This window comes from Afipia massiliensis (assembly GCF_014203115.1).
Classification (GTDB): Bacteria; Pseudomonadota; Alphaproteobacteria; order Rhizobiales; family Xanthobacteraceae; genus Afipia; species Afipia massiliensis.
Genome location: NZ_JACHIJ010000001.1, coordinates 115,344 through 171,491 on the forward strand (window position 1 = coordinate 115,344; position 56,148 = coordinate 171,491).

The window sequence follows — 56,148 nt, forward strand, 5'->3', positions numbered from 1 at the left end:
ACCTCCATCAATCCCGGCGAAGCCGTCGAGGAAAAGGTGTCGCTGTCGGATCGCTTCGGCCTATGGCTCGGCTTCCACAAGTGCAGCCAGGACGAATATCTCGAGATGGTGCGCGGCTATTGCAAGCACTTCGGCGTCAAGATGCCCGACGATCAATTGGAGCGCGAAGCGCTCGAATGGTCCACCACGCGCGGATCGCGGTCGGGTCGCGTCGCCTGGCAGTTCACGCAGGAAATCGCGGGACGGATGGGCGTCAAGCTCGCGGCTAAGTAATCCGCGAAGCCGCTACCGAAGCACGCGCAACAAGACCCCGCCTTTACCGATTTCGTGATCGAGTATCTCGGCTAAAACTGAGACTCGAGAATCTCGGATCTGGGATCGAGCCCAAAATGCTGTATGCGCCTTAACGCTGCAATGCGTAACCGTTCACGCAAATAATTGACGAACCGAATGAACGTAGAGGCGGCCCACGCTTAGATTACGTGCGTGGCAATCCACGCAGGAACAGCTACATATAGCTCATGGAAAAAACTCAAGAAGACAGCATCGGAATATTGAAAACGATTTGGAAGAAGAACGAGACGGGTGTTTGGGCTAGTCACGACCTAAAAGGTATTGATCTTAAGCCGCGAGAGGGTTTCACAAAAGATTATTTCAAGATCGAAAACGAAATCACCCTTATGACTCAAAGCCCGGGTGAGATTATGAATTTTTTTGCTACATTCGGCACCACTGAATTTTTAGTGCGGCAAAGTATCGTTCCTATAGTGGCATGGAATGATGACGATGCAGAGATTCGCACAATCGGCACCGGATTCTTCATTAGTGCTTCTGGACTACTGATGACCGCGGCACATGTTCTCCGTGATCCTGTTGATGAGAATTACACTAGCGTCACTTATGTCGATAAAAATTTGCACCGACTAGGTGAAAATCTGCATTTTGGCATTTTGCTGCCTGCCAACCCAGCCATGGCAAACGCCCCCTTCGAGATGCATCCGGTGATGCGAGAAGCTAAATGGTTTATGTGCCCATTTGAATGGACAACTCACTGGGGCAAAAATGTTGAGAGTCCGCTTCTGCATCAAAAACCTGAGTTTAAACTCGATCTCGATGTCGCGGTTTGTAAAGTAGCAGAACAATCATTAATCGGCCCATACCAGCCGCTGAACATTGGCCTGCATAATCTCAAAGTTGGCGACCGTGCTGTAGCGATCGGATACCCAGAAATGAGGAATATTCGACGAGGCGGTGATGATTACCAACCAGAATTAGTTGTTTCTGTTGGCTCTGTGACAAACATTCTCGCAGACAATATGACCGAGAAGCAGAACACAACACCGGGGCCAAACTTCGAATTCAATGCCAAAATCCCTGGCAAAATGAGCGGCAGCCCTATTTTAGTTGGCGGGGGTATTATAACGAAGGGAGTTGTCAGCCGAAGTTGGCAGGATGAAAATCACGCTAGTGGATGCTTGATTGCACCCATAATGAATCTGCCAATAGTTGGCGAAAAAAGTCTCGTTGATATGATCAAAGCTGGCGAAGAAGGAATTGCTCAAATTATGGGAGTGGGTCTTTGATCGCGCTTCGCTACAGTAAATTATCCCATCCGCGCGCGCTACGCGCCGTTCAGAAATTGAAACGGGTCGATGGCTGAAGATCCCTTGTGGATCTTGAGCGCGAAGCGCTCGAATGGTCGACCACGCGCGGATCGCGCTCGGGCCGCGTCGCCTGGCAGTTCACGCAGGAAATCGCGGGACGGATGGGTGTGAAGCTCGCGACGGCGTAGAGCACGCTAGATCGCGGTCAAGCGAACCCGCTCGTGCCCTGCTGACGAGTTGGGCCAGAAGCGTGACTCGTCAACGATCAACCGGCCCAGTTCAGCAGCGCATGGCATCCGGTCGCCTTGCTTCGAGATCAAGACGTACTTTGCCTCCGGCAAAGGTGGCAGGCCGTCATTGCCATCAAGCACCGTCATCCAGGGTTCGATCTCCTCCTGGGAGAAAATCGACACGGCAAGCCCCGCTTGCACTGCCGCCCTCAGACCATGCTGGTTCGCCGACGTGAAGCCGACGTGCCAATCAATGCCGGACGCCGTGAGAGCCTCAATAGCCATCGCACGAAGCGCGCACGGCGGCGGCGATAGCGCGAATGGCATTGATGAATTCTGCGGGCGCTTGAAAGTCTCGGCGGCCGCCCAGACGAATTGCGTCTGACGAAGAACGATCCCGCCCGTTGCATCCGATCGGGTAATCGCCACTGCAAGATCGAGTTCGCCGGCATCGACCTTGGCCCGAAGGTCCAGACAGACACTGACTGAAACCTCGAGCCGAACCGCAGGGTACTGGCGAGCGAACCGGCCAAGCAATTGCGGCAGCCGATCACCAATGAAGTTTTCCGGAACGCCCAGCCGGATGGCGCCCGAGGCAGTGGAGGAATGAAAGCGGCGCGTCAGCGCCTCCTGCCCCTGCAGAATCTGTTCGGCGTGGCGCAGAAAATCCTCGCCGTCTTCGGTCAGCGTTAGCTTGCGCGTGGTCCGGTACAGAAGCTGCCGCCCCACCTGCTCCTCCAGCCGTCGGATCTGATGACTGACGGCGGATTGGGTCAAATGCAGTCGTTGCGCCGCGCGCGTGAATCCGCCGGTCTCGCAGACAGCAACAAAGGCGCGAAGCAATGTGGGTTCAAAGTCCATGGGCCACATATATGACGAACAGAACTGAAATCAATAAAATCAATTCATTTCCATCATGAAAGGATACCGCCCATATCCGTCAGCCCGTGCCGCCGACGTCCGCGTCGGGTTGAAAAGGAATGTCCATGAGCGTCTCCCCCTCGGCCAGAAACACTGCCGCACTGATCGGCGTGTGCCTGGCATCACTGATGTTCGGCCTCGAAATATCCAGCATCCCCGTCATCCTGCCGACCCTGGAAACGGCGCTGCCCGCGAATTTCAAGGATCTGCAGTGGATCATGAACGCCTACACGATCGCCTGCACCACGGTGCTGATGGCGACCGGCACCTTCGCTGACCGTTATGGCCGGAAACGCGTTTTCATCACGACCACCATCGCCTTCGGCGTAACGTCGCTGATGTGCGGGCTGGCGCAGAGCGCATCGGTGCTTATCGCTGCCCGGTTTCTGCAGGGTCTTGCCGGCGGCGCCATGCTCACCTGCTCGATCGCTATCATCTCGCACCAGTATCAGGACGAACATGAGCGCGGCAGGGCCTTTACCGCCTGGGGCGTCATCAGCGGCATCGGCCTTGGCTTCGGCCCAATCATCGGCAGCATGATCGCCGCCGTGTCGAGCTGGCATTGGGTGTTTCTGGTTCACGTCCCGCTGACAGTTCTCGCCCTCGTACCCTCCGTCATTGGTATCCGTGAATCTCGCGATCCGCACGCCAAGCGACTGGATGGCTGGGGTATCGTAACGTTGACGATTGCTGTCTTCGGTCTGACTTATGTGATCACTCAGGGAACAGACCTTGGCAGAACCACTGCGATCGGGCTCGCTGCCGTTGCCTTTGGCAGCTTCGTCGCCTTCGTTCTCGTGGAGCGCAACACCGCGCAACCGATGTTCGACTTCTCGGTGTTCCGGATTCGGAAGTTCAGCGGCGCCATCATCGGCTGCATCGGCATGAACTTCTGCTACTGGCCGTTCATGATCTACCTGCCGATTTACTTCGAGGGTGGCCTTGGCCTCGACAGCAGGGCTGTTGGATTCTTGCTCCTGGCCTATACAATTCCGTTTCTGATCCTGCCTCCTTTTGCAGACTATTTGCTCCGGCGTCACGGCGCACGCATCGTGATTCCGTTGGGCATGGCCATCATGGGGACCGGCTTTCTCGCCATGCGTCTCGGCAGCGGCTTTGAGCAGGCGAACTGGCTCACTGTGCTCCCCGGCGCGCTTCTCGCCGGCATCGGACTTGGCCTGACCAACACGTCAGTCACCAATACGACAACCGGTGCGGTCCCGAGCAACCGTGCAGGCATGGCATCCGGAATCGACATCAGCGCACGATTGATCTCGTTGGCCATCAACATCGCGGTGATGGGACTCATTCTGCTCGAAGCTATCCAATGGTCCCTGCCAGGCACACTCGTCGCCGCTCTCGACGGCCAGCAGTTGCGCGCGTTGGCCTCGACCATCGCCACTGGAAACTTCGGCTCACTGCAGCAAACGTATCCGGTGCTATCCCTTCAGGACCCGTCCGGTGCCGCCGTTCACACGGCGCTGGTCAAGGGCTTCGGCTGGGTGATGCTGTATGGCGGCATCGGCGCGTGGATTTTGGCCGCGATCAGCTTCCTGATCTTCGGCTCCGAAGGCGCGACAGCGAAATCGGGCCTGGCCTGTGCCATCGACGCGGCCGAATAGCGCCGTTGCAGGTTTGAACCGTATGCAAACAAAATCCCCCGGCTTTCGCCAGGGGGATTTCTCTAGACTTCAGCGTAAAACCTTATGCGCCGTTCAGGAATTGAAGCGGGTCGACGGCTGAAGATCCCTTGCGAATCTCGAAGTGAAGCTGCGGCGACCCCACCTCTCCCGTCTGACCCGATTTGGCAATGATCTGGCCGCGCTTAATAGTATCCCCGCGCTTCACCATCAGTTCACTCGCGTGGGCATACGCGGTGACATAACCGTTGGAGTGCCGCACCAGGATCAGATTGCCATAACCTTTGAGTTCGCTGCCCGAGTAGGCAACCACGCCATCTTCAGCGGCCTTGATCGGCGTGCCTTCGGGAACGGCGACGTTGATGCCGTCGTTCTGTTTGCCGTTGGCCTTCGCGCCGTATGCAGTGATGACGCGTCCGCGCACCGGCCAGCGGAATGTCGGCACGGCATTGGTCGCGTCAGCCGCTTTCACAGGTGACTGGGCTTCAGGCAAATCGGCCGCAGCCGTTTCGCTCGCAACGCGCGCTTTCTGCTGAGGCTCGGCCGACGCAACTGCGACGGGCTTGGCCGCAGGCGCTGCAACGGCAGGCTTCGGCGCTTCCGCGACAACTTGCGAAGCAGGAGCCGCCGCGACAGCCTTGCCGCCCGGAATGTTGATCTTGGTGCCGATCTTGAGCTGTGTCGTCACCGGAATATTGTTGGCCGCGGCCAGTTGCGCAGGCGCGATGTTGTGACGGCGCGACAGGTTCATCAGCGTGTCGCCGGACTTGACGACATGAACGCTCGCGGGAAGCCCCGCGGCAACCTTGGTGCTCGGCGCATTCGACAGCGCCGGAGGATTGGCCTGCGCCATGCGGCGCGGAATGACGAGCTGCTGACCCGGCTGAAGGACACGTGGTCCGCCGTAGCCGTTAGCTTTCAGAATTTCCGACGACGGCACATTGTAGCGCTTTGAGATGACATCGAGCGTATCAGCCGTACCGACGATGATCGTGGTGCCACCCTCGCGGCTATATCCCGAGGTCGCCGCTACCGAGCGCGGCGTCGCCGAAGCCGTTGTTTCGATCGGAGATGACGACGGAGGCGCGTAGGACGCCATGCCCCTGCCGCCACCTGACGTGCCGACAGCCGCCGGCTGAGACAGCGGCGCGGACACGATCGGCGCAGAATGAGGCCGGCTGTATTGCGGCAGCTCGCGAGGCTGCTGATAAGATGACTGTTGCTGATAAGCGGGCTGCTGCTGAGGCGCGCCGCGATAATTGTTGGGGACGGACCCGGTCGACTCCGGCGCGGAGCGCGAAGTGAAGGGGTTCGAAAACGTGGTGTCTGAAAATCGCGTCTGAGTGTCGGCGCTACATCCGCCAAAACCGACCGAGACGAGCGTCAGGACCACAAAATGCGGTGCGTGACGCGAGTTTATCAACTCGACAAAGCGGGACATGATTACTCACTCAGTACGCAACTAACACAAATTTGAGTAAACACAGTCCGAGTAAATAACTGTTTAAGACACCAAATCCCCCTGTAATCACAGGGGGTCCTTGAGGTCTCACGACACGATCACGAAAAGCTGACGCCGATGCCGCGAATTCAGAGTTCGCGGGCGATCCCCTGCAACGCGGGCACGAAGCGCACTGCAACAAGCTCTTGCCGGTCGAAGCCATCGGCCGTTCTGACGACGCGGATCAGTAATTGCCGGTCGTTCATTGGCCCAACCGGCGCGATCAGGATTCCGTTGGGCTCCAGCCGCCCGAGCAGCGCCTCGGGAATTTCCTCCATCGCCGCAGTGACCATGATCCGATCGAACGTGCCGAGCGTTTCCGGCAGGTCGAAGCCGTCACCAAGGACGACGTCCACATTGGTACATTGCAGCTCTTTCAGAACGAGCCTGGCGCGGTCGGCCAGCGTACGAAATCGTTCCAGCGTCACGACTTCCCGGGACAGCTTCGACAGGATCGCGGCCTGGTATCCCGATCCCGTCCCGATCTCCAGCACGCGGTGTCCCGGCTCCAGATCGAGCTGCTCGGTCATGTAGGCCACGACGAACGGCTGACTGATGGTCTGTCCGCACGCGATGCCCAGGGGCGTATCGCGGTAGGCATAGCCGCGGTCCAGCGACGTCACGAACAGTTCGCGCGGCACGTCTCCCATCGCCTTCAGCACGGCCTGGTCGCTGATCCCGCGCTGCCGCAGGTTCAGCTGAAACATCATCTTGTCGTGTGGCGTGGGCTGGGATGACTGCATGTCTGATCAACGTTGGGAGCGGGAAAGGCTTGTATCCGATGCGTACTTTGACAAGTGTCGCGGCATGCGCCACCTTTTCGTTTTCGTGTTAGCAATCCGGATCTGTTCTGCGCAATGACCGCTTACAGTTCAAGCGTGCCGAGACTCTCATGACCTTATCTCTTCCCGAACCATTTCGCTCCACCTTTGACGGCTTGGAGGAGCAGCGCCTCTCGGGCGAGCCAGACAACCGCTTTCATCAATGCTTCGGCTGCGGTCCCTCGCATCCCACGGGCTTGCATGTGCGCACTTTCAGGACGGACGAAGGCGTCGCCTCGCCGATCCTCATTTCGCGACAACACGAAGGGCCTCCGGGCGCCGCGCACGGAGGCATCGTTGCCGCCTATCTCGACGAGGTGCTGGCAGCCACGGTGCTCCGGGTCACGGGGCGGCTGGGGGTGACCGGCGAACTGACCATCCGCTACATCAAGCCGGTGCCGACCGAGACGCCGATCGTCGGGCGCGGTTCGCTGGTGACCGACCATGGCCGCTATGTGGACGTGGAAGGCCGGCTGGAGGACCTGTCCACCGGCAACGTGCTGGCGACCGGGCGGGGCCGGTTCTTTCCGGTGCCTTCCTGACCTCATTTGAGAGGTTTGAAAAAGTTCCTGCTCATGGAACTTTTAGATCGGGCGTGAGTTTGCGCGCTGGATAATTATGTTATTCGTATAGCAAGTAGTCCAGATTTGTCATTTGGGGGACGAATGCCGGGCAATTTCAAAGCAGGATCGCGGACGTCGATTCTGCTGGTCGAAGACGAAGTCATGATCCGCATGATGGTTGCCGACATGCTCGAGGAGCTTGGCTACACGATTTCCGGTGAAGCAGGCGACATCGACGAAGGCATCAGGCTCGTGCAGGCAGTCGACTTCGACATCGCCATTCTCGACGTCAACGTCAACGGCAGGGTGATCACACCGGTCGCCGAAGCCGTTCAGATGCGCGGCCTCCCCTTTGTGTTCGCGACCGGCTACGGCGCGCAGGGTCTTCCGGAAAAGTTCCGCGACCGCCCGACGCTACAAAAGCCTTTCCAGATCGAAACGCTGGCGCGCACGATCGAGACGGTTCTGAAGGGCATCGCGGCGTAGCGAGCAGCGCCGCAGCGATTATTTCAGAACGCCCTTCAGCTTTTCCGAAAACGCGACATCGGTGCGGTCCAGCCGCAGCGGCGTGACCGATACCAGCTTCGCGGCGAGTGCTGCGAGATCGGTCCCCTCCGCAGGCACTTCCAGCATCGCAAGCCGCTCGAAGCCGATCCAGTAATACGGATTGCCGCGCCCGTCCTGGCGGCTGTCGATTTTCAGGAAACCCTGATTGCGCTTGCCTTGTCGCGTGACGGCAATGCCCTTCACCTCGTCCGGCAGACATGCGGGAAAATTGACGTTGACCACCGTGTCACGCGGCACGCCAAGCTTCATCACGTTGCGGATCACATCAGGACCGAATTTCAGCGCAGTGTCCCACAGCGGCTTGTTGCGCGTCTCCATGGAAAATTCCTGCGACAGCGCGAACGACGGCAGACCGAGGATGGTGCCTTCCAGCGCGCCGGCGATGGTGCCCGAATACACAACGTCTTCGGCGGCGTTGCGGCCCTTGTTGACGCCGGACAGCACGAGGTCCGGCCCCTTCTCGCCGAGGATGTGGCGCGATCCCATGATGACGCAATCGGTCGGCGTGCCTCTGACAGCAAAGTGACGCGGCCCGACTTCGCGCAACCGCAGCGGATCGTTCAGCGACAATGAATGCGACACGCCGGACTGATCGAGTTCGGGCGCAACAACCCAGACGTCGTCCGACAATTGCTTTGCAATCTCCTCAAGGACCTTGAGGCCTGGCGCGTGAATGCCGTCGTCGTTGGTGCAGAGAATTCGCATGTTATTCTTATTCCTTCGCGATCACTTTGAGGCCGCCCATATACGGCTGCAGCACATCCGGAACGGCAATCGAGCCGTCGTCCTGCTGATAGGTTTCCATTACGGCGATCAGTGCGCGGCCGACCGCCGTGCCCGAGCCGTTCAGCGTATGCACGAAGCGCGGCTTGCCGTCCGGCCCGCGCGAGCGCGCGTCCATGCGCCGCGCCTGAAAATCGCCGCACACCGAGCATGACGAGATTTCGCGGTACATGCCGCCCTCGCCTTGGCTCGATATTTGTCCTGGCATCCATACTTCGATGTCGTATGTCTTTTGTGACGCGAAGCCCATGTCGCCGGTGCACAGCGTCATCACGCGGTAATGCAGGTCGAGCCTTTTCAAAACTTCTTCGGCGCATGACAGCATGCGTTCGTGCTCGTTTCTGGATTCCTCAGGAGTCGTGACCGAGACCAGTTCAACCTTGGTGAACTGGTGCTGGCGGATCATGCCGCGCGTGTCGCGTCCCGCAGCCCCCGCTTCCGCGCGGAAGCACGGCGTCAGCGCCGTCAACCGCATCGGCAGTTCTTTTTCGTCGAGGATGGATTCACGAACGAGGTTCGTGAGCGGGACTTCGGCGGTCGGGATGAGCCAATAGCCCTCTCCTCCGCTACCCATCGCACCGGCCGCAAACTGATCGTCACGAAACTTCGGCAATTGCGCCGTGCCGAACATCGCATCGTCACGCACCAAGAGCGGCGGGTTCACTTCGGTATAGCCGTGCTCACCCGTGTGCAGATCGAGCATGAACTGACCGATAGCGCGTTCCAGCCGCGCAAGACCCTTCTTCAGCACCACGAAGCGAGAGCCGGACATTCTCGTCGCCGCCTCGAAGTCCATGAACTTCAGCGCTTCGCCAAGCTCGACGTGCTCCTTCGGCTTGAACGCGTAATTGCGCTTCGCGCCGTAGTGATGATGCTCGACATTGCCGTGCTCATCAGCTCCGTCCGGCACTTCATCAAGCGGCAGGTTCGGAATCTGCGCGAGTTCTGTCTTGAGATCGTCTTCAAACTTCTTCGCAGCCGCCTCAAGCTCGGGGAGTTTCGTCTTGAGTTCGCCGACCTCGGCCATCAGCGCGTCCGCGCGCGCGTTGTCCTTGTTCTTCTTGGCGTCGCCGATTTCCTTGGAAGCCGCGTTGCGCCGGGCCAACGTCTGCTCCGACGCCAGAATGGCCGCACGGCGCTTCTCGTCCAGCGCGATCAGCGAAGCTGACAACCCATCCAGACCCCGGCGCTTGAGCGCAGCGTCGAACGCATTCGGGTTATCGCGAATCCATTTGATGTCGTGCATGAGAACTATCCTGCGTCATGACCGGGTTTCCCGGCCATCCACGTATTTGCTGGTGCGTTAGAACAAGTCGTGGATGCCCGGGTCAAGCCCGGGCACGACGAATCGAGAGACATGACTGCGATGATAACCCGGCCCTAAGGCCTGCTGGGGTCACAAAACGATCCAGCGGCTACTCCGCCGGCGTCGTGGCGGGAGGGGTCGGAGGTGCATCTGCTGGCGGCGTCGTGCCGGCGGCCTGCTTGGCGGCCTTCTTCTCCACGACGGCAACCGCGAGAATTGAGCCCTCGTAGAGGATCAGCAGCGGGATCGCGAGCGACATCTGGCTGATGACATCCGGCGGGGTCAGCACCGCGGCGATGACGAATGCCACCACGATGAAATAGCGCCGCTTCTCGCGGAGCTGCTTCGAGGTCAGGATTCCAATCCGCCCGAGCAGCGTCAGGATCACCGGCAGCTGGAACGCGATGCCGAACGCGAAGATCAGCGACATCATCAGCGAGAGATACTCGCCGACTTTCGGCAGCAGCGCGATCTGCGCCGTCTCGTCGCCGCCCATCTGCTGCATGCCGAGCGAGAAGCGGATCAGCATCGGCAGCACGAGGAAATAGACCAGCAGCGTGCCGAGCGCGAAGAAGATCGGCGTCGCGATCAGGTACGGCAGGAACGCGCCGCGCTCGTGCTTGTAGAGGCCCGGCGCGACGAACATGTAGATCTGCGCGGCGATCACCGGAAACGAAATGAAGCCAGCGCCGAACATCGCGAGTTTCAGCTGCGTCAGGAAGTATTCTAGCAGCGCGGTATAGATGAACTTGGAATTCTCCGGTCCCGCGACCCAGACGAACGGCCAGACCAGCACGTTGTAGATCTGTTTGGCGAAGAAGAAGCAGAAGATAAACGCCAGCGCGAATGCGAGCAGCGCCTTGATCAGCCGCGAACGCAGCTCGATCAGGTGGTCCATCAAGGGCGCCTTGGTGGCTTCGATGTCTTCTGCACTCATGACGCTTTGGCGTCCGGTACGGCCGGCGTCGGGGTTTCGACGGCCGGCGCATGGGCCTCAGCCTCGGCGAACGTCGCGGCCGTCGGCGGCTCAGGCGTGGTCGGCGTCACCGGCGGGTCGATCTTCATCGCGTCCTCGACATCCTTGTTGAGGGACGTCAGCAGATTGGTCGGTGACAGATCCTTGGCGGCGGCGGAGGCATCATCGAACGTTTTCTTGATGTCCGCCATTTCGGCTTCGCGCATCGCCTCGTTGAACTGGCCTTGGAATTCGGAGGCCATGCGGCGCGCCTTGCCCATCCATTGCCCGACCGTGCGCAGCACCCCGGGCAGCTCTTTCGGGCCGATGGCGATCAGCGCAACGACGCCGATGACGACCAGTTCACTCCACCCGATGTCGAACATGGAAAATTCCGCCTACGGAGCCGCGGCCCGCACTGCTGAGGAAACGCGACGCCCGGATGTCAAACCGCTTTGCTTCCGACATCGCTCCGCGACGATGTGGTGGCCGACGGCGAGTTGTCGATGGTCTTGACCGGCTCGGGCTGCTTCTCGGCCGGCTTTTCGTCATCGGCCATGCCCTTCTTGAAGGCCTTGATGCCCTGCGCGACGTCGCCCATCAGATCCGAAATTTTGCCACGGCCGAACAGCAGCAGGACGACGCCGATCACGACGATCCAGTGCCAGATACTAAACGAACCCATACTGCCATCCTCCAAACACGCGACCGGGTTTTCCCGACCATATCTGACCGGAAAGTAGGCCCCAGAGGTGTCAAAAACAAGGATTAACCCCGCGTCATGACTGCGCAAACCGGCGCATTGACACGAGAGTTAATGTTCACTCATAGCGGCCGCAAATCCAGCCGCCCGCAGCGCCGAAAGTCAGGTTTCGTCGCTCTTTTCCGGCTCCACAGCAGGCGCCAGGGCCAATTCGAGATCGCCCGGCTCCAGCGGCTCCTCGTCCTCGCGCAGCGCCGGATCGTCGGATGGCGATGGAACAGCGAAGCCGCCCGGCAACCGCGTATCCAGCAGGCCCGCGCCCTTCAACTCGTCGAGACCGGGCAGATCGCCCAGCGCTTCGAGGCTGAACTGCGAGAGGAAGGCTTCGGTGGTGCCGAAGGTCAGCGGCCGGCCCGGCGTCTTGCGACGGCCGCGCGGACGGATCCAGCCGGTTTCCAGCAGCACGTCCAGCGTGCCCTTCGACGTGACCACACCGCGGATTTCCTCGATCTCGGCGCGCGTCACCGGCTGGTGATAGGCGATAATCGCCAGCATCTCGATCGCGGCACGCGACAGGCGGCGCGTCTCGATGCTTTCACGGGTCATCAGCCAGGCGAGATCGCCGGCGGTCCGGAAGGTCCACTTGCTGGCGACACGAACCAGATTGACGCCGCGCATGGCGTAATCGGCCTGCAACTGCGCCAGCGCGGCTTTCACATCCACGCCTTCGGGCATGCGCTTGGCGAGCGACGGCTCATCGAGCGGCTCGGTCGAAGCAAACAGCAAGGCTTCGAGCAGGCGCAGTTCCTCGGGACGAGCGACGGTATCGTTTGAAGATTCTTGCAAAGATTCTTGCGAAGACTCCAGCACGGAATCCTGCTCGACCGGAGCAACGTGCTGCGCCGCCACACTCGTTCTCGCCGGACTTGGCATGGCCCTGTCTCCTTCTTCCACTTACTCGACGTCTTCCACTAATCGGCCTGCACTTCCGACGCTGCTTGAGCGCCGGGAGGCAAATGCTCGACGTGCTTACGAAAATACAAAGGTGCGAACGCTTCTTTCTGGTGCAGATCCAGCGTGCCCTCGCGCACAAGCTCAAGCGCAGCGGCGAAACTTGACGCGAACACCGTCGCCCGTTGCGTCGGATCGACGACGTAGCGCATCAGATACTCGTCGAGGTTCGCCCAGTCCTCGGACTCTGCCGAGCCAACCAGCCGTTCCAGCGACGCGCGCGCTTCGGACAGCGACCAAACGGTCCGCTTGGTCAGATGCACGGTCGCCAACACACGCTGCTGACGCTGCGTAGCGTAGGAGGTCAGAAGATCGTACAACGTCGCGGTCCAGCGGGCGTGCTTGACCTGCGCAATCTGTTCCGGCTGACCGCGCGGGAAAATATCGCGGCGCAACTGCGGCCGGGTCATCAGGCGGTTCGATGCCTCGCGAATTTGCTCCAACCTGCGCAGCCTGTTGGCCAGCGCGGTCGCGAGGTCCTCGGCGCTCGGTCCTTCAGCCTCGGGCGGCTCCGGCAGCAGCAGGCGCGACTTGAGATACGCCAGCCACGCCGCCATCACGAGATAGTCGGCGGCGAGCTCGAGCCGCAGCTTGCGCGCGGCCTCGATGAAAACGAGGTACTGGTCGGCGAGCGCCAGAATGGAAATCTTGGCGAGATCGACCTTCTGCTGACGGGCCAGCGCGAGCAACAGATCGAGCGGACCTTCGTAACCCTCGACGTCGACGACGAGCGCCGGTTCGTCGTCGGCGTTGTCCGCCGGCAAACCTGTTTCGAAGGAAAGGATTTCCGCGCTCATGAGGTCAGGCTCCCTGCCCGATCGATGAGCCGGTCGAGTTCGGCGCGCGCCGCTCCACGATCGAACGGTTGCGGGGTTCGGCGCGAGGCCAGAGCACGATCCGCGCGGGCCAAGGCCTCACCCGCGAGCATCGGCGTTTCGCCGGCAACCTGCCGCATCTCATCGAGCTTGCCGTTGCAATGCAGGACGACGTCACAGCCCGCGGCCAGGCTAGCGCGCGTGCGTTCCGCGATTGATCCCTGCAAGGCGTTCATGGACACGTCATCACTCATTAACAAACCCTGGAATCCAATGGTCCCGCGAATCACCTGTTCAATGATTGTCGCAGATGTCGTCGCAGGTTGGGCGGGGTCGAGGGCGCTAAACACAACATGTGCCGTCATGGCCATCGGCAGATCGGCAAGCGGCGCAAAGGCCGCAAAGTCGGTTTTGGCGAGTTCCGCCGCCGGGGTATCGACCGTCGGCAACTGAAAATGGCTGTCCGCTGTGGCCCTTCCGTGGCCGGGAATGTGCTTCAGGACCGGCAACACACCGCCCTGCGCCAGCCCATTGGTCACCGCGCGGGCAATCGCGGCCACCTGACCGGGGGTCGTGCCGTAGGCCCGGTTGCCGATCACCGAGTCCGCTCCGGGAACCGGGACGTCCGCCAGCGGCAGGCAGTCCACAGTGATCCCGAGATCGGCCAGATCGGCGGCAATCAGCCGTGACGACAGACGGGCGGCCTCAAGCCCGGCTTCGCGGTCGATCTCGTACAGCGCACTGAAGACCGCGCCGGGCGGATAGGAAGGCCATTGGGGCGGCTGGAGCCGCTGGACCCGGCCGCCTTCCTGATCGATCAGGACCGGCGCCTCGGGCAGGTCGACGGCGGAGCGAATTTCCTCAACCAGTCGAATGACTTGGTCAGGAGTCTCGATATTGCGCTTGAAAAGGATAAAGCCCCACGGCCGCTGGTCGCGCAGAAATGCGCGCTCCTCGTCGGTCAGAGCGGTTCCGGAAACACCGGTAATGAATGCGCGCGCGGCCATAAGTCGGCGATTAGCCCGCGCGTGGCGCCAGGGTCAAGGAAACCCGGCGAATTCGCACGTGATTGTGGGGGTCATCCACAATCGCAACCGATCTCAAAGGTTTGGCGGTACCGCCTAGTTCAAATTACTAGCGCCGCTGGACCACGCACTGCCCGCCAGCTGATTTGAGGTTCACACAGAACTGCGTGGCCTCGTCGTTGGTCCCGAACGGACCGACCATCGCGCGATAGAACGTGCCCTTGCCTGCGATGTCGGCCTTGTGGATCGACGCCGTCCGCGAGCCAAGGATCGCGCCATACTTGCCCTGAATGGACTTGAACGAAGCCTTCGCGTCCGCCTCAGACTTCTGCGAGGAGACCTGCACATAGGCGCCCCCGCCCGTAACCGCCGCAGGATTGATTGCGGCGACCTTGGCCCGTGGCTCGGAAGGCGCGGCCGGCTGTGCCTGCGGCGAAATCGAGACCGGGGCATTGGCCTGCGGTACCCCCGTCGAAGCAGTGCTGGCCGGAGCCGCAGCGCGTTGCGGTGCTGGAGCCTGCGCCCGTGCTGACGCTGCCGATCCGGCAGCCGCTGCATCCGGCTGGTCCGGGCGAATGCTCAGGGTACGGATTTTCCGCGGTTCTTCGCCGCCGCTCAACGTGCCGTTGCCAACGCCCGCACCTGTGGGCCGGACGTTGGTCGATGCGCTGGCGACTGACGGCGGGTTCGCGTTCTGGGTCAGCGGCGGAAACACCACGCGCGGACCGGTCCTGGCGTTGACGTCGACAGGCTGTTCCTCGCGGGACACCACGCGCTCGGCCGACTTGTCGCCGACGCGGTCGTAGATCTGTTTGCCTGAACTATCGATTCCGCCGGGCGGGATGATCTTGTTCGGCCCGGCGTCCGCCTTGATAACAGGAGGTTCGCCGCTGCGCGGCGAGCCGACAAAGGTCCGGTAAGCGAATGCGGCACCGGTGCCGACAACCGCAAGCAGGAGAACGACGACAACCGTCATCGTCCCGCCGCGACGCGGCTTCGGCTCCTGTTCGTAATTCTCTTCAAATGGCGGACGGTCATAGGCCCCATCGCCATAATGCCCGTCCTGCGCAAACTGATCGCGGCCGGGATCATGATCCGGCCGGCCATAGAGGACGTCATCGTAACGATCGCCACCGGCTGCCTGATGGCCGCGCGCCTGCAGTGGCAGCACTGGATCGTAGCCGGAATGATCGAACTGCGGAGCTTGGCCGCCATAGGCCGGATCGGTCTGTGGGCGCGCATAGCGCGGATCGTAGTGCTCCTCTTGGGGAGCAGCGTACGGTTCCTCGTCGCGATAGGCCGGCTCCTGCCGATAGGCCGGCTCCTGCGGGGCATGCCGGGACGCAGTCAGGTTTTGCATCCACGACGGACGGCTCGCAGGAACTTCCTCGGCGGCGGGCTCGTAGGCGTCGTCGTACTGGTCGTGCTGAGCAGGCTGTGTCGGCTGCTGCGCCTGCCTTTGCGGATCGCCGGCAAAGCTCGAAAGCGGATCGGTCTGCCCGATCAGGCGAGCCAGTTCGGCCAACGGATCACTCGCGCCTTGCTGTGGGGCAATACGAGATTGATCCCGGGCGTAGTCGTCATCCGCCGGAAACGGTCTGTCGCGATATTGATCCGCCATTGCGATGTTGCATCCCCTTCGGGAAAGCGTCGCCCCCGTCATTCAAACGGAGCGGCCGCTATTCACACTGCCGCCACCCGTTCCCCGCGGCGGTCAAATCCCCAACTATCGCATCTCGTCTGGAGCATGAACGCCGAGTACGGCGAGGCCTGAAGCCAGAACCGAGACGACGCCCTGAACCAAGGCCAGTCGCGCGATTGTTATCTCTGCATCATTCTGGATAATGAAGCGTAAATAGGGCAAATCGCGACCCTTGGTCCAGAGCGCATGAAATTCGCTCGCGAGATCATACAGGTAAAACGCGATTCGGTGTGGCTCGTGTGCGAGCGCCGCCGCTTCCACGATCCGCGGGTACAGAGCGATCTGCCGGATCAGGCTCAGCTCAACCGGGTCGCTCAGTCGATCGATCTTCGCACCGCGCAGGAAGGCGACGCGCGACGACGCATCCTCGGGCAATGATGGAACCGTCTCGCGCGCATTCTTGAAAATCGAATGTCCGCGTGCGTGTCCGTACTGCACGTAGAACACTGCATTGTCCTTCGATTGCTCGATCACTTTGGCGAGATCGAAGTCGAGCACCGCATCGTTCTTGCGGAACAGCATCATGAAGCGCACGGCGTCGGAACCGACTTCGTCCACCACCTCGCGCAGCGTGACGAAATCGCCGGAACGCTTCGACATCTTCACCGGTTCGCCGTTGCGCAGCAGCTTGACGAGCTGCACGATCTTCACGTCGAGAGCGGCCTTCCCGCCGGTCACGGCCTTGATCGCCGCCTGCACACGCTTGATGTAGCCGCCGTGATCCGCGCCCCACACATCGACCATGTTGAGGAAGCCGCGATCGACCTTGGTCTTGTGATAGGCGATGTCGGACGCAAAGTAGGTGTACGAGCCATCCGACTTTTTCAGCGGACGATCTACGTCGTCGCCGAACGCGGTGGCGCGGAACAGAGTCTGTTCGCGATCTTCGTAATCCTCGACCGGTGCGCCTTTCGGCGGCGGCAGACGTCCCTCGTAGACGTCGCCCTTGGCACGCAGTCCGGCGATGGTGGCGCCGACGCGATCATTGCCATTCTCGTTGAGCGAGCGTTCGGAGAAGAACACATCGTGCCGGATGTTGAGCGCCGCGAGATCGCCCTTGATCATATCCATCATCATGGCGATGGCTTTTGCGCGCACGAGCGGCAACCACTCTGCCTCTGATTGCTTCAGCAGCTTGTCGCCATGTTCGGCGGCCAGCGCCTTGCCGACCGGCACAAGATAATCGCCAGGATAAAGGCCCTCGGGAATGTCGCCGATGGCTTCGCCGAGCGCCTCGCGATAGCGCAGGAAGGCGGAACGCGCGAGCACATCGACCTGTGCGCCAGCGTCGTTGATGTAATATTCCTTGGCAACGTCATAGCCCGCGAACGACAGCAGGCTCGCCAGAGCGTCGCCGAACACCGCGCCACGGCAATGACCGACATGCATCGGCCCCGTCGGATTGGCGGAGACGTATTCGACGTTGACCTTCTCAGCCGCGCCGATCGCGCTGCGGCCATAGCCGCTACCCTGCTCCAGCACCGTCCGCAACGCACCGAACCATGCGGTCGTCTTCAAGGTCAGATTGATAAAGCCGGGACCGGCGACATCGACGCTTTCAACGATCGGATCGGCGCGGAGTTTTTCCGCGATCTTGTCGGCAAGCTCGCGTGGCTTCGCCTTGGCATCCTTGGCCAGAACCATCGCCGCGTTGGTCGCCATGTCGCCGTGGGTGGCGTCGCGCGGCGGCTCCACCACCACGCGCGTAAGATCAATGCCCGCAGGCAGGACGCCCTCGCTGCCAAGCGCCGCGCATACGGCATGCACGCGCGAAAGCACATCGGCGAACAGATGCTGGGGCTGGCTGGGCGAAGTCATTGGAGAATGTCCTGGCAAGTGCACGAAATTGGCATATTCAGGCCGCCGCCTAACGTAAATCCGGGGTCGAGTCAAAAAGCCGCTGGTGCTCGATAATGGCGTATCTGTCGGTCATTCCGGCAATGAAATCGCCGATCCGGCGTGCCCGGCCGGCCTCGTCCTCCTCGCCGTGATGCGGCAGCCATTCGGCGGGCAGATCGCCCGGTTCGGCCTGATAACGTGCGAACAGATCGCGGACCACGGCCTCAGCATCCCGCATCACGCTCATCACCCGTTCGTGGCGATACATTCGCGTTTTGAGAAAGGCCTTGATCGTCGCTTCGGTTTTCTCGGCCTCAGTCGAGAAACTGACGAGCGTGGCGTCATGATTGCGTACATCGATCACGCTGCCGGGGTGCAGCGCTGTGAGCCGCTTGCGCGTTTCCGAGAACACATCCTCGATCAGATAGGAGATCAGTTCGCGCACGAGTTCCGCGCCGCGGCGGGTTTCATCGAGGACGGGATAGCGCGCCGTGATGACGGCGTTGATGTCGGCGATCAGCGGAATGGCTCCAAGATCATCGACGGTGAACAGCCCTGCCCGCAATCCGTCATCGATGTCGTGCGCATCATAGGCGATGTCATCCGCGACGGCGGCAACCTGCGCTTCCAGCGAGGCGTAGCTCCACAGTTCGAGATCGTGATAAGCGACGTATTCCGAGATTCCGACCGGAACGCCATGATCGCGGTAGCGGCCGACGGGCTCGCCGTTGCGATCGATCAACGGACCGTTGTGCTTGACGATGCCCTCAAGCGATTCCCACGTCAGATTGAGACCGTCGAATTGCGGATAGCGACGTTCCAGCAGTGTTACCACGCGCAGGCTCTGGGCGTTGTGATCGAAACCGCCGTGGCCCCGCAGGCATTCGTCGAGGGCACGCTCCCCGGCATGACCGAACGGCGGATGGCCAAGGTCATGGGCCAGCGCCAGCGTTTCCGTGAGATCCTCGTCGAGCCCGAGCTGCCGCGCCAGCGCACGGGCGATCTGCGCCACCTCCAGCGTATGGGTCAGGCGGGTCCGGTAATGATCGCCTTCGTGGAACACGAAAACCTGGGTTTTGTGCTTCAGGCGGCGGAAGGCGTTGGAATGGATGACCCGGTCACAGTCGCGGCGGAAGTCGCTGCGGCGCAAGCTGGGCGGCTCATTGAAGCGCCTGCCGCGGCTTTGACCGGGATCGCAGCCATAGACCACGGGAGGGGCAGCCATTCCGACCGACATACGAATTATTCTACTTTCGATGTTTGATTCTGGCGTCCAGCGCACTTAACTATGACACACGGGGACATTCAAATACCCCGATTTCGGAGACTCTTGATGACCGCCGTAGCGACCGAAACCGCCGCCAACGTTACGATTTCCGAGCGGGCTGCGAAGCGAATCGGCACGATCCTCAAATCCGAGGGTGAAGGCGCGATGCTGCGCATCAGCGTCGAAGGCGGCGGCTGCTCGGGTTTCCAGTACAAATTCGATGTCGAGCGCGCCAAGGCCGACGACGACCTGGTGATCGAGCGCGACAGCGCCGTGGTGCTGGTGGACCCGGCGTCCGTGCCGTTCCTGGCCGGATCGGAAGTCGACTTTGTCGATGATCTGATCGGCGCGTCGTTCCGTGTGGTCAATCCGAACGCCACCGCATCCTGCGGCTGCGGGACCAGCTTCTCGATCTAAGCCCCACGAACGTTCGGCTTATTTGGCCGCGAACAGCCGCTTCGCGTTGCCATGCGCGATTTGTTTGGCGACTGCGGGCGGCAATTGCTTCAGCCAGCCGCGATACTCGGCCATGATCGCGCCGTAGCTCGACCAGCGCTCGCTGATCCACGTATCCGATCCGAGCAGAAAGCGATCCGGATACTTCTCGAACATCGCGCGCCATTCCGGTGTCAGTTCGCCGCCCGCGCCCGTGATCCCGCCCCGATACGACAGTTCACCCCAAAGCTGCGGATAGGTCGCCAGCATCGAGGCGACACGGCTCGGCGCGAGACTGAAGCCGGTATGCGCCCAGATGATCTTCGCGCGCCCGTTGTGGCGCATCAGGATTTCGACGGCCTCATCGTCGGCGTGAGCGTGAAGGTAGAGATCGTTGGCGACCGCGAAGTCCACGGCCTTCTTGACCCACTCGGTGGCCGCGGCCTTTCCCGAGAGATGAAACTCGCCAATGCCGCGGTAGTAGCCGCGCTTGAACTCGTCCTGCACCAGATCGAAGATCGTCGGATCGTTGAACCAGGTCTGGATGTCGGGACGGACCCGGTACGGCCGGATGAACGGCACCACCCAAAGCCCGTCAGCCTTTGCATCCATCAGCGCGTGGGTCCCGGTGTTGGGACGACTGGTCGCCAGAATGCCGGTGACGCGGTGCTTCTTGAACAGCGCGAGCACCTCCTCGACCTGATAATACGGATTCGGCTCCCAGTTGTAGTGGAGGTGCGCGTCGAATATCTCGATCGGCTCCTCGGCCGCGCGAACGGGCGTGACCGCAAGCAATATGACGGCAGCGATTGCGAAGCGCCACCATGAACTCGCTCGCATGATGCGCATCGGGATTCTACTCGGCCGCCGCAACGCGCGGAGGCTGAACATCCGCGGTTTCCTGCAAGGTCGGATCGAGACGCTGCTTCAGGCGGCGGTCGATACGATCGAGATAGATGTAGACCACCGGCGTGATGTACAGCGTCAGCAACTGCGACACCAAAAGGCCGCCGACGACCGCCAAACCAAGAGGCTGCCGCAGCTCGGCGCCAGCGCCTGCTCCCAGCGCGATGGGCAGCGTGCCGAAGATCGCAGCGAAAGTCGTCATCATGATCGGCCGGAAGCGCAACAGCGCCGCCTCGCGAATGGCATGCTCGGCGCTCAGGCCGACCGAACGCCGCTCGATGGCGAAGTCGACCATCATGATGGCGTTCTTCTTGACGATGCCGACCAGCATGACGATGCCGATCATCGCGATAACCGACAGTTCCATGTTGAACAGCATCAGCGTCAGGATCGCGCCGATGCCCGCCGACGGCAGGCCGGAGATGATCGTGATCGGGTGGATGAAGCTCTCGTAGAGAATGCCCAGGATCACGAACGCGGCGAACACAGCGGCGAGGATCAGCACGCCCTGCCCGCGCAACGAATCCTGGAACACCTGCGCCGTTCCCGAGAAGCCGGTCGTGACGGTCGCCGGAAGGTTCGATTCCTGTTCGATCTGGGTGATCTTGTCGACCGCGTGACCGAGCGACGTCCCCTGTTGAAGGTTGAACGAGATCGTCACCGCCGGCTGCTGTCCCTGATGATTGATCTGCAGCGGACCGACCGTCGGCACCATCTTCGCCACCGCCTCGAGCGGGATCGTCTGGTTGTTCGCCGTCTTCACATAGAGCTTGGACAGATCGGTCGGATCGATACGGAACTTCGGCTGCACCTCGAGAATGATCTGATAGTCATTCGAAGGCATGTAGATGGTGCCCACCTGCCGCGCGCCGTAAGCGTTGAACAACTGGTTGCGGATCTGGTCGGCAGTGACGCCGTAGACTGCGGCCTTCTCGCGGTCGATCTCGACCGTGAGCTGCGGGTTCTTGATGTAGAGATCGGTGGTGACGTCAAGCAGCCCGGGCACCTTGGCGATCCGGTCGCGCATTTCCGGCGCGACGCGGTAGAGCGATTCCGTATCGCCGCTCTGCAGCGTGTACTGATACTGGCTCTTCGACGCACGTCCGCCGATGTTGAGGTTCTGGATGCTCTGGAAGAACGCCTGCAACCCCGGCACCTGCAACGCCGTCTGCCGGAAGCGGGCAACGACAACCTGCACGGAGGCGCGCTCGTCCTTCGGCTTCAACCCAATGAAAAGCCGGCCATAGTTCGCAGTCGCATTGGGACCGCCTGAACCGACCGTGCTGTTGACGAACTCAACCGCCGGATCGGCCCTCAGCGCATCAGCCAGCAACTTCTGCCGCTCGCTCATCGCCTGGAACGAGGTGTCGGTCGCAGCTTCCGTCACACCGACAAGAAAGCCGGTGTCCTCCTGCGGAAAGAAACCCTTCGGAACGATGATGTACAGCCAGACGGTTGCGCCAAGCGTCGCCAGCGTGACCACCAGCATCACGGACTTGTAGGCCAGGACGCGATCGAGCGACCACTCGTAGGCGCGAAGCCACGAGTTGAACATCACTTCAAACCAGCGCAGGACGAAGTTAGGGCGATGATGCGGATCGTGCGCCTTCAGCACGCGCGCACAGAGCATGGGCGTCAAGGTCAGCGAGACGAACCCCGACACGAGGATCGCCACCGAAATCGTGACAGCGAATTCTCGGAACACGCGTCCCACGATGCCGCCCATCAGCAGCACCGGAATGAAGACCGCGATCAGCGAGAACGTGATCGACAAGATCGTGAAGCCGATCTCGCGGGCGCCCTTCAAGGCGGCCTCATAGGGCTTCATGCCCTGCTCGATATATCGCACGATGTTTTCGAGCATGACGATGGCGTCGTCAACGACAAACCCCACCGACAGGGTCAGCGCCAGCAGCGTCATGTTGTTGATGGAGTAATCCAGCGTGTACATCACGGCGCAGGTACCGAACAGCGAGATCGGAACCGCGAGCGCGGGAATGAACGTCGCCGAAGCGGAGCGCAGGAACAGGAAGATGACGACGATCACGAGACCGACCGCGATCAGCAGGGTCTCCTCGACATCGGCCACCGACTCCCGAACCGATACGGAGCGGTCGAACATCACGTCCATCGTCACCGACGGCGGAATCTGGGCGCGTAGCGCCGGCAGTTTTGCCTTGACCGCGTCGACGACCGCGACCGTGTTGGCATCCGGCTGCTTCTGGATCGCGAGCACAATGGCGCGGCGGCCATTGAACCAGGTCGCGACCTTGTCGTTCTCGACGCTGTCGTAGATTCTGGCGACCTCATCGAGCTTCACCGGCGAGCCGTTGCGCCATGCCACCACGACCTGCCGGTAATCGACCGCCTTGTTCAACTGGGCCGACGCCTGCAACGCAATGTCCTGCTTGGGGCCGTTGAGCGTGCCGACCGGCGTGGATGAGTTGGCGCGCGATACGGCGGTTCGAATATCCTCCAGGGAAAGTCCCCGCGCCGCGGCCGCCTCCGGGTCCGCCTGCACACGGATGGCGAACTTCTGCGCGCCATAGATCAACACCTGCGCGACACCCGGAATTTGCGACAGCGCCTGACCGACGGTGATGTCGCCGTATTCATTGACGGTCGAGAGCGGCAGCGTCTCGGAGTTCATCGAAAGGAACAGGATCGGAAACTCGGCCGGGTTCACTTTTCGGAACGTAGGCGGAATGATCATCTCGACCGGGAGGCGGCGCTGCGCCACCGTCAGTGCGGTCTGCACGTCAAGCGCGGCGCCATCGATGTTGCGGTTCAGATCGAACTGAATCGTGATCGTGGTCGCTCCCTGCGACGAACTCGAGGACATCGACGAGATACCCGCGACGGTCGAGAGCTGACGCTCGATCGGACCGGCGACGGACGCCGCCATCGTATCCGCGCTCGCGCCCGGCAACGTCGCGGTGACGGCGATGGTCGGGAAGTCGACCTTGGGAAGCGCGGACACCGGCAACAGCCGGAAGCCGAACACGCCGAACGCGATGATCGACGCTGTCATCAGCATCGTCATCACCGGTCTGCGGATACAAAGCTCCGACAGGTTCATGTGCGAGTGTCCCGTATCCGCCGTTCGCCTTATTCTGCAGCGCCTTCCGCAGCGAACGGCGGATACGGAAGGACACTCGAAGTCTATATTTCCTAGTGATCCTTTGATTCTAACATTCGCGAGAATGCCTGCTGAAATGGGACGCGAATGTTAGAATCTGATCACTAGGCTCCGGCCTTGCGGCTTCGCGGCTCGACGGCAGTGCCGTTCGTCAGCAGCAACTGGCCGTCAACGACGACACTTTCGTCGCCTTCCAGACCGCTGTCGATCACCGACATGCCTTGGACGGTACGACTGACTGTCACAGGCTGCACCATCGCCTTGCCGTCCTTGACCACGAACACGAAGTTCCCGGTCTGGCTGCGCTGGACCCCGACAGACGGGACCACAACCGCTTGCTCGGTCCGGACCGTGAGCGTCGTGTTGACCAGGATGCCCGGCCACAGAACTTCGCTTTCATTGTTCATCTTGCCGCGGACGGTCGCCATGCCGGTGGCCGGATCGACGGTGTTTTCAACCATGGCGACGATGCCGGTCTCCGACTTGCCGCTGCCGGGAATTGTTGCCGTCACCGAAGACTGTCCGGTCTTCATCGCGTCGCGCAGTTCGCTCAGCACGCGCTGGGGAATTGCGAACGTGACATAAACCGGCGCCATCTGATTGATGACCGCCAGAGGCGTCGTATCCGCAGGCCGGACGAAATTCCCGACCTTGACGGACGCGGCGCTGATGCGACCGCTGATCGGTGCTTTGATCAGGGTGTAACTTTTCTGAACCTTCAGATTGTCGAGAAGGGCCTGATTGGCCTGGATCGTCGCCGCCGCATTGTCGGACGCCGTTTTCGCGTTATCGACATTGACCTGCGTGGTCGCGCCCTTCCCGATCAGTTCGGTGTAACGCTTCAGGTCGCGCTCGGCCGCGGCGAGCTGGGTACGATCACGGGCCAGATTGCCTTCCGCCTGTGCGATCTGCGCATCGATCTGGCGCGCATCCAGCGTGAACAGGAGATCGCCCTCCTTCACGCGCGCGCCGTCCTGAAAGTGCACGTCGACGATTGTGGTCTCGATCCGCGATTTCAGCGCGACACTCGAGATCGGTGTCACAGTGCCGATGGAATCGACGTCGATGGGAACCTGCTTCTTTTCAGCTTTCGCAAGTTCAACCGAAACGGTCCGCGCACGCGGCGGCGCTTGCGCGGTTGTCGCGCTCCCGGTCCACATCGAGCGGGTCGCATAGATTGCGATTGCGGCAACGGCAATGCCGGCAATCAGCAGGGCACGTCTCTTGAAATTATCTTTAATCATATCGACTCACAGGAGCAGGCCGTCCAACTCGTGGCAGCCATCGTTCCCCCCAACCCCATAGTACTGGTTTTCCAGCGTTATTTGTATTCGACTTATCACAGCCGCTTGAAGCATGGTACGGCATACGCATTAAATATCGCCCACGTGCCTAACGGGATTAACGGAACTGACATGCGGATCGCCACCTGGAACGTTAACTCTGTCCGCCAGCGGCTGGACCATCTGCTGGCATGGCTCCAGGAGCGGTCCCCGGACATCGTCTGCCTGCAAGAAATCAAGTGCGTGGACGAAGCATTCCCGCGCGAGCCGATCGAGGCGCTCGGCTACAACGTGGTGACCCACGGCCAGAAGACATTCAACGGCGTGGCGCTGCTTTCGAAGTATCGTTTCGACGAAACCACGCCCCGGCTCGGCGGCGATCCCGAGGATCTGCACGCACGATTTCTGGAAGGCGTGGTGTCGTATCCGAACGGCTCGCTGCGGATCGCGTGCCTCTACCTGCCCAACGGAAACCCTCCGGAAACCGAGAAATATCCATACAAGATCAAATGGATGGAGCGCCTCCTTGAATATTCGAAGGAGCGCATGAAAGGCGAGCGGCCGCTGGTGCTGGCCGGCGATTTCAACGTCATTCCCGCAAACGGCGACGTCTACAATCCGGCAGCATGGGCAGGTGATGCACTGTTCCTGCCGAAGACCCGCGAGCGCTACCGCGCCCTTCTCAACCTTGGTCTGACCGACGCCATCCGCGCCGTGTCCGATCAGCCCGGCCAGTACACCTTCTGGGATTATCAGGCCGGCGCCTGGCCGAAGAACAACGGCATCCGGATCGACCACCTGCTGCTGTCACCGCAGGCCAGCGACCGGCTGCTCGATGCCGGCATCGATCGTCACGTCAGGGGATGGGAAAAAGCCTCGGATCACGTTCCGGTGTGGATCGATCTGGATCTCAACTAACCCGCGACCGCCTGGCGAATTCTGTTTGGGCTGGGTCTCAGTCCCGGCGACCCTGAACCCAGCGCTCCAGCATCTGCAAGGCCATCGCCCGGTCGTCCTCGGACGCCTTGGCGAGCGCGGTCTTGTAGCTGTCCTTGATCCAGGTCTCGTCAGGCCCGGCGCTGTCCTGCGCCAGCGTCAGCCACATCAGACCGCGGGCGGCCTGACGCTGCGCGCGATCGCCGTTGAACAGCATCTGGCCGAGCAGCGCCTGCGCCTGATGCTGGCCCTTTCGGGCGGCCAGACCGAGCCAGCGAATTCCGTACTTCGAATCCCGCGGCATGCCGACGCCGTCGAGATACATCCGCGCCAGATTGTACTGGGCTTCGGCATTGCCGAAATACGACGCGGCGTAGGAGAACATTTCCCGCGCCCGCTCCGGATCGGCCTTCACCCGCGAATTCGGAATGCCGGACACGTAATACCGTCCCAGCGCCACGAAGGCATTGGCGACGATGGCGGCCTGCGGTGCAGACGGGCTGTCTTCCGCATGGGCGTTCGCGATCTTGCTGAAATAGTCGTAGGCGCGCAGATCGTCCTGCGCCACGCCGTCGCCCTTGGCGTACATGCGGCCGAGTTTCCACTGCGCCACCGGATGGCCGCCCTCGGCGGCGTACTGCAAGGCAGTCAGCGATGGCGCCTGCGGGATATCGGCGGGAGGAACCGGCTTCTTCAGGACAGCGACGCCGCTCGGGGCGGCAACGATCGGCAGTGCGGCATCCTGATTGCCCGGCGACGTGCCTTCAAAGGCAACGGCCGGACCCGCCGCGAAAATCGCGACCGTCAGGGCGGCAACGATGCCAATGCGTTCAGATGTCCGCATAACACACTTTCTCAGCCGACCCGCCGGGGTGGGTCACGGCGCCTTTGACCGCCGGGCCGACCTGCTGGGCATATTTCCAGAGCACCCCCGAGCCGACCTTGGTTTCGCGCGGCTTCCAGGCTTTCCGGCGCTCGGCCAGTTCGGCATCCGTCAGCTTGACGCTGAGCGTGCCGTCGACCGCGTCGAGTTCGATGATGTCGCCGTCGCGGATCAGCCCGATCGGGCCGCCGACGGCAGCCTCGGGTCCAACATGGCCGACGCAGAAGCCGCGGGTGGCTCCCGAAAAACGTCCGTCTGTGATGAGAGCAACCTTGCCGCCCATGCCCTGGCCGGTGAGAGCCGCGGTGGTCTGCAGCATTTCGCGCATGCCGGGGCCACCCTTGGGGCCCTCGTAGCGGATCACGAGAACTTCGCCTTCCTTGTAGGTCTTCTTGTTTACGGATTCGAACGCGTCTTCTTCGCAATCGAAGCAACGCGCGGGTCCCGTGAACTTCAGCACCGACATTCCAGCGACTTTCACGATCGCACCATCCGGCGCGAGATTACCTTTCATGCCGACCACGCCACCGGTCACGGTGATCGGGTTATCGGCAGGACGCACCACGTCCTGATGAGGATTCCATTTCACGCTCTTGAGGTTTTCGGCGATCGTGCGCCCGGTGACCGTCATGCAGTCCCCGTGCAAGTAACCGTTGTCCAAGAGCGTCTTCATCAGAAGCGGTATTCCACCAGCCTCGAACATGTCTTTGGCGACATAACGACCGCCCGGCTTCAAATCCGCGATATACGGTGTCTTTTTGAAGATTTCGGCGACGTCGAAAAGATCGAATTCAATTCCGCACTCATGCGCCATGGCGGGCAGATGCAGCGCAGCATTGGTCGAGCCGCCCGACGCGGCGACCACAGCCGCGGCGTTTTCCAATGACTTACGGGTAACGATGTCGCGCGGACGGATGTTCAGCGCGATCAATTCCATGATCTTTTCGCCGGCCGCCATGCAGAAGGCATCGCGGATTTCGTAAGGCGCCGGTGCGCCGGCCGAGTACGGCAGGGCAAGCCCGATGGCCTCGGACACGGTCGCCATGGTGTTGGCGGTGAACTGGGCGCCGCAGGCGCCGGCCGACGGGCACGCCACCCGCTCGATTTCGTCCAGATCCTCGTCGGACATCTCGCCGACCGAATGCTTGCCGACCGCCTCGAACATATCCTGGACGGTGACCTGCTGGCCGCGGAAGTTGCCTGGCAGGATCGACCCGCCGTAGATAAAGATCGACGGCACGTTGAGGCGCAGCATGGCCATCATCATGCCGGGCAAGGACTTGTCGCAGCCCGCGAGCCCGATCAGGGCGTCATAAGCATGGCCGCGGACGGTCAATTCCACAGAATCCGCAATGGTTTCACGCGACGGAAGCGACGACCGCATGCCGTCGTGGCCCATGGCGATGCCGTCGGTCACGGTGATGGTGCAGAACTCGCGCGGGGTGCCGTGGGCGGCGGCGACGCCCTTTTTGGCGGCCTGCGCCTGGCGCATCAGGGAGATATTGCAGGGAGCGGCTTCATTCCAGCAGGACGCCACGCCCACGAACGGCTGGTGGATCTGCTCGGTGGTGAGGCCCATGGCATAGAGGTACGAGCGATGGGGCGCACGCGCCGGTCCTTCCGTCACGTGACGGCTCGGGAGTCGCGCCTTGATGTTGCTCTTCGCGTCCATCGTGAACCCTGTCCCGCGGCCACTCCGTGAGATCCAGAAAACCCCTGAAAATGGGAGGTTTTTCCAACACCTTCACAAATGCCGTGGCGTTTAGCCTACGAACAATGATCTCATGGAGGCGTGTGGCTAAATCGCGGCGCGCGCAAGCGCTTGCTGGGGCGACGGTTAAATGTTCACGAAGTGTTGTAGGCAAGCAACATCCGTTGCACCGCGGCAACGAAGCCGCGGCTACCCGCTTATGACGAAGGGCAAGACTGAAGGAAGTTGAGCGGTTACCGCCGGCCGCGGATCATGCGCCAGGCAAACAGCAGAAGGACCGCGCCGATTGCCGCTGAAATCAGCGTACGCCAGAAGCCAAACACCGGCACTTGTGCGATTTCAGCCAGCTTCGCGCCGACAAACGACCCCGCGATACCGACCAGGATGTTGGTGAAGATGCCGTGGTCGGACTCGGTCACCCGCTCCGCGATCCAGCCGGCGATGGCGCCGATCAGGAGCATGGTGAAGAAACCAACCCCCGGCTGGCTGAAAAATGCCTGTGCCTCGTTCATTGTGCAGTCCCTCGTCCCCAAATCCGATCACGTCGCGGCCCTATAGCACAGGCGAAAGGGGGACCGAATTGGAATCCCACAAACTAGAACTTTGATTTGAGCCCGCCCGTCGGCTGAAGCCGTAATGTCGCCCGGCACCGCTCGCGCGGCCATTGATGTGCCCATCAAGACATAAAGGGAATTTCGACCAGCAACAGATAGCCGTTGACCATAAGAACTGCTCCGACAAGTCCGACCATGCCGCCCATAAAGGCCAGCCACGGCAGTGTTGCGACAATCGAAACAGAAATCAGAACAATCGCGATTTGAAGGAGTGCCTCGGCGTAATCGAAATAAGGATCCTGCTTGAGAGCGTGATCCCGCTTTTGTTCGAACTCCTTGGCGCGCGCGATCAACTCCTTCTTGCCTTCACCGGTCTCCGGTTCGGATTCGTATCGTGCGACGGTTTTGCGATAGGCATCGGCTTTTGCCTTGATCGCCGCCTTGGCCTGATCGTCGAGGCCCGCCTCTTTGAGAAACGCCAGTTCGAATGCGTCAGCGGCAAGACTGATTTCGGTCTGGCGAATGTTCTTGGCTTGAAAGAACGCATAGAAATTCGATGCGTAAATATTATTGTTCGTCGCTTCCTTGCCGGCATTCGAGCCACCGAGGCTGGTGATCGCAAGCAGCATCGCGAGAATCGCAATCCCGACGGCCGCCCTCTGCTTGAAGGTGTCGCTCTGCTTGTCCTGATCCATCATTTCGGCAGCATCTTCAGCCTGCATCACATGTTCCCCGGTTTGAAGCAGCAGCTAGCGCCCGTGAAAACGGCGCAGATGTGACGATGATTGCAAGCTGACGGTTACATGTTCAAGACGCGCCCGTAGGCATCGAGCACCGCTTCCTTCATCGTTTCCGAGATGGTCGGATGCGGGAAGATGGTGTGGAAGAGCTCTTCCTCGGTGGTCTCGAGGTTCATCGCCACGACGAAGCCCTGGATCAGTTCGGTGACTTCGTGGCCGACCATATGCGCCCCGAGAAGCTGGCCGGTCTTCTTGTCGAAGATCACCTTCACCATGCCTTGGTCTTCGCCCTGCGCGATGGCCTTGCCGTTGCCGACGAACGGGAAGCGGCCGACGCGGACGTCCTTGCCCGCCTCCTTCGCCTTCGCTTCGGTGAGACCGACCGACGCGATCTGCGGATGGCAATAGGTACAGCCCGGGATCAGCGTCTTGTCCATCGGATGCGGGTGAAGACCCTTGATGGCCTCCACGCAGATGACGCCTTCATGCTCCGCCTTGTGCGCCAGCATCGGCGGGCCGGCGACATCGCCGATGGCATAGATGCCGGGCACGTTGGTCTTGCCGTAGCCGTCGATGACAATGCAGCCGCGATCGGTTTTCACGCCGAGTTTTTCAAGCCCGAATCCTTCGATGTTGCCGACGACGCCGACCGCTGAAATCACGCGATCGACTTCCATTGTCACCGGCTTGCCTTTGCCGTCGTCGATAGTGGCGACCACGCTGTCGGTCTTCTTGTCGAGTTTGGTGACCTTCGTGTTTGCAAGAATCTTGAAGCCCTGCTTCTCAAACTGCTTGCGCGCGAAGCCTGCGATCTCGGCATCCTCGACGGGAAGAATCTGCGGCAATACTTCGACGACAGTCACTTCCGCGCCCATGGTGCGGTAGAACGACGCAAACTCGATGCCGATGGCGCCGGAACCGACCACCAGCAGCGACTTCGGCATCTTGTCGGGGTTCATCGCCTCGAAATAGGTCCAGACCAGTTTCTTGTCCGGCTCAAGGCCCGGCAGCACGCGCGGACGCGCACCGGTCGCGACGATGATGTGCTTGGCGGTGTAGACGCCCTCGCCCAGCGCGCCCTTGGGCGCAGCAGCCTCGGTTTTCTTCACCGTGAACTTGCCGTTGCCGTTACCAGCTTCTTGCAGCGTCGCCTCGCCCCAGATGATCGTGATCTTGTTCTTGTTCATCAGGTATTCGACGCCGCCGTTGAGGCGCTTCACCACGCCGCGCGAGCGCGCGATCACCGCCTTCGGATCGAACGACACGTTGTCTGCCGACAGGCCGTAGTCCTTGGCGTGCTTCATGTAGTGGTAGATTTCCGCCGAACGCAGCAGCGCCTTGGTCGGGATGCAGCCCCAGTTGTTGCAAATGCCGCCGAGATACGCCTTCTCGACAATGGCGGTCTTGAAGCCGAGTTGCGCGGCGCGAATGGCCGTCACATAGCCGCCCGGCCCCGAACCGATCACGACGACGTCGAAAGATGTATCAGCCATAAAGAACTCCATTCGCCCGATGGCGCACTATTGTCGATAGTAGTCTTGCACTGTTGCCCACGCGACGTCCTGTAAAAATGCCGCGGTCTTCTCGTCGAGATCTGCGTAATATTTATTGCCGACCGGCGAGCGCCGATAGACCGAGGCCATCACGACGCAGGCAGCCAGATATGTGCCCGCCAGGCTTGGATGGCTCTTGTCTGGCACATGGAGATCGAGTTCGGGCCGTTGCGTGCGCGCCCGCGCGAACGCAAGTCCGGCCGGAATCACGAGCGCATCGTTGGCGTTGCCCGCAGCCGTGTAAACACTAGCCAGCTTCTCCGTCATCTCGGGCTTGTCGGCGTAGGCCCATGTCATGAACAGGATCGGCTGTGCGCCATGCTTGCGCACGATGGCGCTGTCCTTCGCAACTGTCTCCGCGAACGTTGGCTTGCGCTTTGGGTCGGTCGAGCACCAGCTGCAGTCCATCATGATCACCGCGTCGAACTTTTTGCGATTGCCGCCATCCTCCCCAGACGAGGAATGCCGCCTGTGCGACGAGAGCAGAGCATCGATATCGTGCTGGCTCAACGGCGCATCGCTGATGGTCGCGGACGCCGCGTTGAAGGGGGTGGCAGGATCGGCGCTGCGCAGCAGATTAAGTACGTGATTGTGCAGGCTGTTGTTGTAATAGAAGTAGCTATTGCCGACGAACAACACATTTTTCGGCACGTCGTTCAGCTTGACGACCTTCGGCCTGATCTGCGCGTCCGCAGCCGCACCGGCGCACAAAACCATGATCGCGCCTGCAAGCAATGACTGTGTCCATTTCACTTTCCTGTGCATCACCGGTCTCGTCAGTGCGGGCCTCTGTCAGAGTGAGATGAAACCGCTGCGACGTGCTTCTTGACCAAATATTGCCTGATACCAAACTCCAGCACATACAGAACGCCAAGAACGCCGCCGATCATGAACACGATCGGTCGCGCGATGTTTCGTGACAACTGCTCGTTGGACATGAACGCGCCGTGCAGAAAATCCAGCCCGACCGGATTAAGCGCTGCAGCCGCAGTCAGCAGCAGCGTGATCCATGGCCATGAGGTCTTGATGCGCGCTTGGACACTCATCGTCATGCCGCAGCCTGCAATGCGGCCTCACGCCGGCGCAGAAAGTCGCGGATCAATCGCCACTGCACAAAAATGACTGACAAATACGCGAGCGCGGCCAGCAATGAATCCGAAATGTCCGATTGGCTCGTGGTGCGGCCCGACGATAAATCCGAGCCGACGGCAAACAGAAAAAGAAACACGGGCACGAGACACAGCGTGATCAGCGTCAGCCAGAGCGGTCGCTCGCGGTTCTTGCCCGCGGCGGAAATTCCGAACGCCACCATTCCCAGCAACACGAAGCCCGGCACGAAGAAAAAGCGATAGGCCTCGGCCATCCCGCATCCGGCCTTGTCGCTGTAGCACGGCGCGACCGCGTTGAGCGCGATGGTCACGCCGATACCGACGATCAACGACAACAGGCCTGCGAGAAGAACGACGCCAAAGAGCCTCATCGGAATCTCCCGCGCCGGTCCGTCACACCACCATCAGCACCGGATTTTCGATCAGCTTCTTGAACGCAGTGATCAGTTCCGCGCCGAGCGCGCCATCGATGGCGCGATGATCGCAGGACAGCGTCACGCTCATCATGCTGGCCGCCACGATCTGGCCGTTGCGCACGACCGCGCGTTCCTCGCCGGTACCGACTGCAAGGATCGAAGACTGCGGCGGATTGATTACCGCGGTGAAATCCTTGATGCCGTACATGCCGAGGTTCGACACCGAAGATGTGCCGCCCTGATATTCGTTCGGCTTGAGCTTCTTGCCCTTTGCGCGCGCGGCAAGGTCCTTCATCTCGCTGGAGATCGCCGACAGCGTCTTGATTTCGGCCTGGCGAATGATTGGCGTGATCAGGCCAAACGGCAGTGCCACAGCGACGCCGATGTCCGAATGCTTGTGGCGAAGCATCGCCGCCTCGGTCCACGACACGTTGGCTTCGGGAATTTTCTGCAGCGCCAGCGCCATCGCCTTGATGACGAAGTCGTTGACCGAAAGCTTGTAGAGCGGCTTGCCGTCCCTATCCTTGCCTGCGGCAGCGTTGATCTCTTCGCGGGCCGAGTTGAGCTTGCCGAGATCGCAATCCACCGTCAGGTAGAACGTCGGCATCGAATTCGTCGCCGCGGTGAGACGCTGCGCGATGGTCCGGCGCATCGAGTCGTGCGGCACGCTCTCGTAACCACCCTCCTGATAGAGCGCGAGGATCTGCTGATCGGACATCGCCGGCGCGCCGACGGCACCGGTGCCAGCGGCTGGAGCGCTGGCAGCGGGCTTGAGACCTTGACCGGACTTCGCCTGATCGACGTCGCGCGCAACCACGCGGCCGTGCGGCCCCGAACCGTTCACGCGGGACAAATCGATCCCGGCTTCCTTGGCAAGACGCCGCGCCAGCGGCGACGAGAACACGCGCGCGCCGTTGCTGGCGGCCGGTGCAGCTTGAGACGCAGCAGCCTGCGGAGCAGGTGCCGGTGTCTTTGCCGCAGGCACAGCAGGTGCTGACGCAACCGTTGATGCAGGTGCTGCAACAGGCGCAGCCTTCGCAGGCGCTGCTTCCGATTTTGCAGGCGCAGCCGAAGCGGCCCCCGCTCCCGCAGCCTTCACGTCCTCGCCGTCACCGGCGAGCACCGCGATGACATTGTTGACCGGAACGTCCTGCGTGCCTTCCGGCACCAGGATCTTCGCGATGGTGCCTTCATCGACGGCCTCGACTTCCATCGTGGCCTTGTCGGTCTCGATCTCGGCGATCACGTCGCCGGACTTGACCTTGTCGCCTTCCTTCTTGAGCCACTTGGAAAGGTTACCCTTCTCCATCGTGGGAGACAGCGCAGGCATCAGAATGTTGATCGGCATGATCCTGGTCCTGCTCTCTCAGCGATAACAAACGGCTTTGGCGGCGGCGACGACTTCAGCCACCGTCGGCAGCGCAAGCTTTTCGAGATTGGCGGCGTAAGGCATCGGCACGTCCTTGCCCGACACGCGCGCAACAGGCGCGTCGAGGTAATCGAAGGCCTGCTCCATGATCCGCGCCGCGATTTCCGCGCCGACGCCGGACTGCTGCCAGCCTTCCTCGACCGCGACCGCACGTCCCGTCTTCTTCACCGAGTTGATGATCGTCTCGGTATCGAGCGGACGCAGCGTGCGCAGGTCGATGACCTCGGCCTCGATGCCTTCCTTGGCGAGTTCATCGGCGGCGTTCAGCGCGTAGGTCATGCCGTTCGACCACGCGACCAGCGTCACGTCCTTGCCGGCGCGCGCGATCCGCGCCTTGCCGATCGGAACGACGTAATCGTCGAGCTTCGGCACATCGCCGGTGTGGCCATAGAGAATTTCGTTCTCGAGGAAGATCACCGGGTTGGGATCGCGGATCGCCGCCTTGAGCAGGCCCTTTGCGTCGGCCGCCGAATACGGCGAGACGACTTTCAGACCCGGGATCTGCGAATACCACGCCGAGTAATCCTGGCTGTGCTGGGCGGCAACGCGTGCAGCCGCGCCGTTCGGACCACGGAAAACGATCGAGCAGCCCATCTGGCCGCCGGACATGTAGAGCGTTTTTGCCGCCGAGTTGATGATCTGGTCGATCGCCTGCATCGCGAAGTTGAACGTCATGAATTCGACGATGGGCTTGAGCCCGGCGAAGGCAGCGCCGACGCCGACGCCGGCAAATCCGTGCTCGGTGATCGGCGTATCGATCACGCGGCGCGCGCCGAATTCCTGCAACAGTCCCTGCGTGATCTTGTAAGCGCCCTGATATTCGGCGACCTCTTCGCCCATGATGAAGACGTCGCCGTCGCGGCGCATTTCCTCGGCCATGGCGTCGCGGAGCGCCTCGCGCACCGTCATCTTCACCATCTCGGTGCCGGGCGGCACTTCCGGGTCGGGCTCGACCGGCGCGGCGGGGGCTGCGACAGCAGCCGGAGCGCTGATCTGTGGCTTGCCTTCCCCGACAGGTGCACGGGACTCTTCAACTTCATGCTGAACATTAACGCTGGGTTCCGGGGCCTTAGCGGCCGGGGCCTTGCCCAGATCGGCGGCGCTTTCGCCGTCGCTCAGAATGGTCGCGATCGGCGTATTGACCGCCACATCGTTGGTGCCTTCCGCGACGAGGATTTTGCCGAGCGTCCCCTCGTCGGTGGCCTCGACTTCCATCGTGGCTTTGTCGGTTTCAATCTCGGCGATGACGTCGCCGGACTTGATGGCTTCGCCCTCTTTTTTCAGCCATTTGGAAAGGTTGCCCTTTTCCATCGTGGGCGAAAGCGCGGGCATCAAAACTTGAATCGGCATGGTCGCTCCGCGCTTATCGGTAAATGTCGGTGTAAAGCTCGGACGCATCCGGCTCGGGATCGTGCTGAGCGAAGTCCGCGGATGCGTTGACGATCTCACGCACCTCGGCGTCGATCGCCTTCAGCTCCTGCTCGGTGACCTTCATCTCCAGCAAGCGAAGGCGAACCTGCTCGATCGGATCGGAATCGTGACGCACCTTGTCCACTTCCTCGCGCGTGCGGTACTTCGCGGGATCGGACATCGAGTGTCCGCGATAGCGATAGGTCTGCATTTCAAGAATGTAGGGACCTTTGCCCGCGCGACACCACGCCACAGCTTCGTCGCCCGCAGCCTTCACCGCGCGGACGTCCATACCGTCGACCTGCTTGCCGGGAATGTTGAACGATACGCCGCGCCTGGAGAAATCCGTCTGCGCCGACGAGCGCGTGACCGATGTGCCCATAGCGTAGCGGTTGTTCTCGATGACGTAGATGACGGGAAGCTTCCACAGCTCCGCCATGTTGAAGCTTTCGTAGACCTGTCCCTGGTTGGCCGCGCCGTCGCCGAAATAGGCAACGCTGACGTGATCGTTGTCGCGGTAGCGATTGGCGAAGGCCAGCCCCGTTCCGAGGGAGACTTGTGCGCCGACGATGCCGTGTCCGCCGTAGAAGGCCTTCTCCTTGCTGAACATGTGCATGGAGCCGCCCTTGCCTTTGGAGTATCCGCTCCTGCGGCCGGTCAGTTCGGCCATCACGCCCTTCGCTTCCATGCCGCATGCGAGCATGTGGCCGTGATCGCGGTAACCGGTGATGACCTGATCGCCGGGCTTAAGCGCCAGCTGCATTCCGACAACGATGGCTTCCTGTCCGATGTACAGATGGCAGAAGCCGCCGATTGCGCCCATTCCGTAGAGTTGCCCGGCCTTCTCTTCAAAACGGCGGATCAGCATCATCTCGCGGAACGCGTGAAGCTCCTGTTCCTTGGTGAACTTGAGATTCGTCGGATGACGGGAGCCGTTACCGGCGTCCTGTGTGGCCGTTTTCTTCGCTGTTGCCATAGCTTGTCCGGATAAGAGAGCGGGTATCAACTTCTGTACCCCAACTCCCATCGCAATGAAAAGGATAGCGTGCGCAAACGCATCGCGCATCTATGACGCAATGCAGCGACAGCAACTTTAAAATCCAAAGAGCAGGATTTTTGAAATTTGAAACTAGTTCTGACCGATCTTCCGCACGAGGTCACGCGAATGCACGTACTCGAGCTGGTAGCGTGCGCGTTCGTCGAGCATGTCGGGATCGACTCGGTCCGAACGAAGCAGCGAGACGCGCTGTTCCGCCGCCACGCGCTCGGCCTTCAACCGGGCAAGTTCTTTAGTCAGCAAGACGATCTCTTGATCGAGCTCCTGCCTAGCATTGAGGCCATACTTGCCCGTGTAGGCATTGACCCCAAAATAGGCAATCAACGCGGCCGCGATCGCGTACAGCGCGAGGCCGGTCATGATTGCTTTGAGTCGCGTGCGTGAGACCATATCCGCACGATGCGATAGCCCGGTTAACCTATCGCTAACAACCGGGCTGCCTCACCTCAGCGAAGTCACTTCTTGTGCTTGTCGACCCATGCCGCGAAGGCATCAGCGTACTGCCTCAAGACCTTTTCCAGGGCTTCCTTGACCAGGTTACCCTTGTCGTCGAATGCGTCACCGACCCCGTTCAGATAGATTTCCGGCTGCTGCATGATCGGGCCGCTGTAGCCCGGAAGACTCTGCTTGAGGTTCATCGCTGCGCAGACGCCCCCGAGCGCGCCCGGCGAATTGGCCACGATGCCAATCGGCCGGCCAAGGAACGAACTCTTGCCGGGCGGCCGTGAGCCGACGTCGATGGCGTTCTTCAACACGCCGGGGATGGAACGATTGTATTCCGGCGTGACGAACAGAACCGCGTCGGACTTCTGAATCGTCTCGCGAAACGAAACCCAGTCCGCCGGCGGTGTCGCTTCCAGATCCTGATTGAAGAACGACAGGCCATGAAGCGTCACGATCTCCAGCTTGAGCGAGGGCGGCGCGAGCTTGGCAAGCGCATGGGCGACCTTGAGCGAAAACGACTCCTTGCGGAGGCTGCCGACAACGACGGCAACGGTATGGGCCATGAGAACATCCTTTCAGCAACGGCAACAGAACGCCGGGCAGCCCGGCTTAGCCTTGAGACAAAAAGCATGCAAGTGCATTAACTTCGGACAGCGGGATCGTGCCCTGCAGGCTAACCCAGCAGTTCGTCGTTGTGCTGCCCAAGCCGGGGCGCGCCGGAGCGCGGATGCGGGCGCTCGCCGTCGAAGGAAATCGGCAGACCCACCACCGGCAGATCGCTGCCGGGCAATGTGCGCATCAGATCGGACGCCTGGAACTGTTCGGTCTGTGACAATTCCACGATGGTGTTGACCGGACTGCACGGCACGCCCACCGCCTCGAACGCCGCAAGCCACTCGGCGCGCGTTTTCGTCAGCAGCACCGGCTTCAACAAACCGATCAGGATGTCCCGGTGGACAAACCGGTCGCGGCCGCGCGCGAACCGCGGATCGGTGCACCATTCGGGAAATCCGAGCACCGTGGCGAGCTTGTGAAACAGCCGGTCATAACCGGCGGCGATGACAAGCGGATGATCGGCGGTCTCGAACGCCTGATACGGCACGATGGTCGGCGTCGCCGCGCCCGTTCGCGGCGAGAGTTCCTGAGTCACGTGATAGGTCGCGAGTGATGAATCCACCCACGACGCCGCGCTGTCGAGCAGCGAGGTATCGATCACGCAGCCCTTCCCCGTGATGTGACGCTGTTGCAACGCGCCCAGCGCACCGATCACGCACCACTGCGCGGTCGCCTTGTCGTTGATCGCGGGCGCGCAGAATGTCGGCGGGTCGTCATGACGGCCGGTCTGCATCATCACGCCGCCGAATGCCTGAAGCAGCGGATCGAACCCCGGCGCTTTCGACAGCGGCCCTTTCGGGCCGAATGCCCAGATCGAACAATAGATCAGCCGCGGATTGATCGCGCGCATGTGCTCGGGACCGATGCCGAGATCGTTGACCACACCCGAGCGAAGATTCTGGATCAGGATGTCCGCATCGCGCACAAGTGTTTTAAGCTTCTCGATGTCGGCTGCGTTCTTCATGTCGAGGGTCACCGACCGTTTGTTGCGGTTGGTGACGTGGAACATGATCGACGCTTCTTCGATGAAGGGAGGTCCCCAGCTGCGCGCGTCGTCGCCGCCGTCGGGTTTCTCGATCTTGATAACGTCCGCGCCCATGTCCGCGAGGATCGCGCCGGCGAGCGGACCTGCGAGCGCCTGCCCAATCTCGATGACTTTAATTCCGGCAAGCGGACCGTTCATGGGGCGTATCTCCTGTGGCTCATTTTCTTGAACGCTACTCAAGCGACAGCGGCCCGCCAAAGCAAGCCGCTCGCTTGATAAGAAAGTGAAACCCAGCGATGCGTCGCCGTGTCTTCCGGCGCGACGCGGTTTACGCCAGCGCCTTGAGCGCCGACCGGCCCGCGTAGATCGCCTGGTTGCCGAGTTCCTGCTCGATCCGCAGCAACTGGTTGTATTTCGCCGTGCGGTCCGCACGCGCCAGCGATCCGGTCTTGATCTGACCGCAGTTGGTGGCGACCGCGAGATCGGCGATGGTCGAGTCCTCGGTTTCACCCGAGCGATGCGACATCACGGCGGTGTAGGCCGCCTTGTGCGCCATCTCGACAGCGGCGAGCGTCTCGGTCAGCGAGCCGATCTGGTTGACCTTCACCAGAATAGAGTTACCGAGGCCCTTCTTGATACCGTCCGCAAGGCGCGTGACGTTGGTGACGAACAGATCGTCGCCGACGAGCTGGCACTTCGATCCGATCAGATCGGTCAGTTCCTTCCAGCCGTCCATGTCGTCTTCCGCCATGCCGTCTTCGATGGAGACGATCGGATAGCGCGAAACCAGATCGGCAAGGTACTTCGCCTGCTCCGAACGCGAGCGGGTTTTCTTTTCGCCTTCATAGACGTACGAGCCGTTTTTGAAGAATTCGGTGGAGGCGCAATCCAGCGCCAGCATGACGTCGCCGCCCGCCTTGTAACCGGCCTTGGCAATCGCGCTCATGACGAAATCCAGAGCTGCGTCCGCCGACGGCAGGTTAGGCGCAAAACCGCCTTCGTCGCCGACGTTGGTGTTGTGGCCGGCTTTCTTCAGTTCGGATTTCAGCGTGTGGAAAATCTCGGCGCCGCAGCGAAGCCCTTCCGAGAAGCTTTTCGCGCCCACCGGCATCACCATGATTTCCTGGAAATCGATCGGATTGTCCGCGTGCACGCCGCCATTGATGATGTTCATCATCGGCACCGGAAGGGTGCGCGCCGAGGTGCCGCCGACGTAACGATAGAGCGGCATGCCGAGCGATTCCGCCGCGGCTTTCGCGACAGCCAGCGACACGCCGAGAATGGCGTTGGCGCCGAGCCGGCTCTTGTTCGGTGTACCGTCCAGATCGATCATGGTCTGGTCGATCTGAACCTGCTGCTCGGCCTCCATGCCGCCGATGGCATCGAAAATCTCACCGTTGACCGCCTCGACGGCTTTCTGCACGCCCTTGCCGAGATAGCGGCCCTTGTCGCCGTCGCGCAGCTCCACGGCCTCATGCGCACCCGTGGATGCCCCCGACGGAACAGCGGCGCGGCCCATCGAGCCGTCTTCCAGCACCACATCGACTTCGACGGTCGGATTGCCGCGGCTGTCAAGAATTTCGCGGCCGATGATGTCGACGATGGCGGTCATGTGCACCCTCTCAGGACGTGGGATTGAAGATTGGGGCAGCTTCTACAGGAACGCGCCCCTCGGGAAAAGGCCATGCGAAGCCGTTGATCCCGTGACGTTTTGGTCCGGAATGGCTATGAAAAGGCAAACGGAGACACAGATGTCAAAGAAGCCTCGCGCCGCCAAAACCGCCGGAACATCGCTGCAGCTCGGCCGACAGGTCGAAGCGCCGGCCTCCCCCGACACTGCGACACTCGACCGGGTGCCGAATCCGCAGGTCGACACGAACTATCTGGTCCGTTTTGCCGCGCCCGAATTCACCTCGCTGTGCCCGATCACCGGCCAGCCGGACTTCGCTCATCTCGTGATCGACTATGCGCCCGGACAGTGGCTGGTCGAATCCAAATCCTTGAAGCTGTATCTGGCGAGCTTCCGCAATCACGGTGCATTTCACGAGGACTGCACCGTGGCGATCGGCAAGCGGCTGGTGAAGGAAATCAAGCCGCGCTGGCTGCGGATCGGCGGTTACTGGTATCCGCGCGGCGGCATCCCGATCGATGTGTTCTGGCAGACTGGCAAATTGCCAAAGGATGTCTGGGTGCCGGATCAGGGCGTCGCGCCGTATCGCGGGCGAGGGTGAGATGCCGTCATCCTGAGGTGCGTGCTCTCGCGAGCCTCGAAGGATGACGCTAGATATCCACCATCTCCGCCGGCTTCTGATGCAGCAATCGTGCGGCGACAATTCCCAGCACGAGAATGGCGGTCGCGCTCAGGATCAGCGTCGGCATTTTGCCGACATGCGATATCCCGAAACCGTAAACGATCGGTCCCACCGCCTGCCCCATAAAGAAGCAGAAGGCATGGAGCGACAGCGCCGAGGCGCGAGCTTCGGGCGCAAGGTCGCTCGAGAACACCTGCAATGAGCCGTGCAGCGAGTAGAAGCCCCAGCCCATGATGAGGAAGGAGATCGCCTGAATCTCCCAGCGCGGTCCAAGCGCGATAACCACAAATTGCAGCGCCATGACCACCGCGCCTCCGACCATCAGGCCCCTGACGCCAAATCGCGGCAGCATGCGCGACACGCTCATGGTGTAGAACAACCCGCCCAATGCGAATGCGGCAATGACGACTCCCGGTATCGACGCGCGGGTCTCGCCGAGCTCGAACAGAAACGCGGCGACGAACGGGAAAAGTCCAAGAACGCAAAGTCCTTCGATGAAGACGGCGGTGAAACAGACGCGCGCATTGGGATTGCGCAGGATCGTGCGGTAGCCATCCTTGAGCGATTTGAAGCTGACCCCGCCACTTGAGCTGGTGACGCCGCCGCGCCGGAATCCGATGAATACCGCCACCGACGCGACCACCATGATCGCGCCGAGAACCGCCAGAACGCCGCGCCACCCGAGAAAATCACCGATCACGCCGGCGGCCGAGGAGCCCAGCAGATTACCGGTCATTGCTCCGGCCAACACGCGGCTCAGCGCGACTTGTCTTTGTGCAGTCGGCACGAGATCGCCGGTCAGTCCGAACGCAATCGGGAACGTGCCCCCGGCCGCGATGCCAACCAGAACCCGCGACAGGAACAGCATTTCGAACGAGGTCGCCATCGCGCCGACGATATTGGCGGCGCCAAGCAGAACGAGGCACGCGATCATCAGCCGCGGTTTGCCGAACATGTCGGCCGCTGCGCCGAGGATCGGCTGCACAATCGCGAACGTCAGCGCGAAGACGGCCGACAGGCTCGCGGCTGTCGCAACGGTCACTCCGAAATCGCCGGCCACAAGCGGAAGCACCGGCTCTAGCGCGCGCGAGGACAGCGCGGATGCGAAGGTCGTGACCGCGATGATATTGAGGATCGGCAGCATCAGGGATTCAGTCGCCCTGCGAATGCCGCGCGATGCGATGGCATCAACGGGTCTCGCTTTTGGCGAGCGCGTCAAAAGCCATCAGGTTCTTCACGAGAGCCTCGAAGTCCTTGAGCGGCACCATGTTCGGACCGTCCGACGGCGCGTTGTCCGGATCGGGATGCGTTTCGATGAAGACGCCCGCCACGCCGACCGCGACCGCGGCGCGCGCCAGCACCGGCACGAACTCGCGTTCGCCACCCGACGATGTGCCCTTGCCGCCTGGCTGCTGCACCGAATGGGTTGCGTCGAAGATCACCGGCGCGCCTGTGCTACGCGCCAGGATCGGCAGCGCCCGCATGTCGGACACCAGCGTGTTGTAGCCGAACGATGCGCCGCGCTCCGTGACCATGACATTCGGATTGCCGCCGCCGGTGACCTTGGCGACGACATTTGCCATGTCCCACGGCGCTAGGAACTGGCCCTTCTTGACGTTGACGACCTTGCCGGTCGCCGCAGCCGCCAGCAGCAGATCGGTTTGACGACAGAGGAACGCGGGAATTTGCAGAACGTCCACCGCTTCCGCAACGCGCGCGCATTGCTCGATCTCGTGCACATCGGTAAGTACCGGCAGGCCGAGTGTCGAGCGTATCTCCGCAAAAATCGGAAGCGCCTTGTCGAGACCCATGCCGCGCGCGCCCGACGCGCTGGTGCGGTTGGCCTTGTCGAACGACGTCTTGTAAACGAGCCCGATCTTGAGGCGCGCCGCGATCTCCTTCAGCGCGGAGGCGACTTCCAGCCCATGCGCCCGGCTTTCCAGTTGGCATGGTCCGGCGATCACCGCCAATGGCAATACGTTGCCGAATTTGACGTTGCCTGCGGAAACCACCGGAGCCGCGGAAATCTTGGCGTTCAAGGCATATCCCTTTGCTGGAGCGGGTGACCATGCCGATGAGGCTGTGCCGGATCAAGTCCGGTTGGTCAAATCTTGCCCGGTGTCTCGAATATCAGGGTTGCGCCAAAGGCGGTCTCGCGCGGCACCACGAGCCGCCCGGTCTGCCGGTTCGACGCCACCCCGCCAGCCCTGAGCACACGTTCCAGCGCATCGATGTCCGGCACCGCAAGGCGCAGTCCCTTTAGCGAAGCGCCCTCGCCGTCCAGCCTGGGCACGGTTCCGAACTGATCGCGAAACGATACAGCTTCCATGATCTCGACATCGCCGCGCGGCGTGGCCGCGGTGACGCCGATCGAACTGGAATGCAGGTCACGCACGCCCGTATAGGCATTGAGGAAGATGTGATGATCGGTCGGATTGTCTGCGACGAGAACCGCGCCGAGGACACCGCTCGCGCCATTGGCATGCTGCTGATAGTCGGGCTTCCAGAAGGCGGCGGGGTTATGCTGCTGACAGGCCGCGAAGCCTGTGTGCGGCGACAACGCATCGCGCGCAAAGGCCAGCGAGAAACCCACCGTGGTGGTGCTTCCGTCGGGCAAGACGGCTTCGCGAGAAAACGGCAGCGCACTTGAAGCGCCGATCCCCGATGTCTTGAAGTCCGCAACATCGCCTTCGATGTCCGTGCTCTCGAGGATCAACATCGAGAACCCGTCGCCGCGCGCAATTGCATCGCGATTGGCGGCGCCGAAGATTTGCGGCAATCCCTCGCCGACCAGTTTTTCAGGTTCGCCGACCGTCAGCACTTCGATGAAGAAATTGGAAAACTGCACCACATGATTGTGCGTCCCCCACGGATGCCTGTTGCGCGCGCCGACCTTGAAGCCGGCGCGCCGATAGAAATCCGCCGCCGCATCGAGATCGCGAACGGCATGGACGATGTGATCGAGACCGCGAGCCATGATCGATGCGCGAGGTGCGCCCTCACTTCACCGAGGAGAATGCAGTCGGCGTCAGAAGCTGGCTGACGATGTTCTCGACGATCTGACCGTCCTTTTCGCTCTCCGCGCGCACCGAAAGCCAGGCAGGATCGTTCATGAACGCGGTCCACTTCTGCTCGCGCTCAGCCAGCGACTCCCATGCGAGGAAATACGTCAATTCCTGATTGGACTGGCCGATCACCGTGGTAAAAAAACCGGCCTGACGGATGCCATGCTTTTCCCAGATCTTCAGCGTGTGGTTCTCGAAGCGCTTCATCAAATTTGGAAGCCGCCCCGGAAGACAGCGATAGACACGCATTTCTTGGATCATAGTCATGGCCCCTATTTATTGAATCGGCGCGCAAACGGCGCCGACTGACGTTATGCAGGCTCTTCCGATCCGGCATATAGTCGCCTGCCCGGCCGGTTATCAAGCGCTTCCCGGGCATGCGCCCCATACGAGGTTTGTCATGCGGACCATGATGCTTTGCCCGATCCTAGTCGCCGCGATTCTTTCGGGCTCCGCATATGCGCAAACACCCGGCGTGGTCACGGGCGGCGCGGACGGCGTTACCTTCAATGGCAAGCCCGCCGCACGTCAGGGTGACATGACCAGCGACGGCAGCGTGATTGTCGAGGGATCTCCGAACGTCTTCATCAACGGCAAGCCCGCGGCTGTCATGAGCGGCAAGACTGGATGCGGCGGCGTTGTCGTCGGCGGCGCAGGTGGCATTTACATCAACGGGAAACCGGCCGCCCGCACCGGTGATCAGACATCGGGATGCCCGAAGTAGACCGTGCATCAGGCTCCGGCGTAGCGAGCCGTTGTCAGGTTCAGATCAAACGCCTCTTTCTCGGTGAGCCAGCGGATGTCCTTGCTCGCCGTCATCGCCTGCATTATCGACGGCGAAACACCCATGCGCGTCATGTAGTCGAGGATCATCCCGGTGGTCTGCTGGGTCCGCGCGATCAGATCACTCGCGGACTCTTCGCTACGCGAGGACGTGCTGGAGAACTGGTGAACGCCGAGCGCGGAACGCGGCATGGCCTCGCGGATCTTGCCGCCCGCAAAAACGAACACGCATGCGCTGGCGCAGCGCGAGGGCTGCGGACGGCCCTCGGAATCCACCTTCCCCACCACCGTCGTCAGTCCGCGGGATCGCACGACCGCACCCATGATGAGGCCCTGGTCGAGTGAGCCGCCCGGCGAGGACAGGAAGATCACATCTCCGGCGGTCAGCTTGGCGGCGTCGAGTTGTTCGCGAAACCAGCTTGCGGAGACCGGGCCGATCCTGCCCGCAATCGCGAGCGCCTTGCGCCCGTCCGCCATGTTGACAGCCGATGCCGTCATGCTGGGCGAACCGAAAAAGTCTTTCCAGTAGGACCACGCCCCCGGCGACGAGATGTCCCGATAGGCGGGAATGAGGACACCCGCCAACAAAAGACCCGCGAAGACGACTGACGCCAGCGTCCCCCAGGTGCGTCCACGCCGCGTACCTGCCTGTGGCTGCGCCTGCTGCGGCAACGCGGATTGGTGCGGTTGCTGTGACGGCGCGCCCCACGGCATAGCTACGTCCGTCCGATTGCTTTCGCTCGGAGCGGACCTTGTCCGCGCGGAACCGGTTTCCGGCACGGAGCCTTTTCCAGATGCTCGCCGTTCGTCTTCAGTCATGGCACATCCTGAGACATCCTGGCCGGTGCTGTGTCGGTACAGCCAGAGACGCCCGGATCAGAACAGCCGGCTCTGAACCATCGCCGCCTGCACGAACGACGCGAACAGCGGATGCGGCTCGAACGGGCGTGATTTCAGTTCGGGATGATACTGCACGCCGATGAACCACGGATGATCCTCGTATTCGACGATCTCCGGCAGCACGCCGTCGGGCGAGAGACCCGAGAAGCGCAGGCCGTGCTGTTCGAGGCGATCCTTGTAGGCGGTGTTGACCTCGTAGCGGTGGCGATGCCGCTCTGAAATCTCCAGCGCGCCGCCGTAGACCTCGGAAACGCGGCTGCCCTTCTTCAGGGCTGCCGGATACGCGCCGAGCCGCATGGTGCCGCCGAGATCGCCGGCCTTGTTGCGCTTCTCGAGTTCGTTGCCGCGCAGCCATTCGGTCATCAGACCGACCAGCGGCTCTTTCGTCGGGCCGAACTCGGTCGAGTTGGCGTCTTCGATCCCGACCAGATTGCGCGCAGCCTCGATCACCGCCATCTGCATGCCGAAGCAGATGCCGAAATACGGCACATCGCGCTCGCGCGCGAACTGCGCCGCGCGGATCTTGCCTTCGGCGCCGCGCTGTCCGAATCCGCCCGGCACCAGAATGCCGTTGACGTGTTCAAGGAACGGCGCGGGATCTTCGTTCTCGAAGACCTCGGATTCGATCCAGTCGAGATTGACCTTCACCTTGTTGGCGATGCCGCCGTGGGACAGCGCCTCGATCAGCGATTTGTAGGCGTCCTTCATGCCGGTGTACTTGCCGACGATGGCAATGTTCACCTCACCCTCGGGATTGCGGACGCGTTCGTTGATGACGTGCCAGCTTTGCAGCGAAGGCGGTTTGATGTCGACGATGCCGAACGCGGCCAGCACTTCGTCGTCGAGGCCGGCGGCATGATAGGCCTCGGGCACCGCATAGATGTTGTCGACGTCGCGCGCCTCGATCACGGCCGATTCGCGCACATTGCAGAACAGCGCCAGCTTGCGGCGCTCTTCCTTCGGAATCTCGCGGTCGGTCCGGCACAGCAGGATATCCGGCTGGATGCCGATGGAGCGCAGCTCCTTGACCGAGTGCTGGGTCGGCTTTGTCTTGAGTTCTCCGGCACTTGGAATGTAGGGCAGAAGCGTCAGGTGAATGTAGATCACCTCGCCGCGCGGCAGGTCGTTCTTGACCTGACGGATCGCCTCGAAGAACGGCAGGCCCTCGATGTCGCCGACAGTGCCGCCGACCTCGCACAGCACGAAGTCGTAGCCCTCGTTGCCGCCGAGAATGAATTCCTTGATCGCGTTGGTGACGTGCGGAATCACCTGCACCGTCGCGCCGAGATAATCGCCGCGGCGCTCCTTGTTCAGGATATCCTGATAGATGCGGCCGGTGGTGATGTTGTCCTGCTTGGTGGCGGGACGGCCGGTGAAGCGCTCGTAGTGTCCAAGATCGAGATCGGTCTCGGCGCCGTCATCGGTCACGAACACTTCGCCGTGCTGATACGGCGACATCGTTCCGGGATCGAGATTGAGATAGGGATCGAGCTTGCGAAGGCGGACCTTGTAGCCTCGGGATTGCAGCACCGCGCCGAGCGCTGCTGAAGCCAGACCCTTGCCGAGCGAGGAGACCACGCCGCCGGTGATGAAAATGTACCGCGTCATGGGATTCTACCTTTAACTCCACCGCTGTGATTCGCAAAACTAAACGCACGCCCACGCGAGCAAATAACGACGCTGTGGGTGACATTAAAATGTAAGTTCAGTCAGTGATTTGGAAGACTGCATTGAGACTTGCAGACAAGCGACGCGCGCATGACTGCAATTCCTGTCCCCAAAACAGCATTACTTCGACTGCGGCGCCTGCGGAGCGGACGGCGCCGCCGGGGCCTTCGGAAGCGAATCCAGCAAACCACCTGCCGGAGCCGCCGGAGCACCCGGCTGCGAGATCGGCGCGGGACTGGTGGTGGTGTTGATGATCGACGATGGCTTGCGCTCGTAGTTCGCAAGCCACGACAGGAACAGGCTGGTCACGAAGAAGCACGCCGCCAGGATTGCCGTGGTGCGGGTGAGAAGATTGGTCGTGCCGCGGCTGGACATGAATCCGCCGCCGCCTCCGCCGCCGATACCGAGGCCGCCGCCCTCCGAGCGCTGCAACAGCACGACGCCGATCAGGCCAAGGACAAGCATGAGATGGATGACGATAATGACGGTCTGCATCGTTACCTTCCGTCACAAGCCACTGGCGCCGGCAGCCGGTCGCGTCGATGCTTGCGGGGGTTGAAGTTGCGCGGTCTGTACACGATTGCAGGGGTGATTGTCACCCCCGACGGACGGCTGTTGGCCTGATCGCCATTTAGGGACACGCGGCGGCAATCGCAAGGAAATCAACCGCTTTGAGGCTTGCGCCCCCCACCAGAGCACCATCGACGTTGGCGACCGCCATCAGTTCGGCGGCATTCGAGGGCTTTACCGAGCCTCCGTAGAGAATCCGGACCTGATCGCCCTCGCCGCTGAACCGATCCTTCAGCCGATCGCGGATAAGCTTATGGACTTCCTCGACATCCTTGGCTGTCGGGGTCCGTCCGGTTCCGATCGCCCAGACCGGCTCATAGGCGACGACCAGATTCGCGGCGGTTGCGCCGTCCGGAACCGACCCGGCGACCTGACGTCCGACCACTTCGAGGGTTTGTCCGGCGTCGCGCTCGGCCTGCGTCTCGCCCACGCAAACAATGGCGACAAGTCCTGCACGCCATGCCGCCTCGGCCTTGCTGCGGACAAGTGCGTCGGTCTCGTGATGATCTGTGCGGCGCTCGGAATGCCCCACGATAATGGCCGTTGCGCCTGCATCGGCCAGCATCTCGGCGGAAATATCGCCGGTATGCGCGCCGGAGACTGCCGGGTGGCAGTCCTGCGCGCCGATCGCCACTTTCGATCCGATCACCACCGCGGCGGACGTGAACAGCAGCGTCGCCGGCGGGCAGATCAGCAAATCAGCCTTGCGCCAGACCGCCTCCGCGCCCTGCCCGATGGCGGCAAGCTCATTCACCGCGGCCTTGAGGCCGTTCATCTTCCAGTTCCCGGCGATCAGGGGGCGTCGCTTGTCGGTCATCGTTGATCTCGCATGACAATTGTTCGGTAATCGGCCGATCTGCGCTAGCAGAGGGCTCCTGCGGAAGCCAGTTCCATTGCCTGGTTTCCACATTGCGGGCTTGGATTGGCATGATCTTTTTCCGAAAACCGGTTCCCACTTTTCGGGATCATGCCGTTAACCGCGCTGAAGCGCCGCCGACAGCACGGTTGCTAGGGAACCGGCACCTCTTTATATGTTGGCGAAACAACGCGGTAACGCCCTCCGTGGCGACCCGCCCCACCCCCGAACATCAAGTTGGACCCATGCTCCGAGGAATGCGTAAAGCCTCATCGAATTGGCTCGGCAAGGCGGTTATGTCCGTCCTGTTCGGCGTGCTGATCATCAGTTTCGGTGTCTGGGGTATCGCCGACATCTTCAAGGGATTCGGGCAGTCGTCTCTCGCCAAGGTCGGCAGCACCGAAATCACTACCGAGCAATTCCGAAACCTGTTCACCGACAGGGTGCAGCAGATCGGCCGCCGCTTCGGCCGGCCGCTGACGATGGAGCAGGCGCGCAACTTCGGTTTAGACCGCCAGGTGCTGCAGGACGTTATCTCCGACGCCGCGCTGGATGAGACCGCGCGCCGCATGGGCCTCGGTCAGTCCGACGCCGACATCATACGCGCCATTCAGAACGAACCGGCCTTCAAGGGTCTCGACGGAAAGTTCGAGCATGAGCGTTTTCTGCAGACGATCCGTCAGTCCGGCTACACCGAGCAGCGCTACATCGCCGAGCAGCGCAAAAACGCGACGCGCCGCCAGTTGACCGGGACGATCGTTGCCGGCCTCGAGCCGCCGAAAACACAGATCGAAGCCCTGGTCCGCTTCCAGAACGAGCAGCGCTCGGCCAACTACGTCAGGCTGACCGCCGCGCAGGCCGGCACCATCGACGCGCCCTCGCCCGAAACGCTCGCCACCTATTTCGAGGACCGCAAGCAACTGTTCCGGGCGCCGGAATATCGCAAGATCGCCGTGCTCACGCTGACACCGGATGACCTCGCGAAGTGGATCACGGTGTCCGACGACGACGCGAAGAAGGTCTTCGAACAGCGCCGCGAGCGATATGCGACGGCGGAACGTCGTCAGGTGCTTCAGATCCCGTTCCCGAATGTCGACGAGGCCAAGGCGGCGCGTGAGCGCATCACGGCTGGAATGTCGTTCGAGGATCTCGCCAAGGAGCGCAAGCTCACCACGGCCGACATCGACCTCGGCACCGTAGCAAAGACATCGATCGGCGATACAGCGATCGCAAACGCAGCGTTCGCCCTTGCGCCCGACACCGTCAGCGAGCCGGTAAAGGGGACGCTGACGACGGCCTTGCTGAAAGTCACCAAGGTCGAGCCCGGCACCAATCCGACCTATGACAGCGTCGCTCCCACGATCAAGCGCGAGATCGCGCTGGAGCGCGCACGGGCGCAGTTGCAGGACCTGCACAACAAGATCGAGGACGAGCGCGGCGGCGGCGCGAATATCGCCGAAGCCGCCCAGAAACTCGGGCTCAAGGCCATCACGATCGAAGCCGTCGATCGCTCCGGCCGCGGAACGGACGGCAAGCCGGTGACCGGCCTGCCGCAAGGCGTCGACATCATCGCGCCAGCGTTCGCCAGCAGCATCGGCGTCGAGAACGAACCGTTGCAGTACAACGGCGGCGAATTGTGGTTCGATGTCCTCGGCGTTACGCCGTCGCGCGACCGGACGCTCGACGAGGTGAAGGATCAGGTCGAGGCCCGTTGGCGCGACGAACAGATCTCAACCCGCCTGCGCGCCAAGGCGACCGAGATGGTCGGCAAGCTGGAAAAGGGCGCGGCCTTCGACGCCGAAGCTTCGGCTGCGGGAGTCAAGGTTGAGACGGCCAAGCTGTTCAAGCGCGACGCCGAAGCCAAGGATGTGCCCGAGCGGCTGGTCACGGCGGCGTTCCGTACCCCGAAGGACAGCGTTGGCCAGACCGAAGGCACCGGACCGAGCGAGTGGATCGTGTTCAAGGTCACCGACGTCGTCGTGCCGCCGGTCGATATGGCATCCGAGGACGTGAAGAAGCTGACCGAGAATCTGCGCCGCGCGGAAATGGAGGAGCAGCTTGGCGCCTACATCTCCAAGCTCGAAACCGAGGTCGGTGTCACCATCAACCAGAACGCGTTTGCCGTGGCGACCGGCGCGGCGTCGGCTCAATGATGAGCATTTAAATTTAGGCTCATTCGAGCGGAAGCCACGTCGAGCGGAAGATCATGGACGACCTGAAAGCCATTATCGGAAAAGTCGCCACCGGTGCTGCCCTGTCGCGTGACGAGGCAGCAGCAGCGTTCGACCGCATGATGTCCGGCGAAGCAACACCCTCGCAGATGGGTGCGCTGCTGATGGGCTTGCGCGTGCGCGGCGAAACAGTCGATGAGATTACCGGCGCGGTCTCGGCCATGCGCGCCAAGATGCTCACGGTGAAAGCGCCCGCCGACGCTGTGGACATCGTCGGCACCGGCGGCGATGGTTCGGGCTCCGTCAATGTCTCGACCTGCGCATCGTTCATTCTCGCGGGCGCAGGCGTTCCGGTCGCCAAGCACGGCAACCGCGCCCTGTCATCGAAATCGGGCGCAGCCGACGCGCTGGCCGCGCTCGGCGTCAACATCAACATCACGCCGGACGACGTGAGCCGCTGCATCGCTGAAGCCGGCATCGGATTCATGTTCGCGCCGACGCATCATCCGGCGATGAAGAATGTCGGCCCCACCCGCGTCGAACTCGCCACCCGTACCATCTTCAACCTGCTCGGGCCGCTCTCCAATCCCGCCGGCGTCAAGCGGCAGATGGTCGGTGTGTTCTCGAAGCATTGGGTGCAGCCGCTGGCGCAGGTGCTGAAGAATCTCGGCGCGGAAGCCGCCTGGGTGGTGCACGGCTCCGATGGCCTCGACGAGATCACCCTCACCGGCCCGACCTTCGTCGCGGTGCTGGAGAACGGCAACATCCGCACGTTCGAAGTGACACCCGAGGACGGCGGGCTGCCACGCGCGACCAGCGCCGAACTCAAGGGCGGCGACGCCGAAGCCAACGGCAAGGCGCTTCGCGATGTGCTGGAGGGCAAGCAGAATGCCTACCGCAACGTCGCGCTTCTGAATGCCGCCGCAGCCCTGGTGGTTGCCGGCAAGGCGAAGGATTTGAAGGAAGGCGTTGCGCTCGGCACCAAGGCGCTGGACACTGGCGCGGCGGCGGACAGGCTCAAGCGCCTCGTCGCTGTCTCCAATGCTTGAGGAAGAGCAACCTTTGTCGGACATCCTCGAAAAGATCGAAACCTACAAGCGCGAGGAAATCGCCGCCGCCAAGCGTGCGCTTCCGCTCGCCGAGATCGAGGCGCGCGCCAAGGCCGCCCCCGCGCCCCGCGGTTTCGTCAACGCCATTCGAGGCAAGATTGCACGCGGCGACTACGCGTTGATCGCGGAGATCAAGAAGGCTTCGCCCTCCAAGGGGCTGATCCGCGCCGACTTCGATCCGCCCGCGCTGGCGAAAGCCTACGAGGCCGGTGGTGCGGCGTGTCTGTCGGTACTGACCGATACGCCGTCGTTCCAGGGCTCGCTCGCATTCATGGTCGCGACGCGCGCCGCAGTCTCGCTGCCGGTGCTGCGCAAGGATTTCATGTACGACACCTATCAGGTGGCCGAGGCGCGCGCGCACGGCGCCGACTGCATCCTGATCATCATGGCCGCGCTCGACGACGCTGCAGCCAAGGACCTCGAGGACGCGGCCTTCGCGCACGGCATGGACGTGCTGCTGGAAGTTCACAATCGCGAGGAGCTCGACCGCGCGCTGAAGCTGCGTTCGCCGCTACTCGGCGTGAACAACCGCAACCTGCGCACCTTCGAGACGACGCTCGCCACCAGCGAAGAACTTGCGCCGCTGATCCCGAAGGACCGCATCAGCGTCGGCGAAAGCGGCATCTTCGCACCGGAGGATCTCGCGCGCCTCGCAAAGGTCGGCATGTCGACCTTCCTCGTCGGCGAAAGCTTGATGCGTCAGGCCGATGTGACGGCTGCAACCCACACCCTGCTCGCCCGCAGCGATGCGCAACGCGCCACCGGGACGCGCTGAATCGTGGCCAAAGAGAAATCAAAGAAGAAAGCAAGCGACGCTCTCACCCACATCGACGCCAAGGGCGAAGCCCGCATGGTCGACGTCTCGGCCAAGCCGGACACCGAACGCGTGGCAGTGGCCGAAGGCCGCGTCGTGATGACCCGCAAGACGCTCGATCTCATCGTCAAGGGCAACGCCGCCAAGGGCGATGTGCTCGGCACCGCGCGCGTCGCCGGCATCATGGCGGCGAAGCGTACATCCGAACTCATTCCGCTCTGTCATCCGCTGGCGCTGTCGAAAGTCACGCTCGACATAACGCTCGACACCAAACTGCCGGGCTGCCGCGTGCGCGCCACGGTGAAGGTCAAAGGCCCGACCGGCGTCGAAATGGAAGCGCTGACCGCCGTGTCAGTGGCGTGCCTCACCATCTACGACATGGTGAAGGCCGTGGAGCGCGGCATCCAGATCGAAGCCATCCGCCTGGTCGAGAAAAAGGGCGGAAAGTCCGGTCACTATCTGGCCGATTACTGAGGAACGTCCTATGGCGCTGATGCCGGTCGCCGACGCCTATGTCGCCGTTCTCAAGGACGCCAGCGCCCTTCCCGAAGAAACCGTTGCGCTCACCGATGCGTTTCATCGCACGCTGTCTCGCGACGTCGCAGCCCTTCGCACCCAGCCGCCCGTCGCCTTGTCGGCGATGGATGGCTACGCGGTGCGCGCGGCCGATGCGGTGCCAGGCGCGCGGCTGAAAGTGATCGGCGAAGTCGCGGCGGGACGACCGTTCAATCAAGCCATTGGTGCGGGACAGGCGGCGCGCATCTTCACCGGCGGCGTTGTTCCCGGCGGCGTCGATACCGTCGTCATTCAGGAAGACACCACGCGTGACGGCGAGTTCGTGATCGTCAACGAAGCCATCGCAGAGGGAAAGAACATCCGCCCCGCCGGCATTGATTTCCGCGAAGGCGACGTGCTGTTGCCGCGCGGCTCGCGGCTCAATGATCGCGCCCTGGCGTTAGCCGCCAGCATGAACCATCCGCGATTGCCGGTGCATCGTCGGCCCAAAGTCGCGATCCTCGCCACCGGCGACGAACTGGTCGCGCCGGGCACGACGCCCGGTCCCGGCCAGATCGTCTACAGCAACGTCTTCGCGCTGGCGGCGCTCGCGCGCAGCGAAGGCGCTGACGTGATCGAACTCGACATCGCGCGCGACACGCTCGATGACACCTCGAACGGCATCAGGCGCGCGCGCGATCTCGGCGCGGACGTTCTGGTCACCACCGGCGGCGCGTCGGTCGGCGATCACGACCTCGTTCAGGCCGCGCTGAAAGCCGAAGGCTTCGACATGGCCTTCTGGAAGATCGCGCTGCGTCCCGGCAAACCGATGATGCACGGGCGGCTCGACACGATGCGCGTGCTCGGGCTGCCCGGAAATCCGGTGTCTTCCTATGTCTGCGCCTTCCTGTTTCTGGTGCCGCTGATCCGCGCGCTCTCGGGGCGGACGAGCGTCGATCATCCGCTTGAACGCGCGGTGCTTGGGCGCGAATTGCCTGCCAACGACAAGCGGCAGGATTATCTGCGGGCGCGGCTCACGCCCGGCAGCAGCGGCGTCCCTGTCGCAACCTCGGTGGAAGCGCAGGATAGTTCGCTGGTGGCCAATCTGGCCGCGTCCGATGCGCTGATTGTCCGCGCGCCCCATGCGCCGGCCGCCCCGGCTGGCTCGCCCTGCATGATCCTCCGGCTTCCGGGCTGATCCCTAGTCCTCCTGCGCGTTGACGGGAAATTAAGGGGTTGCGGAACACATATGGAACATATAGTGTTCGTTCATGATTTGTTTCGAATGACTCGCACCTTCTGAGTGTCCTTCCACTACTTCTTCAGTGGACCCCAGAGAGGCGCAGCTTCGGCTCAAAACTCGAGATCTAGGGATCGGGGACCACTTCAGATGCTGACACGCAAACAATACGAGCTTCTGCGCTTCATTAACGAGCGGCTCAAGGAAGCTGGTGTTCCGCCCTCCTTCGACGAAATGAAGGACGCGCTGGACCTGCGCTCCAAGTCCGGCATCCACCGGCTCATCACAGCCCTTGAAGAGCGCGGCTTTATCCGCAGGCTGGCCAACAGAGCCCGCGCCATCGAGGTCATCAAGCTTCCGGAACTCGGCGCGAATCCGGGCGGCGCACGCCGCGGCTTCACCCCCAGCGTCATCGAAGGCAACCTCGGCAAGGTTCGTGCGAACACCTCCGCCGGTCCCGACGAGGATGTGAGCTACCCCGTTTCCGTACCGGTCATGGGGCGGATCGCGGCCGGTACGCCGATCGAGGCGCTGCAAACCCGCAGCCACACCATCAGCGTGCCGCCCGACATGCTCGGGTCCGGCGAACATTACGCCCTCGAAGTGCGCGGCGATTCCATGATGGAAGCCGGCATTCTCGACGGCGACACCGTGCTGATCCAGCGCAACGAGAGCGCCGACACCGGCGACATCGTGGTGGCGCTGATCGACGAGGAGGAAGCCACCCTGAAGCGCTTCCGGCGGCGCGGCGCGTCCATCGCGCTCGAGCCTGCGAACGCGGCCTACGAGGTCCGCATCCTGCCGCCGAACCGCGTGCGCATTCAGGGCAAACTGATCGGGCTCGTTCGCAAGTATTGAGTTCGGTTTGGCGCGAACTGAAAATGCTCCAGCGTCATTCCGGAGCGCGAGCGTTTGCAGGCGAACCCGGAATCCAGAAACGGCTTCCACCGAACCCTGCTGGATTCCGGATCAGCCTGCTGCGCAGTCTGTCCGGAATGACGGCGGGACCAATCATCCGGCTGGAGATCGCTTTCCGCCGGCGTGACATCGACGGGCTGGGCCGGACGGTTTAGCCGGACAGCAGAAACGTCAGACTCGTCTTCAACATTTGCCGGTGACCATGGACGATCCACACCGCGCGGCCGGTTGGCCGCGATCGCGTAACCGTCCGCGGTCTTGTGCAGGGCCAATGTCCCTCGCCTGCGCAGCATCTCCTGATCCAGCACCATAGCCGCGCAGTCAGTCGGCGGCTGCCGCAGTGTCACGATCACCGCCGCACGCGCGCAATCGTCCGCGAATGCCTCGGG

56 protein-coding genes and 1 pseudogene (2 of these 57 running past the window's edge) are annotated in these 56,148 nt (G+C 61.9%); 16 read left to right on the forward strand and 41 right to left on the reverse strand.

All coding sequences use genetic code 11. The features are described 5' to 3' along the window. The 3 genes and pseudogenes from HNQ36_RS00510 to HNQ36_RS00520 form a co-directional block, all read left to right on the forward strand. Nucleotides 1-273, forward strand: the end of a protein-coding gene (locus HNQ36_RS00510; protein WP_184082029.1) for an ATP-binding protein. It extends 699 nt beyond the left edge of the window; the window shows 273 of its 972 coding nt (coding positions 700-972); its start codon lies off the left edge, out of view; its stop codon occupies nt 271-273. A 248-nt stretch (nt 274-521) separates the two neighbouring features. Next, nucleotides 522-1,583, forward strand: coding sequence for a S1 family peptidase (locus HNQ36_RS00515; RefSeq protein WP_184082030.1), 1,062 nt, complete (start codon nt 522-524; stop codon nt 1,581-1,583). A gap of 92 nt (nt 1,584-1,675) precedes the next feature. Beyond that, nucleotides 1,676-1,792, forward strand: a pseudogene (locus HNQ36_RS00520) (DUF815 domain-containing protein); the annotation flags it as partial. 6 nt (nt 1,793-1,798) lie between these two features. On the opposite strand, the gene HNQ36_RS00525 reads toward HNQ36_RS00520, so the two are convergent. Then, the gene (locus tag HNQ36_RS00525) at nt 1,799-2,695 is read right to left on the reverse strand and encodes a LysR family transcriptional regulator (RefSeq protein WP_184082031.1); all 897 of its coding nucleotides are present in this window, start codon (nt 2,693-2,695) and stop codon (nt 1,799-1,801) included. Between the two features lie 119 nt (nt 2,696-2,814). Between HNQ36_RS00525 and HNQ36_RS00530 the strand changes: the two genes are divergently transcribed. Beyond that, a complete protein-coding gene (locus HNQ36_RS00530; protein ID WP_210311882.1) occupies nt 2,815-4,377 on the forward strand; it encodes an MFS transporter in 1,563 nt (520 codons plus the stop codon). An 82-nt stretch (nt 4,378-4,459) separates the two neighbouring features. Here the strand turns inward: HNQ36_RS00530 and HNQ36_RS00535 are convergent, their stop codons facing one another. Both HNQ36_RS00535 and HNQ36_RS00540 read right to left on the reverse strand, forming a co-directional pair. Beyond that, a complete protein-coding gene (locus HNQ36_RS00535) occupies nt 4,460-5,836 on the reverse strand; it encodes a LysM peptidoglycan-binding domain-containing M23 family metallopeptidase (protein WP_184082033.1) in 1,377 nt (458 codons plus the stop codon). A gap of 149 nt (nt 5,837-5,985) precedes the next feature. Next, complete coding sequence (locus HNQ36_RS00540; protein ID WP_184082034.1) at nt 5,986-6,639, reverse strand: protein-L-isoaspartate(D-aspartate) O-methyltransferase; 654 nt, start codon at nt 6,637-6,639, stop codon at nt 5,986-5,988. A 149-nt stretch (nt 6,640-6,788) separates the two neighbouring features. Here HNQ36_RS00540 and HNQ36_RS00545 point away from each other — a divergent pair, with 149 nt between their 5' ends. Together HNQ36_RS00545 and HNQ36_RS00550 are read left to right on the forward strand one after the other, a co-directional pair. After that, nucleotides 6,789-7,259 carry a PaaI family thioesterase gene (locus HNQ36_RS00545; RefSeq protein ID WP_046829897.1) on the forward strand — a complete coding sequence of 157 codons (471 nt, stop codon included), beginning with the start codon at nt 6,789-6,791 and terminating at the stop codon, nt 7,257-7,259. Nucleotides 7,260-7,382: 123 nt separating this feature from the next. Further along, nucleotides 7,383-7,766, forward strand: a complete 384-nt coding sequence (locus tag HNQ36_RS00550) for a response regulator (RefSeq protein WP_184082035.1) — start codon at nt 7,383-7,385, stop codon at nt 7,764-7,766. An 18-nt stretch (nt 7,767-7,784) separates the two neighbouring features. Here the strand turns inward: HNQ36_RS00550 and surE are convergent, their stop codons facing one another. The 11 genes from surE to HNQ36_RS00605 form a co-directional block, all read right to left on the reverse strand. Further along, nucleotides 7,785-8,552 carry a 5'/3'-nucleotidase SurE gene (gene surE, locus HNQ36_RS00555; protein ID WP_184082036.1) on the reverse strand — a complete coding sequence of 256 codons (768 nt, stop codon included), beginning with the start codon at nt 8,550-8,552 and terminating at the stop codon, nt 7,785-7,787. 7 nt (nt 8,553-8,559) lie between these two features. Beyond that, entirely contained in the window at nt 8,560-9,876 is a 1,317-nt protein-coding gene (serS, locus tag HNQ36_RS00560) for a serine--tRNA ligase (protein ID WP_184082037.1), read from the reverse strand. A 169-nt stretch (nt 9,877-10,045) separates the two neighbouring features. Continuing rightward, entirely contained in the window at nt 10,046-10,873 is an 828-nt protein-coding gene (gene tatC, locus HNQ36_RS00565) for a twin-arginine translocase subunit TatC (protein ID WP_184082038.1), read from the reverse strand. Further along, on the reverse strand, nt 10,870-11,277 hold the full coding sequence (gene tatB / locus HNQ36_RS00570; protein ID WP_184082039.1) for a Sec-independent protein translocase protein TatB: 408 nt from the start codon (nt 11,275-11,277) through the stop codon (nt 10,870-10,872). The genes tatC and tatB overlap by 4 nt, the downstream gene beginning before the upstream one ends. Before the next feature lie 59 nt (nt 11,278-11,336). After that, nucleotides 11,337-11,576, reverse strand: coding sequence for a twin-arginine translocase TatA/TatE family subunit (locus tag HNQ36_RS00575; protein WP_184082040.1), 240 nt, complete (start codon nt 11,574-11,576; stop codon nt 11,337-11,339). A 180-nt stretch (nt 11,577-11,756) separates the two neighbouring features. Further along, entirely contained in the window at nt 11,757-12,527 is a 771-nt protein-coding gene (gene scpB, locus HNQ36_RS00580; RefSeq protein ID WP_184082041.1) for an SMC-Scp complex subunit ScpB, read from the reverse strand. Nucleotides 12,528-12,565: 38 nt separating this feature from the next. After that, nucleotides 12,566-13,402, reverse strand: a complete 837-nt coding sequence (locus HNQ36_RS00585) for a segregation and condensation protein A (RefSeq protein WP_184082042.1) — start codon at nt 13,400-13,402, stop codon at nt 12,566-12,568. After that, nucleotides 13,399-14,427: a beta-N-acetylhexosaminidase gene (gene nagZ / locus HNQ36_RS00590; RefSeq protein ID WP_184082043.1), complete on the reverse strand. Its 1,029-nt coding sequence runs from the start codon at nt 14,425-14,427 to the stop codon at nt 13,399-13,401. The genes HNQ36_RS00585 and nagZ overlap by 4 nt, the downstream gene beginning before the upstream one ends. A 127-nt stretch (nt 14,428-14,554) precedes the next feature. Continuing rightward, a complete protein-coding gene (locus tag HNQ36_RS00595) occupies nt 14,555-16,066 on the reverse strand; it encodes an SPOR domain-containing protein (RefSeq protein ID WP_184082044.1) in 1,512 nt (503 codons plus the stop codon). Nucleotides 16,067-16,171: 105 nt separating this feature from the next. Further along, complete coding sequence (gene argS / locus HNQ36_RS00600; RefSeq protein ID WP_184082045.1) at nt 16,172-17,965, reverse strand: arginine--tRNA ligase; 1,794 nt, start codon at nt 17,963-17,965, stop codon at nt 16,172-16,174. Nucleotides 17,966-18,014: 49 nt separating this feature from the next. Beyond that, the gene (locus HNQ36_RS00605) at nt 18,015-19,223 is read right to left on the reverse strand and encodes a deoxyguanosinetriphosphate triphosphohydrolase (RefSeq protein WP_184082046.1); all 1,209 of its coding nucleotides are present in this window, start codon (nt 19,221-19,223) and stop codon (nt 18,015-18,017) included. 96 nt (nt 19,224-19,319) lie between these two features. On the opposite strand from HNQ36_RS00605, the gene erpA reads away from it, so the two are divergent. Then, on the forward strand, nt 19,320-19,670 hold the full coding sequence (gene erpA, locus HNQ36_RS00610; protein ID WP_046829909.1) for an iron-sulfur cluster insertion protein ErpA: 351 nt from the start codon (nt 19,320-19,322) through the stop codon (nt 19,668-19,670). Nucleotides 19,671-19,688: 18 nt separating this feature from the next. On the opposite strand, the gene HNQ36_RS00615 is transcribed toward erpA, so the two are convergent. From HNQ36_RS00615 to HNQ36_RS00625, 3 genes are all read right to left on the reverse strand, one after another. After that, nucleotides 19,689-20,537: an amidohydrolase family protein gene (locus tag HNQ36_RS00615; protein WP_184082047.1), complete on the reverse strand. Its 849-nt coding sequence runs from the start codon at nt 20,535-20,537 to the stop codon at nt 19,689-19,691. A 7-nt stretch (nt 20,538-20,544) separates the two neighbouring features. Next, nucleotides 20,545-23,673: an efflux RND transporter permease subunit gene (locus HNQ36_RS00620; protein WP_184082048.1), complete on the reverse strand. Its 3,129-nt coding sequence runs from the start codon at nt 23,671-23,673 to the stop codon at nt 20,545-20,547. Between the two features lie 164 nt (nt 23,674-23,837). Beyond that, nucleotides 23,838-24,977 (reverse strand): efflux RND transporter periplasmic adaptor subunit, encoded by a 1,140-nt coding sequence (locus HNQ36_RS00625; protein WP_184082049.1) that lies wholly within the window; start codon nt 24,975-24,977, stop codon nt 23,838-23,840. Nucleotides 24,978-25,148: 171 nt separating this feature from the next. Between HNQ36_RS00625 and xth the strand changes: the two genes are divergently transcribed. Then, entirely contained in the window at nt 25,149-25,934 is a 786-nt protein-coding gene (xth, locus tag HNQ36_RS00630; protein WP_184082744.1) for an exodeoxyribonuclease III, read from the forward strand. Nucleotides 25,935-25,971: 37 nt separating this feature from the next. Here xth and HNQ36_RS00635 read toward each other — a convergent pair whose 3' ends face one another. The 15 genes from HNQ36_RS00635 to eno form a co-directional block, all read right to left on the reverse strand. Continuing rightward, the gene (locus tag HNQ36_RS00635; protein WP_184082050.1) at nt 25,972-26,796 is read right to left on the reverse strand and encodes a tetratricopeptide repeat protein; all 825 of its coding nucleotides are present in this window, start codon (nt 26,794-26,796) and stop codon (nt 25,972-25,974) included. Beyond that, nucleotides 26,783-28,507, reverse strand: coding sequence for a dihydroxy-acid dehydratase (gene ilvD, locus HNQ36_RS00640; RefSeq protein WP_046829915.1), 1,725 nt, complete (start codon nt 28,505-28,507; stop codon nt 26,783-26,785). The genes HNQ36_RS00635 and ilvD overlap by 14 nt, the downstream gene beginning before the upstream one ends. A 272-nt stretch (nt 28,508-28,779) precedes the next feature. Continuing rightward, the gene (locus HNQ36_RS00645; RefSeq protein WP_184082051.1) at nt 28,780-29,058 is read right to left on the reverse strand and encodes a GlsB/YeaQ/YmgE family stress response membrane protein; all 279 of its coding nucleotides are present in this window, start codon (nt 29,056-29,058) and stop codon (nt 28,780-28,782) included. Nucleotides 29,059-29,222: 164 nt separating this feature from the next. After that, on the reverse strand, nt 29,223-29,822 hold the full coding sequence (locus HNQ36_RS00650) for a DUF4337 domain-containing protein (protein WP_184082052.1): 600 nt from the start codon (nt 29,820-29,822) through the stop codon (nt 29,223-29,225). 77 nt (nt 29,823-29,899) lie between these two features. Beyond that, complete coding sequence (lpdA, locus tag HNQ36_RS00655; protein ID WP_184082053.1) at nt 29,900-31,333, reverse strand: dihydrolipoyl dehydrogenase; 1,434 nt, start codon at nt 31,331-31,333, stop codon at nt 29,900-29,902. A gap of 27 nt (nt 31,334-31,360) precedes the next feature. Next, a complete protein-coding gene (locus tag HNQ36_RS00660) occupies nt 31,361-32,146 on the reverse strand; it encodes a DUF4886 domain-containing protein (protein ID WP_430641336.1) in 786 nt (261 codons plus the stop codon). A gap of 23 nt (nt 32,147-32,169) precedes the next feature. Next, nucleotides 32,170-32,445 (reverse strand): hypothetical protein, encoded by a 276-nt coding sequence (locus HNQ36_RS00665; protein WP_246395191.1) that lies wholly within the window; start codon nt 32,443-32,445, stop codon nt 32,170-32,172. After that, nucleotides 32,442-32,873: a hypothetical protein gene (locus HNQ36_RS00670; protein ID WP_184082055.1), complete on the reverse strand. Its 432-nt coding sequence runs from the start codon at nt 32,871-32,873 to the stop codon at nt 32,442-32,444. Before HNQ36_RS00670 ends, HNQ36_RS00665 begins: the two co-directional genes overlap by 4 nt. Nucleotides 32,874-32,895: 22 nt before the next feature. Then, nucleotides 32,896-34,266 (reverse strand): pyruvate dehydrogenase complex dihydrolipoamide acetyltransferase, encoded by a 1,371-nt coding sequence (locus HNQ36_RS00675; protein ID WP_184082056.1) that lies wholly within the window; start codon nt 34,264-34,266, stop codon nt 32,896-32,898. Between the two features lie 18 nt (nt 34,267-34,284). Further along, on the reverse strand, nt 34,285-35,697 hold the full coding sequence (locus HNQ36_RS00680) for a pyruvate dehydrogenase complex E1 component subunit beta (protein ID WP_184082057.1): 1,413 nt from the start codon (nt 35,695-35,697) through the stop codon (nt 34,285-34,287). Between the two features lie 13 nt (nt 35,698-35,710). Continuing rightward, nucleotides 35,711-36,733 carry a pyruvate dehydrogenase (acetyl-transferring) E1 component subunit alpha gene (gene pdhA, locus HNQ36_RS00685; protein WP_184082058.1) on the reverse strand — a complete coding sequence of 341 codons (1,023 nt, stop codon included), beginning with the start codon at nt 36,731-36,733 and terminating at the stop codon, nt 35,711-35,713. 153 nt (nt 36,734-36,886) lie between these two features. Beyond that, entirely contained in the window at nt 36,887-37,204 is a 318-nt protein-coding gene (locus HNQ36_RS00690) for an FtsB family cell division protein (RefSeq protein WP_137325251.1), read from the reverse strand. Nucleotides 37,205-37,269: 65 nt separating this feature from the next. Then, entirely contained in the window at nt 37,270-37,821 is a 552-nt protein-coding gene (locus HNQ36_RS00695; RefSeq protein ID WP_184082059.1) for an NADPH-dependent FMN reductase, read from the reverse strand. 110 nt (nt 37,822-37,931) lie between these two features. After that, entirely contained in the window at nt 37,932-39,056 is a 1,125-nt protein-coding gene (locus HNQ36_RS00700; RefSeq protein WP_184082060.1) for a CaiB/BaiF CoA transferase family protein, read from the reverse strand. Between the two features lie 130 nt (nt 39,057-39,186). Next, nucleotides 39,187-40,470, reverse strand: a complete 1,284-nt coding sequence (eno, locus tag HNQ36_RS00705; RefSeq protein ID WP_184082061.1) for a phosphopyruvate hydratase — start codon at nt 40,468-40,470, stop codon at nt 39,187-39,189. A 139-nt stretch (nt 40,471-40,609) separates the two neighbouring features. Between eno and queF the strand changes: the two genes are divergently transcribed. Next, on the forward strand, nt 40,610-41,089 hold the full coding sequence (queF, locus tag HNQ36_RS00710; RefSeq protein WP_184082062.1) for a preQ(1) synthase: 480 nt from the start codon (nt 40,610-40,612) through the stop codon (nt 41,087-41,089). A gap of 49 nt (nt 41,090-41,138) precedes the next feature. Here the strand turns inward: queF and HNQ36_RS00715 are convergent, their stop codons facing one another. From HNQ36_RS00715 to HNQ36_RS00730, 4 genes are all read right to left on the reverse strand, one after another. Beyond that, on the reverse strand, nt 41,139-42,314 hold the full coding sequence (locus HNQ36_RS00715) for an MFS transporter (RefSeq protein WP_184082063.1): 1,176 nt from the start codon (nt 42,312-42,314) through the stop codon (nt 41,139-41,141). A gap of 43 nt (nt 42,315-42,357) precedes the next feature. Further along, complete coding sequence (kdsA, locus tag HNQ36_RS00720) at nt 42,358-43,209, reverse strand: 3-deoxy-8-phosphooctulonate synthase (RefSeq protein ID WP_184082064.1); 852 nt, start codon at nt 43,207-43,209, stop codon at nt 42,358-42,360. A gap of 65 nt (nt 43,210-43,274) precedes the next feature. Continuing rightward, entirely contained in the window at nt 43,275-44,147 is an 873-nt protein-coding gene (locus HNQ36_RS00725; protein WP_184082065.1) for a VOC family protein, read from the reverse strand. A 22-nt stretch (nt 44,148-44,169) separates the two neighbouring features. Further along, the gene (locus HNQ36_RS00730) at nt 44,170-44,496 is read right to left on the reverse strand and encodes an NIPSNAP family protein (RefSeq protein ID WP_184082066.1); all 327 of its coding nucleotides are present in this window, start codon (nt 44,494-44,496) and stop codon (nt 44,170-44,172) included. A 139-nt stretch (nt 44,497-44,635) separates the two neighbouring features. On the opposite strand from HNQ36_RS00730, the gene HNQ36_RS00735 reads away from it, so the two are divergent. Continuing rightward, complete coding sequence (locus HNQ36_RS00735; protein ID WP_184082067.1) at nt 44,636-44,959, forward strand: PAAR domain-containing protein; 324 nt, start codon at nt 44,636-44,638, stop codon at nt 44,957-44,959. 8 nt (nt 44,960-44,967) lie between these two features. Here the strand turns inward: HNQ36_RS00735 and HNQ36_RS00740 are convergent, their stop codons facing one another. From HNQ36_RS00740 to tpiA, 4 genes are all read right to left on the reverse strand, one after another. Next, nucleotides 44,968-45,732 carry a COG3904 family protein gene (locus tag HNQ36_RS00740; RefSeq protein ID WP_246395193.1) on the reverse strand — a complete coding sequence of 255 codons (765 nt, stop codon included), beginning with the start codon at nt 45,730-45,732 and terminating at the stop codon, nt 44,968-44,970. A 162-nt stretch (nt 45,733-45,894) separates the two neighbouring features. Continuing rightward, nucleotides 45,895-47,526 (reverse strand): CTP synthase, encoded by a 1,632-nt coding sequence (pyrG, locus tag HNQ36_RS00745; protein WP_184082068.1) that lies wholly within the window; start codon nt 47,524-47,526, stop codon nt 45,895-45,897. A gap of 180 nt (nt 47,527-47,706) precedes the next feature. Then, nucleotides 47,707-48,081 (reverse strand): preprotein translocase subunit SecG, encoded by a 375-nt coding sequence (gene secG, locus HNQ36_RS00750; RefSeq protein ID WP_184082069.1) that lies wholly within the window; start codon nt 48,079-48,081, stop codon nt 47,707-47,709. Nucleotides 48,082-48,217: 136 nt separating this feature from the next. Beyond that, entirely contained in the window at nt 48,218-48,973 is a 756-nt protein-coding gene (tpiA, locus tag HNQ36_RS00755) for a triose-phosphate isomerase (RefSeq protein WP_184082070.1), read from the reverse strand. 296 nt (nt 48,974-49,269) lie between these two features. Between tpiA and HNQ36_RS00760 the strand changes: the two genes are divergently transcribed. The 6 genes from HNQ36_RS00760 to lexA all read left to right on the forward strand — a co-directional run bounded on the left by HNQ36_RS00760 (nt 49,270) and on the right by lexA (nt 55,699). Then, nucleotides 49,270-51,165 (forward strand): peptidylprolyl isomerase, encoded by a 1,896-nt coding sequence (locus tag HNQ36_RS00760; protein WP_184082071.1) that lies wholly within the window; start codon nt 49,270-49,272, stop codon nt 51,163-51,165. 53 nt (nt 51,166-51,218) lie between these two features. Then, nucleotides 51,219-52,232 carry an anthranilate phosphoribosyltransferase gene (gene trpD, locus HNQ36_RS00765; protein WP_184082072.1) on the forward strand — a complete coding sequence of 338 codons (1,014 nt, stop codon included), beginning with the start codon at nt 51,219-51,221 and terminating at the stop codon, nt 52,230-52,232. 13 nt (nt 52,233-52,245) lie between these two features. Beyond that, nucleotides 52,246-53,067 (forward strand): indole-3-glycerol phosphate synthase TrpC, encoded by an 822-nt coding sequence (gene trpC, locus HNQ36_RS00770; protein WP_184082073.1) that lies wholly within the window; start codon nt 52,246-52,248, stop codon nt 53,065-53,067. A gap of 3 nt (nt 53,068-53,070) precedes the next feature. Next, nucleotides 53,071-53,580, forward strand: a complete 510-nt coding sequence (moaC, locus tag HNQ36_RS00775) for a cyclic pyranopterin monophosphate synthase MoaC (RefSeq protein WP_184082074.1) — start codon at nt 53,071-53,073, stop codon at nt 53,578-53,580. A 10-nt stretch (nt 53,581-53,590) separates the two neighbouring features. Then, nucleotides 53,591-54,799, forward strand: a complete 1,209-nt coding sequence (locus HNQ36_RS00780) for a molybdopterin molybdotransferase MoeA (protein WP_184082075.1) — start codon at nt 53,591-53,593, stop codon at nt 54,797-54,799. 192 nt (nt 54,800-54,991) lie between these two features. Next, a complete protein-coding gene (gene lexA / locus HNQ36_RS00785) occupies nt 54,992-55,699 on the forward strand; it encodes a transcriptional repressor LexA (protein ID WP_046829939.1) in 708 nt (235 codons plus the stop codon). On the opposite strand, the gene HNQ36_RS00790 is transcribed toward lexA, so the two are convergent. Then, on the reverse strand, nt 55,663-56,148 hold the 3' portion of the coding sequence (locus tag HNQ36_RS00790) for a ComEC/Rec2 family competence protein (protein ID WP_246395194.1). Its footprint extends 1,986 nt past the window's final position; the window shows 486 of its 2,472 coding nt (coding positions 1,987-2,472); its start codon lies off the right edge, out of view; its stop codon occupies nt 55,663-55,665. The two genes, lexA and HNQ36_RS00790, sit on opposite strands and share 37 nt — an antisense overlap.

Bases quoted from the DNA above. Each gene is read 5' to 3' on its own strand.
- pyrG (WP_184082068.1), bottom strand. From the start codon at position 47,526: ATGACGCGGTACATTTTCATCACCGGCGGCGTGGTCTCCTCGCTCGGC.
- scpB (WP_184082041.1), bottom strand. From the start codon at position 12,527: ATGCCAAGTCCGGCGAGAACGAGTGTGGCGGCGCAGCACGTTGCTCCG.
- ilvD (WP_046829915.1), bottom strand. From the start codon at position 28,507: ATGGACGCGAAGAGCAACATCAAGGCGCGACTCCCGAGCCGTCACGTG.
- HNQ36_RS00735 (WP_184082067.1), top strand. From the start codon at position 44,636: ATGCGGACCATGATGCTTTGCCCGATCCTAGTCGCCGCGATTCTTTCG.
- HNQ36_RS00530 (WP_210311882.1), top strand. From the start codon at position 2,815: ATGTCCATGAGCGTCTCCCCCTCGGCCAGAAACACTGCCGCACTGATC.
- pdhA (WP_184082058.1), bottom strand. From the start codon at position 36,733: ATGGCAACAGCGAAGAAAACGGCCACACAGGACGCCGGTAACGGCTCC.
- tatC (WP_184082038.1), bottom strand. From the start codon at position 10,873: ATGAGTGCAGAAGACATCGAAGCCACCAAGGCGCCCTTGATGGACCAC.
- eno (WP_184082061.1), bottom strand. From the start codon at position 40,470: ATGACCGCCATCGTCGACATCATCGGCCGCGAAATTCTTGACAGCCGC.
- HNQ36_RS00740 (WP_246395193.1), bottom strand. From the start codon at position 45,732: ATGCCGTGGGGCGCGCCGTCACAGCAACCGCACCAATCCGCGTTGCCG.
- HNQ36_RS00625 (WP_184082049.1), bottom strand. From the start codon at position 24,977: ATGATTAAAGATAATTTCAAGAGACGTGCCCTGCTGATTGCCGGCATT.
- HNQ36_RS00620 (WP_184082048.1), bottom strand. From the start codon at position 23,673: ATGAACCTGTCGGAGCTTTGTATCCGCAGACCGGTGATGACGATGCTG.
- HNQ36_RS00575 (WP_184082040.1), bottom strand. From the start codon at position 11,576: ATGGGTTCGTTTAGTATCTGGCACTGGATCGTCGTGATCGGCGTCGTC.
- argS (WP_184082045.1), bottom strand. From the start codon at position 17,965: ATGACTTCGCCCAGCCAGCCCCAGCATCTGTTCGCCGATGTGCTTTCG.
- HNQ36_RS00605 (WP_184082046.1), bottom strand. From the start codon at position 19,223: ATGTCGGTCGGAATGGCTGCCCCTCCCGTGGTCTATGGCTGCGATCCC.
- HNQ36_RS00545 (WP_046829897.1), top strand. From the start codon at position 6,789: ATGACCTTATCTCTTCCCGAACCATTTCGCTCCACCTTTGACGGCTTG.
- HNQ36_RS00635 (WP_184082050.1), bottom strand. From the start codon at position 26,796: ATGCGGACATCTGAACGCATTGGCATCGTTGCCGCCCTGACGGTCGCG.
- HNQ36_RS00585 (WP_184082042.1), bottom strand. From the start codon at position 13,402: ATGAGCGCGGAAATCCTTTCCTTCGAAACAGGTTTGCCGGCGGACAAC.
- secG (WP_184082069.1), bottom strand. From the start codon at position 48,081: ATGCAGACCGTCATTATCGTCATCCATCTCATGCTTGTCCTTGGCCTG.
- HNQ36_RS00695 (WP_184082059.1), bottom strand. From the start codon at position 37,821: ATGGCCCATACCGTTGCCGTCGTTGTCGGCAGCCTCCGCAAGGAGTCG.
- HNQ36_RS00665 (WP_246395191.1), bottom strand. From the start codon at position 32,445: ATGACGATGAGTGTCCAAGCGCGCATCAAGACCTCATGGCCATGGATC.
- serS (WP_184082037.1), bottom strand. From the start codon at position 9,876: ATGCACGACATCAAATGGATTCGCGATAACCCGAATGCGTTCGACGCT.
- HNQ36_RS00715 (WP_184082063.1), bottom strand. From the start codon at position 42,314: ATGCTGCCGATCCTCAATATCATCGCGGTCACGACCTTCGCATCCGCG.
- HNQ36_RS00690 (WP_137325251.1), bottom strand. From the start codon at position 37,204: ATGGTCTCACGCACGCGACTCAAAGCAATCATGACCGGCCTCGCGCTG.
- trpD (WP_184082072.1), top strand. From the start codon at position 51,219: ATGGACGACCTGAAAGCCATTATCGGAAAAGTCGCCACCGGTGCTGCC.
- erpA (WP_046829909.1), top strand. From the start codon at position 19,320: ATGACCGCCGTAGCGACCGAAACCGCCGCCAACGTTACGATTTCCGAG.
- HNQ36_RS00535 (WP_184082033.1), bottom strand. From the start codon at position 5,836: ATGTCCCGCTTTGTCGAGTTGATAAACTCGCGTCACGCACCGCATTTT.
- HNQ36_RS00760 (WP_184082071.1), top strand. From the start codon at position 49,270: ATGCGTAAAGCCTCATCGAATTGGCTCGGCAAGGCGGTTATGTCCGTC.
- HNQ36_RS00700 (WP_184082060.1), bottom strand. From the start codon at position 39,056: ATGAACGGTCCGCTTGCCGGAATTAAAGTCATCGAGATTGGGCAGGCG.
- HNQ36_RS00670 (WP_184082055.1), bottom strand. From the start codon at position 32,873: ATGAGGCTCTTTGGCGTCGTTCTTCTCGCAGGCCTGTTGTCGTTGATC.
- surE (WP_184082036.1), bottom strand. From the start codon at position 8,552: ATGCGAATTCTCTGCACCAACGACGACGGCATTCACGCGCCAGGCCTC.
- lpdA (WP_184082053.1), bottom strand. From the start codon at position 31,333: ATGGCTGATACATCTTTCGACGTCGTCGTGATCGGTTCGGGGCCGGGC.
- HNQ36_RS00780 (WP_184082075.1), top strand. From the start codon at position 53,591: ATGGCGCTGATGCCGGTCGCCGACGCCTATGTCGCCGTTCTCAAGGAC.
- HNQ36_RS00525 (WP_184082031.1), bottom strand. From the start codon at position 2,695: ATGGACTTTGAACCCACATTGCTTCGCGCCTTTGTTGCTGTCTGCGAG.
- tatB (WP_184082039.1), bottom strand. From the start codon at position 11,277: ATGTTCGACATCGGGTGGAGTGAACTGGTCGTCATCGGCGTCGTTGCG.
- HNQ36_RS00615 (WP_184082047.1), bottom strand. From the start codon at position 20,537: ATGCGCATCATGCGAGCGAGTTCATGGTGGCGCTTCGCAATCGCTGCC.
- HNQ36_RS00730 (WP_184082066.1), bottom strand. From the start codon at position 44,496: ATGATCCAAGAAATGCGTGTCTATCGCTGTCTTCCGGGGCGGCTTCCA.
- HNQ36_RS00650 (WP_184082052.1), bottom strand. From the start codon at position 29,822: ATGCAGGCTGAAGATGCTGCCGAAATGATGGATCAGGACAAGCAGAGC.
- HNQ36_RS00595 (WP_184082044.1), bottom strand. From the start codon at position 16,066: ATGGCGGATCAATATCGCGACAGACCGTTTCCGGCGGATGACGACTAC.
- HNQ36_RS00645 (WP_184082051.1), bottom strand. From the start codon at position 29,058: ATGAACGAGGCACAGGCATTTTTCAGCCAGCCGGGGGTTGGTTTCTTC.
- HNQ36_RS00550 (WP_184082035.1), top strand. From the start codon at position 7,383: ATGCCGGGCAATTTCAAAGCAGGATCGCGGACGTCGATTCTGCTGGTC.
- HNQ36_RS00540 (WP_184082034.1), bottom strand. From the start codon at position 6,639: ATGCAGTCATCCCAGCCCACGCCACACGACAAGATGATGTTTCAGCTG.
- HNQ36_RS00725 (WP_184082065.1), bottom strand. From the start codon at position 44,147: ATGGCTCGCGGTCTCGATCACATCGTCCATGCCGTTCGCGATCTCGAT.
- lexA (WP_046829939.1), top strand. From the start codon at position 54,992: ATGCTGACACGCAAACAATACGAGCTTCTGCGCTTCATTAACGAGCGG.
- nagZ (WP_184082043.1), bottom strand. From the start codon at position 14,427: ATGGCCGCGCGCGCATTCATTACCGGTGTTTCCGGAACCGCTCTGACC.
- tpiA (WP_184082070.1), bottom strand. From the start codon at position 48,973: ATGACCGACAAGCGACGCCCCCTGATCGCCGGGAACTGGAAGATGAAC.
- HNQ36_RS00680 (WP_184082057.1), bottom strand. From the start codon at position 35,697: ATGCCGATTCAAGTTTTGATGCCCGCGCTTTCGCCCACGATGGAAAAG.
- queF (WP_184082062.1), top strand. From the start codon at position 40,610: ATGTCAAAGAAGCCTCGCGCCGCCAAAACCGCCGGAACATCGCTGCAG.
- HNQ36_RS00675 (WP_184082056.1), bottom strand. From the start codon at position 34,266: ATGCCGATCAACATTCTGATGCCTGCGCTGTCTCCCACGATGGAGAAG.
- xth (WP_184082744.1), top strand. From the start codon at position 25,149: ATGCGGATCGCCACCTGGAACGTTAACTCTGTCCGCCAGCGGCTGGAC.
- HNQ36_RS00515 (WP_184082030.1), top strand. From the start codon at position 522: ATGGAAAAAACTCAAGAAGACAGCATCGGAATATTGAAAACGATTTGG.